Source organism: Streptomyces echinoruber (genome assembly GCF_014651135.1).
GTDB lineage: Bacteria > Actinomycetota > Actinomycetes > Streptomycetales > Streptomycetaceae > Streptomyces > Streptomyces echinoruber.
On sequence record NZ_BMWH01000022.1, the window covers coordinates 57,088 to 114,758 of the forward strand.

Here is a 57,671-nt window from a genome sequence, read left to right on the forward strand (position 1 = left end):
GACCATGGCCCGCCCCACCACCGAGCGCTCGGAGACCGTGCCGCCGTAGTCGGTGTCCTGGTGGAAGCGGGAGTCCGCGGAGTTGGCCCGGTGGTCGCCCATCACCCACAGCCGTCCCTGGGGGACGGTGATGTCGAACGAGGTCGTGGAGGGGGCGTTGCCGGGATAGAGGTAGTCCTCGTTCAGGGGAACGCCGTTGACGGTGACGCGTCCCTGGGCGTCGCAGCACTTGACGTGGTCGCCGCCGACGCCGACGACGCGCTTGATGAGGTCCTTCTCGTTGTCGGAGGGCAGCAGGCCGATGAAGGTCAGGCCCTCCTTGACCTGCTTGACGACGACCGGGTCGTTCTTCTTCTTGACCTGCTCGTCCGCCAGCCAGCCGCCCGGGTCGTGGAAGACGACGACGTCCCCGCGCTGGGGCTTGGAGCCGAACCACGGGGTGAGCTTGTCGACCAGGACGCGGTCGCCGATGCGGATCGTCTGCTCCATGGAGCCGGACGGGATCACGAAGGCCTGGACGAGGAACGTCTTCAAAACCAGGGCGATGAGGACCGCGACGCCGACGAGAAGGGGGATCTCCTTCACGGCCGAACGCCTGCGCTTGCGCTTGACCTTGCGCTGCAGCTTGCGCCGCTCGACGCGGGTGCGGCCGGCGACACCGGCCCCGGCGGCGCGGCGGGCGCCGGTGGGCAGGAGGCTGTCGACGGCGGTGACGGGAGCGCCGCGCCGCGGTCTGCCGCGGTTACCCATGGGCACCGCCCGTCGTCCGTGGCGCGCTCGCCTCCCGGGCGCCCGCGCCGCCCGTCGCCCCGGGTGCGCTCGCCGCCCGGGGGTTCGCGCCGGGGGCGGGCACGCGCGCGTAGGCGCCGGGGCGGTGCAGGCGGGTCCAGTGGCCGGGGGGCCAGGCGATCCAGTCGGCGCGGCCGACGACGTCCGCGACGGGCACCATGCCGCCGCCCGGCGAGCCGAGGTGATCGCGGGAGTCGCTGGAGTCGCTGCGGTGGTCGCCGAGGACGAACAGACGGCCGTCGGGTACGACGACGTCGAAGGGCACCGTGGACGGGCTGTCGCCGGGGTACAGGAAGCCCGACTCGTCCACCGACCGGCCGTTCACCTGGATCCTCCCCTCCTTGTCACAGCAGACCACATGGTCTCCACCCACACCGACAACGCGTTTGATGTAGTCGGCGTGCCCGAAGTACCCGGTGCCGTCGAATACGACGACATCGCCGCGCCGCGGCCGGGCACCGAAACGGTACGCCAACTTATTTACGAGAACGCGGTCCCCGATCCTCAATCCGCGCTCCATCGATCCGCTGGGGATCTGGAACGGCTGCACGACAAAGGTGCTGAGCAGCAGCAGGAAGAGCAGGCAGGCGAAGGCGGTGAGGGTGAGCCGTCCGCTGGGCAGCCAGTCCGCGGTCCTGCCGAGGTAGGCGCGCAACGCGAAGCGCGACCGCCCCTCCCGCGCCGCCGGCTCCGGGCTCCCCGTGGCGGGGGCCGGTGCGGAGCCGGACGGGCGAAAGGAGCGGTCGCGCTTCGTCTGCTGTGCTTCGGTGTCCATCGGAGCCAGATGCTATCCGGCCCCGCCGGGACGTACCGGAGGCGCTCAGCTCTCGCGCTTCTCCTTGATCTTGGCGGCCTTGCCGCGCAGCTCGCGCAGGTAGTAGAGCTTGGCGCGGCGCACGTCACCGCGGGTGACGAGCTCGATCTTCTCGACGATCGGCGTGTGCACCGGGAAGGTGCGCTCGACGCCGACGCCGAAGGAGACCTTGCGGACCGTGAAGGTCTCGCGGACGCCGGAGCCCTGGCGGCGGATCACGACGCCCTTGAACTGCTGCACACGGGAACGGTTGCCCTCGACCACGCGCACGTGGACGTTGACGGTGTCGCCCGGACGGAAGGCCGGGATGTCGCTGCGCAGCGAGGCAGCGTCGACGGAGTCGAGCAGGTGAGACATGTCGTCCGCTTTCTTCGCCGATGCCACAGGTCATCGACGGGAGCTAGAGGTTCTGGATGAGCGTTGCGCGTGCTCGGAGCGGGCGTCGTCTCCCCCTGTGGCAGGGCGCACGCCAAACGAGCGCACAACAGCGGCCTATTGTTCCACGGCCTTCGGCCTGCACCAAAATCGCCCGTAGGGCTCTCCCGCCGGGTCCGGGCTCCAGCCGAGGAGCGAGAGCGTCTCGCGGTCCTTCTTGTCGAAGGCCTCCGGCGGGCAGCGCTCGATGAGGTCGGGCCGGTGGGCGGTGGTCCGCTTCAGGGCCTCGTCGCGGCGCCAGCGGGCGATCCTCCCGTGGTGGCCGCTGAGCAGCACCTCGGGCACGCCCCGGCCGCGCCAGAGGGGCGGCTTGGTGTAGACGGGGCCCTCCAGGAGGTTGGCCATGGCGCCGGGCGCGAAGGAGTCGTCCCGGTGCGACTCGGCGTTGCCGAGCACTCCGGGCAGCAGCCGGGCCACGGCCTCGGTGATGACCAGGACGGCGGCCTCGCCGCCGGCCAGGACGTAGTCGCCGATGGACACCTCGTACACCGGCATCCGGGTCGCGTACTCGTCGACGACGCGCCGGTCGATGCCCTCGTAGCGGGCGGGCGTGAAGATCAGCCAGGGGCGCTCGGAGAACTCGACGGCGAGTTCCTGGGTGAACGGCCGACCGCTGGGCGTGGGCACGACGAGCGCCGGCGTGCGGGCGCCCGCCTCGTAGCCGTCGGCCAGGACGGTGTCCAGGGCCTCGCCCCAGGGCCCGGTCATCATGACCATGCCGGGGCCGCCGCCGTACGGCGTGTCGTCGACCGTGTGGTGGCGGTCGTGGGTCCACGCGCGCAGGTCGTGCACGTGCACGTCGAGCCGGCCGCGCGCGCGTGCCTTGCCGACCAGGGAGACGTTCAGCGGCTCCAGGTACTCCGGGAAGATCGTGACGACGTCGAGCCTCATGCGCTGTCGTCCCGGGACGAGGCGATCTCCGCGCGGTCGTCGATGAGGCCGGGCGGCGGGTCGATGACGGCCTTCTGCTCCGCCAGGTCGATCTCGGTGACGATCTCCCGCACGAACGGGATCATCACCTCACCGCCGTCGGGCCGCTCCACCACGAACAAGTCCTGCGAGGGCAGGTGCACGACCTCGGTGACGCGGCCCACCTCCGCGCCGTCCTCGGTGACGACGTCGAGGTCGATGAGCTGGTGGTCGTAGTACTCGTCCTCGCCCTCGGGCAGTTCGTCGGGATCGACCTCGGCGATCAGCAGGGTGTTGCGCAGCGCCTCGGCGGCGTTGCGGTCCTCGACGCCCTCGAAGCGCAGCAGCAGGCGGCCGCTGTGCACGCGGCCCGACGCGATGGTCAGCGGTCCCGCGGTGGGCGGGTCGGTGGCCAGGACGGCGCCGGGGGCGAGCCTGAGCTCGGGTTCGTCGGTGCGGACCTCGACGGTGACCTCGCCCTTGATGCCGTGGGCACGGCCGATGCGAGCGACTACCAGCTGCACGGTGGTTGGTTCTCCTGGTCTACGGCTGCCGGCCGGGAACGGCCGCCACGACTACGGGCCGGGGACGGCCCTGCGGCCCTCCCCGGCCCGAGCCGGTGCTGTGCGAGACGTCAGCGGACGTGGTCGACGTCGACGAGGTCGACGCGGACGCCGCGGCCGCCGATGGCGCCCACGACGGTGCGCAGAGCGCGCGCGGTACGACCACCGCGGCCGATCACCTTGCCGAGGTCGTCGGGGTGGACCCGGACCTCGAGCACACGCCCGCGACGCAGGGTGCGCGAGGCTACCTGCACATCGTCAGGGTTGTCGACGATGCCCTTCACGAGGTGCTCGAGAGCCTCCTCGAGCATGCTCAGGCCTCGGTCGACTCGGACGCGGCCGCGGCCTCGTCCTTCTTGTCGGCCTTCTTCTTCTGGGTGATCGCCTCACCCTTGGCCTCGTCCTCGCCGGTGAGCGACTCGAACGACGGGCGCGCGGGCTTCTCCGCCGGCTGCAGCAGGGGCTCCGGGGCGGGCTCGCCCTTGAACTTCTGCCAGTCGCCGGTCTTCTTGAGGAGGGCGAGCACGGGCTCGGTGGGCTGAGCGCCGACCGAGAGCCAGTACGCCACACGCTCGGAGTCGACCTCGATCACCGACGGGTTGTACGTCGGGTGGTACTTGCCGATCTCCTCGATGGCCCGGCCGTCACGGCGGGTACGGGAGTCGGCGACGACGATCCGGTAGTGAGGCGAACGGATCTTGCCCAGACGCTTCAGCTTGATCTTGACTGCCACGGGAGTGGGATCTCCTGGTTTGACGTGGTGTGGGCACGGCGGAGCCACCGCGTGGGGCTGCGGTGTCCGAGTGTCCGGTGGACGCGTCAGCCGGAGGAGAGAGGGATCCTGTGCGGCTGTCGAGTACAGCTAGCCATTGTGCCATACCCGGCGGGTCGCTTCCGACCGAGGTGTCCGCGCGCGGGCACACCGAAGCGGCACCCGGCGCGGCGGCGCAGTACGTCGGGTGCCTTGTCCCGGCGCCGGCGGGAGTCGCCGGGGACGCGGCTGCCACGAGCAGCCGCGTCCTCAGCGGGACCCCGCGCCCACGACCTCCTGCTCGGGGATGCGGAACGGCTTGCCGCAGCCGCCGCAGACGATGGGGGCCTGGGCCAGGACCGAGGGGACGACCCGCACGTTGCGTCCGCAGTCGCAGACGGCCTTGACCCGGACGCCGCCGCCGGAGGAGCCGTGGCGGGCGGCCGGGCCGCGGAACGTGCGGGCGGTGTCGGCCGCGGTCGCGGCGGAGTGCGCCTTCAGGGCCCGCTGCAGGCGCTCGATCGTCGGGCGGTAGCGGCGCTTGGCCTCGGGGCTGAGCGTGACCAGCGAGAAGCCGCTGCTGGGATGCGGCTCCGCGGGGTGGTCCAGGCCCAGCTCCTCGGCGATCGCGAGGAATCTGCGGTTGTGGTAGCGGCCGGCGCGGGAGGTGTCGCGGATTCCGCGTGCGGCCGCGATGCCGTGGACTGCCTCATGGAGCAGTCGCTCGAAGGAGAGCTCGTGCCCGCAGGCGGACGACGACTCTCCGATCAGGGACTCGGGTGCGGCGAGATCGGGCAGCTCGGGGTGGTGCCGCTGAATGTCGGCCCACGCCTGCGCCAGCTCTGCGGCGAGTACAGGTGGTGTCGTGCTCACGTAACGACAACGAGCCTCGGTGCCGCTGTGTTCCTATTCCGGGGCATCCCAAATAATTTGCACGTACCCGTCAGTTGCCGCTGATGCGTCCCGACGAGGGCGGGTGCGCTGATCTGCGGAGAAGCCGCACAGCTCGTACCAAGCCGGTGCGTAGCGCCCCGTACGGCGCGGGTACGCCGGGGCGCGTAGACGGGGTCCGCGCGCCGCGACGCCGGTGGTCCGCAGGTGCGCAAGAGACGTTTCGGACGTACCGCGGGTGCCCGCCCCGTACCCCAGTAAGCGCGCACGGCGATCACGACGTTACCGGGTGCGCCGTCGGCGTCCGGCACCGGCCCGTCCTCGGCGGCCGGACACCGTACGGCCGCCGCGTGCCCGCCGCGCCCGGCCGTGCCCTCCCCGCCGGGCGCCGCCCGCGGAATGCGCGCCCGGCCCCACCCTCCCCACCGGCGCCGCCCGCGTCCGCTCCCACGGCCCGTGTCCGTGCGGCCGGACGGCCGTGGCGCCGCGCACCGGCCCGTCGCCGGCCGGCTCGGTCCTGTCGATCAAGTCCTGTTGCCTGCACGGGAAGTCGTCCGCCCGCGGGGCGGGCACCGGCGCCTCGGCCGCGGCGTAAGAGCACGGGCCCGTGTTGCCGGGAGATGAATTCTCGCCACGGCGCACGGCCGAGGCGCAACCGAGGCCCTTCAACCCCTGGACGACGGGTCGGGGTCGGAGTTTTCTGGCATACGGGAGGGAGTGCGAGCGCACTGCACGGGGGCCAGGGAAACGGGAAACGGGCAACAGGCAACTCTCGTCGGAATGGGGCGCTTATCTATGACACCTTCGCTCGTGCGGCAGCACCGGCCCCACGCGGGATCCACGTCCCGCGTGGATCCGCGTGCACGCGCGCGTGACTGGTCCGAGATACAGGAGCGGATGCTCGTTCCGCTGTACGAGGCCGTCTACGAGCGACTGGACGTGGGCCCCGGCACACGGCTGCTGGGCCTGGGCTGTGGCTCCGGACTGGCCCTGCTGATGGCGGCCTCGCGGGGCGCCACGATCACCGGTGTCGACACGTCGTTCCCGGAGCGGCTCGCCCTCGCGCGCGAGCGGCTCGCCGCGGACGCGGGGGACACGCGCGCGCGTGCGGCCACCCGGCTGCTCGACGGGCCGCCGCAGGACGCGGCCGGCACCGGGGAGCCCGCGTACACGGTGGTGACGGCCTTCGAACCGATCGGCTGCCTGGACGGCGACGCGGAGGACCTGGGCGAGCTGCTGGCGCGGGCCACGCCGCTCGCCGAGCACGGGGCCCCGGTGGTGCTGGTCGGCTGGGGGCCGCCCGAACGCTGCACCACGACGTCGGTGCTGAAGGTCGCGGCCAAGCTCGCCGAGCCGCTGCCCGGCACCGGCTGCTGGCGGCCCGCCCTGCGCGACGACCTGGAGGAGGTCGCCGGGCGCGTGGGCCTCAGGCCGGACGGCTCCGGGCGCGTCGCCTGCCCCTTCGGCTACGCCGACATGGACAGCGCGGTGCGCGGACTGCTGTCCACCGGGCTGTTCGACGCGGCGATCGACGCCACCGACGACAAGCAGGTGGACAAGGAGCTGACCGAGGCGCTGCACCCGTACCGGCGGCGGGACGGCACCGTGTGGATGCCGAACGTGTTCCGGTACCTCATCGCGCGCACGGCGTGAGCGCCGACCGGCGTCCGGGGCCGTGGACGCGCGCGTTCCCGAAGCCGTGATCCCCCGAGCGGCTGCCGCCCGGAGCGGGATCGGCCGGATGTCCACGGCGGGATCCGGCCGGGTCCGGCGGCGGCCCCGGAATCGGCCCGTGGGCTTCGGCCGACCCAGGAAAGCCGGTCAGCCCACGCGCTTCGGCCGGCCCACGAACGCCGGTCAGCCCATGAACTTCTTGAACTCGTCGGGCAGTTCGAAGTTCTGCCCGTTCTGCTGCGGCAGTCCGAAGGCCCCGCCCTGAGCGGCGGCGGCGCGGCGCGCGGCGGCCTCCTGCTCCTGCTGCTTGCGCTTCATCGGGTTGCCGGAGCGCTGCTTGCCCTTGGCCTTCTTGTTGTTCTGCTTCTTCTGCCGGCCCGGGCCGCCGCCCATGCCCGGCATCCCCGGCATGCCAGGGAAGCCGCCGCCCTGAGCCATGCGGGACATCATCTTGCGGGCCTCGAAGAACCGCTCGACCAGGTTCTTCACCGCGCTGACCTCGACGCCGGAACCGCGGGCGATACGGGCGCGGCGCGAGCCGTTGATGATCGTCGGGTCCTGGCGCTCGGCCGGGGTCATCGACTTGATGATCGCCGCCGTGCGGTCGACGTCGCGCTCGTCGATGTTCTGGATCTGCTCCTTGATCTGGCCCATGCCGGGCAGCATGCCGAGCAGCTTGCTGATGCTGCCCATCTTGCGGACCTGCTCCATCTGGGCCAGGAAGTCGTCCAGGGTGAAGTCCTGGCCCTTCTTCGACGCCAGCTTGGAGGCCATCTTGGCGGCCTCTTCCTGGCTGAACGTCTTCTCCGCCTGCTCGATCAGGGTGAGCAGGTCACCCATGTCGAGGATGCGGGAGGCCATCCGGTCCGGGTGGAACGCGTCGAAGTCGTCCAGCTTCTCGCCGCTCGACGCGAACATGATCGGCTTGCCGGTGATCTGGCGGATCGACAGGGCGGCACCGCCGCGGGCGTCGCCGTCGAGCTTGGTGAGGACGACGCCGTCGAAGCCGACGCCGTCGCGGAAGGCCTCGGCGGTGTTGACGGCGTCCTGGCCGATCATGGCGTCGACGACGAAGAGGATCTCGTCGGGGTGGACGGCGTCCCGGATGTCCGCGGCCTGCTGCATCATCTCCTGGTCGATGCCGAGGCGGCCGGCGGTGTCCACGATGACGATGTCGTGGACCTTGGTCCTGGCGTAGTCGATCGAGTCCTTCGCGACCTTGACCGGGTCGCCGACGCCGTTGCCCGGCTCGGGCGCGTACACGGCCACGCCGGCGCGCTCGGCGACGACGCCGAGCTGGTTGACGGCGTTGGGCCGCTGCAGGTCGCAGGCGACGAGCAGCGGGGAGTGGCCCTGGTCCTTGAGCCACTTGGCGAGCTTGCCCGCCAGGGTCGTCTTACCGGCACCCTGCAGACCCGCCAGCATGATCACGGTCGGCGGGGTCTTGGCGAACCGCAGCCGCCGGGTCTCGCCGCCGAGGATCTGCACCAGCTCGTCGTTGACGATCTTAATGACCTGCTGGCTGGGGTTGAGGGCCCGGGAGACCTCGGCGCCGAGGCACCTCTCCTTGACGTTCTTGATGAACGTGCGGACGACGGGCAGGGCGACGTCGGCCTCGAGGAGCGCGATGCGGATCTCGCGCGCCGTGGCGTCGATGTCCGCCTCGGACAACCTGCCCTTGCCCCGGAGGTTCCTGAAAGTCGCTGACAGGCGGTCGGAGAGAGTATCGAACACGGCGGCGTCGGTCCTCGCGTCGGCAATGGGCTGAATCGCCTTCCAGGGTATCCGGCCCCGCAAACGAATCGCTCCCTCCCGCTGTGCGCAGCGGGAAGAAGCGGACCCCCCGCCGTGGGCAGCGGACCCCCCTCCGTGGGCAGCGGACCCCCGCCGTGGGCGGGGACGATGTCCGGCACCCTCGGCGATCGCCTCGGCGCGACGGGACACCCCCGCACCGGCGGGGACCGCACCCCGGTGCACGCGCGGCACGACCGCGAGGTCACCCCCGCAGCGCCTCCTCCAGCGCCCGGGCCACCGACGCCGCCTCCTCCCCCGGCAGGGGCGTACCGGCCGGGGTCGTCACGTAGAAGGCGTCGACCGCGTTGGAGCCCAGCGTGGACACGTGCGCGCTGCGCACCCGCACCCCCGCCTTCTCCAGCGCCCGCCCGATCCGGAACAGCAGCCCGGGCGCGTCCTGGGCGCGGACCTCGATCACCGTGGCGAGGCGGGAGGCGGCCGGGTGGACGGTCACGCGGGGCGGCGGCGGGACGACACCGCGGCGGCGCGGGTAGGCCGCGTCCCGCTCGGCGAGCCGCCCGGCGACGTCCAGGGAGCCGTCCAGGGCGCGGACCAGGTCGGCGCGCAGCCGTGCGGCCTGGGGCAGGGAGCCGTACTCCGCCGCCACCCGCCAGTTCAGCAGCAGCACCGTGCCCTCGACTCCCTCGGGCAGGTCCAGGGCGCGCAGCTCGGCGGTGCGGACGGTGAGCCGGTGCACGGCCAGCACACCGGCCACCGCGGGCAGCACGCCCGGCTGGTCGGGTACGGCGACGAGCAGTTCCACGCCGAGCGGCTCGGGTGTGCCGGAGGGTTCGTCCGCGGCCGGTCGGGGCTGGGCGCGCAGCGCCAGCACCGGCCCGCCGGTGGCGGCCGACTCCAGCCCGAGCCGCTCCTGCTCGGCCGTGGGTTCGGCGGCCCGTGGTTCCTCCGGGGCGTCCCCGGCCAGCACGGCCGAGACCCGCCGGACCAGGTCGGCGACGAGGAAGGCGCGCCAGGACGACCAGGCGGCCGGGCCGGTGGCCAGCGCGTCGGCCTCCGTCAGGGCGTGCAGCAGCTCCAGCGTGGACTGCGTGCCGACGGCCTCGGCGACCAGCCGGACGGTGGCCGGGTCCTCCAGGTCGCGCCGGGTGGCGGTCTCGACGAGCAGCAGGTGGTGGCGGACGAGGGTGGCGACGACGGCGACGTCGGCGCGGTCGAAGCCGATGCGGGCGGCGACGTCCTGGGCGATGATCTCGCCGGCCACACAGTGGTCGCCGGGCCAGCCCTTGCCGATGTCGTGCAGCAGCGCGGCGACGAGGAGGAGGTCGGGGCGGCTGACGCGGCGGGTGAACGCGGAGGCGCGCACGGCCGTTTCGATCAGGTGGCGGTCGACGGTCCAGACGTGGACGGCGTTGCGCTGCGGGCGGCAGCGTACCCGCTCCCAGTCGGGCAGCAGCCGGGTGACGAGGCCCTCGGCCTCCAGGGCTTCCCAGACCTCGACGGTGGGCGCGCCGGAGCCGAGCAGGGTGACGAGCTGTTCGCGGGCCTCGGCGGGCCAGGGCGTGGGCAGGGGGCGCGCGGCGGCGGCCATGCGCCGTACGGCGTGCGGGGAGAGCGGGAGGCCGGCCTGCGCGGCGGCGGCCGCGGCGCGCAGCGGCAGGACGGGGTCGCGGTCGGGGCGGGCGGTGCGGGCGAGCACCACCTCGCCGTCCTGCTCGACGACGCCCTCGGCGAGCGGCGAGCGCTCGGCGACGGGTTTCCCGCCGCCCCCCAGCATGGCGCGCAGCCGCGGCCGTACGGCGCGCGAGCGCAGTACGCGCCCCACTTCGCGCCAGGTGACGTCGCCGGCGTACGCGATGACGCGGGCGGCCTCGTAGACCTGCCGCAGGAGGGTGTCGGCGTCGAGCAGGCCCAGTTCCGCGGCGACCTGGTCCTGGTCCTGCAGGGCGAGGCGGTCGGTGGCGCGGCCGGTGGTGAGGTGGAGGGCGTCGCGGACGTCGAGGAGGCGGCGGCGGGCCTCGTCGAGGCCCTCGCGCGGGGCGTCGGCGAGCCAGGAGGCGGCCACCGCGCGCAGGGCGGTGGCGTCGCGCAGGCCGCCGCGGGCCTCCTTGAGGTCGGGTTCGAGGAGGTACCGCAGTTCGCCGTGCCGGGCGGCGCGTTCGGCGCACAGCTCCTGCAGGTGCGGGAGGCGCTTGGGGGCCTGGTTGCGCCAGTCGGCGAGGACGGCGGTGCGCAGCGCGGCGGTCAGGCCGAGGTCGCCGGCGAGGTGGCGGGCGTCGAGCAGGCCGAGCTGCACCTTGAGGTCCTCGCCCGCCGTCCGGCGGGCCTCGGCGAGGGTGCGCACGGAGTGGTCGAGGTCGATGCCGAGGTCCCACACGGGGTACCAGAGGCGGTCGGCGAGGGCGGCGACCGCCTTGGGGTCGCCGCCGTCGTGCAGCAGGAGCAGGTCGAGGTCGCTGCGCGGGGAGAGCTCGCCTCGGCCGTAGCCGCCGACGGCGACCAGGGAGACGCCGCGCAGTTCCTGGGCGCCGGCGGCGAACAGGCCGGCCAGCCAGTCGTCGGTCAGCTCGGCGAGGGCGCTGCGGCGCGACGGCCCGGACCGCGCCCCCGCCGTCAGGAGGCGCAGCCGGGCCGCCGCGTAGCCGCCGGGTCCCGAATCCTCTGTTTCCTTGCGTGTGTCCGTACCCGTCACCCGGCGACTCCTGTTCCGTTTCCTGCCTTCGCCGCTCGTCCCGGCCGGGCGGCGCTACAGCGCGTCCGGGCCGCGCTCGCCGGTGCGGACGCGTACGGCCGTGTCGACCGGGACGGACCAGACCTTGCCGTCACCGATCTTGCCGGTGCGGGCGGCCTTGACGACGACCTCGATCAGCTGCTCGGCGTCGTCGTCCTCGACCAGCACCTCGATGCGGATCTTCGGCACCAGGTCGACGGTGTACTCGGCACCGCGGTAGACCTCGGTGTGGCCGCGCTGACGACCGTAGCCGCTGGCCTCGGTGACCGTCAGGCCGTGGACTCCGAAGGCCTGCAGGGCCTCCTTGATCTCGTCGAGCCGGTGGGGCTTGACGACGGCGGTGATGAGCTTCATGCGTCCACCTTCTTGCTCTCGGCCTTGTTCCCGGCCCTGTCCCCGGCCTCGTCCTCGGCCTTGCTCCCGGCGGTCTCGACGACGGGGGCCGGGACGGCGGCGGTGCGGACGGCGCCGCCGCCGGCGCCGCTGAAGTCGTATGCGGTCTCGGCGTGTTCGGCCTGGTCGATGCCGGAGACCTCCTCGTCCTCGGAGACCCGCATACCCATGGTCCGGTCGATGAGGAAGGCGAGGACCGCGGCGGTGATCGCCGAGTAGGCGAGGACCGCGAAGACGGCCGCGCACTGCTTCCAGAGCTGGTCCAGGCCGCCGCCGTAGAAGAGGCCCTTGGCGTCGGACTGGCCGGTGCCGCTGGCGAAGAAGCCGACGAGCAGGGAGCCGGCGACACCGCCGACGAGGTGGACGCCGATGACGTCGAGGGAGTCGTCGTAGTTGAACCGGTACTTCAGGCCGACGGCCATGGCGCACAGCAGGCCGGCGATCGCGCCGACGGCGATCGCGCCGAGCGGGGTGACGCAGCCGCCGGAGGGGGTGATGGCGACCAGGCCGGCGACGGCGCCGGAGGCGGCGCCCAGGGTGGTGAACGCGCCGTGGCGGATCTTCTCGTAGGCGAGCCAGGCCAGCATGGCGGCGGCGGTGGCGATCTGGGTGTTGAGGAACATCAGGGCGCCGACGCCGTCCCCGTTGCCGAGCCAGGAGCCGGCGTTGAACCCGAACCAGCCGAACCACAGCAGGCCGGCGCCGAGCATGACCAGCGGCAGGCTGTGCGGGCGCATCGGGTCCTTCTTGAAACCGACGCGCCGGCCGATGACCAGGATCACGCCGAGCGCCGCCGCGCCCGCGTTGATGTGCACCGCCGTACCGCCGGCGAAGTCGATCACACCGAGTTCGAAGGCCCAGCCGCCGGCACCCCACACCCAGTGCGCGACCGGGAAGTAGACGACGGTGGCCCACAGCGCGACCAACAGCGACCAGGCGCTGAACTTCACGCGGTCCGCGAGGGCACCGCTGATCAGGGCGGGCGTGATGATCGCGAACATCAGCTGGAAGACGGCGAAGACGGTGACCGGGATGCCGTAGCCGGGCCACAGGTCGGTCTTGCCGATCCCGCCGAAGCCGAAGAAGTCGTTCTCCCAGCCGATCAGGCCGCCGTGGTCGGTGCCGAAGGAGAGCGAGAAGCCGTAGACGACCCACAGGAGGGTGACGATCCCGAGGCTGACGAAGCTCATCATCAGCATGTTGAGGGTGCTCTTGACGCGGACCATGCCCCCGTAGAAGAAGGCCAGGCCTGGGGTCATGAGCATCACCAGGGCGGAGCAGATGAGCATGAAACCGGTGTCGGCGGCAGAGAGCTTGGGCGCCTCTGCGGCAAGCGTGGTGATGGCTGGGGCCATCGGCGTCTCCTCGTCGTCGGTGCGGCGGTACGGCCCGGTGCGGGGCGCATCCTGAGCGGAGTGAGGGGTGGGCCGGTTATGCGCCACGAGCCTGGCGCAGCGCGGTTTCGGTGGAGGCCCCGCCTTGTTTCGCGGCCGTGACGAAGGCGCCGTGGGTGTTACGTGTCGATGAACCGCCCGATGTCCCGCCGCCCGATCGTTATCGTGGCGCAACCTTCTGCTCGGCGGGGTCCTGGCTCGAATGCGCCGGGGGGCACCGGGAATGCACCGGGCAAGAACCGGCCACTGCCGGGAAGGGACCGGCCGTTCGCCGGGAAGGGACCGGCCGTTCGCCGGAAAGGGGCCCGGCCGTTCCGCCAAGCAGGAACCGGCCGTTCGCCGGAAAGGGGACCGGCCGCGGCGGCCTTCCGATGACCTGGCATGGGGGAGCCGAGTCGGGCAGTTCGGGAGGGCCGGCCGCGGCCGGGGACCGGGGTGTCAGACCGCTTCGACGGTCTCCGGCAGCTCGGTGGCGAGCCGGTCGGTGAGGTCGGCGATCTCGGCGAGGTCGCCGTAGTCGCGCACGGCGGAGTCGACGGTTTTCCGGATACGGGTGTTCACGCGCTCGGAGCGGACCTTCTTGGCGACCTGCAGGGCCTGGGTGACGTACGGGGTGCTCTGCTCGGGCTCGCGTCGCAGCAGGTGCACGGTGGCCATGCCGACGAGGTTGAGCGCGTAGGACCGCTGGTGCTCGCGGTCCTGCGCGAAGAGGTCGACGGCCCGGCGCATCAGGGGCTCGGCGAGGGAGGCGTAGGCCGGGCTGCGGCCGGCGACGTAGGCGAGGTCGCGGAAGGAGTGGGAGTTCTCGGCGTACAGCTCGGCCTCGGAGAAGAAGCGGATCCAGTCGGGCTCCGGCTCGTCCCAGTCCTCGGCGTCGGCGAAGGTGTCCTCGGCCAGGCGCACGGCGCGCTTGCACCTGCCGGGCTGGCCCATGTTGGCGTAGGCGCGGGCCTCCATCGCATACAGCATCGCCTGGGTGCGCGGGCTCGCGCAGTCGCGGCTGCCGTACTGGGCGAGGTGGATGAGCTCCAGGGCGTCGTCGGGCCGGCCGAGGTGGATCATCTGGCGGCTCATGCTGGAGAGGATGTACGAGCCGAGCGGCTTGTCGCCGGCCTCCTTGGCCGCGTGCAGGGCGAGGACGAAGTACTTCTGCGCGGTGGGCTGCAGGCCCACGTCGTAGCTCATCCAGCCCGCCAGTTCGGCGAGTTCGGCGGCGATCTTGAACAGGATGCGGGCGGTGGCCTCGGGATGGGACTCCTGCAGCAGGTCGGTCACCTCGTGCAGCTGCCCGACGACCGCCTTGCGGCGCAGGCCGCCGCCGCACTGGGCGTCCCACCGCCGGAACATCGCGGTGGTCGACTCCAGCAGCTCCAGCTCGGGCCTGGACAGCCGGCCGCGGCCGCGCGAGGACGGGGCGGGCCCGGGCTCGTGGCGCGGGGCGGACGGGGCGGGGACGAGCCAGCGCTGCAGCGGCTCGATGAGGGACGGGCCCGCGGAGAGGGCCAGCGAGCTCCCGAGGAAGCCGCGCCGCGCCAGCATCAGGTCGCTGCGCGAGAACTCGCTGAGCAGGGCCACGGTCTGCGGGCCCGTCCAGGGCAGGTCGACTCCGGTGGTGGACGGCGACGGGCGCGCGGTGCGCAGGCCGAGGTCCTCGACGGAGACGACGCAGCCGAACCGCTCGGAGAACAGCTCCGAGAGGATCCTGGGGATGGGTTCGCGCGGGTTCTCGCCGTCCAGCCAGCGCCGCACGCGCGAGGTGTCGGTGGAGATGTGGTGGGCACCGAGCTGGCGGGCGCGGCGGTTGACCTGCCGGGCGAGTTCGCCCTTGGACCAGCCGCTGCGCACGAACCAGGAGGTGAGCAGCTCGTTGGGACGCTTGTCCGTGCCCGTGTTCGTCCCGTTTCCTTCGCTGCCGCTCACCGCAACGCCCCCATCCGTCAGACCACTCGCCGCTGAGTGCGCCAAGCCCTATCAGAATGCCGGGCCGTCCGGCCGCCCGTCCGCCGCTCGTCATCCTCCGAACGGAATGCCGAGTTGCCTCCGGCATACCCGAGCGGGCATGTGCCCCAGGACTCGTGCACTCACAGTAATCCCATGCTCACCCGCACAGCCATGGCGTTCACAGAAACGCCACCATTCGCCACCCCTTCGAATGAACTCACGACGGCGGGTTGGCGATTGACTTGACTGCGGACGAACCGAAGGGGGCGGAGCGGTGCGCGCCGGAGCGCGCGCCGCCGGACGCACCACCCGGAACGCTTCCGGACGCCGTCTGCATCCGGGCGCGACGGGGGAAGCGGGACCAAGAGACATCACTTTCCGAATTCGTTCGGATCCGTCTCGTAACCACCGACGCGCTGGACCCGTTGGAGGGGGCATGGGCTTCACCATCGGCGGCATTCGCGAGCTCCGCTCCGCAGGGCGGCCCGGAGCACGGCGCCGGGGCCGCACGTCGGAGTGCACCACCGTCGCCGAGTACACCGGGCTGTGGGGCTGGGACGTGGTGCCGGGCGCGCGCGCCGCGGGCGGCGCCTGCTCCTGCGGCCGCGCCGACTGCCCGGCACCGGGCGCGCATCCGCTCGACTTCGCACCCCGCGTCCCGGCCGGGGCCACCCTGGACGACGTGACCAGGGCGTGGTCGCAGGTGCCCGGCGCGGCGGTGCTGCTGCCGGTCGGACGGGCCTTCGACATCCTGGAGGTCGCCGAGCCCGCCGGGCGCCGTGCCCTGGTCCGCCTGGAACGGATGGGGCTGCCGCTCGGCCCGGTGGCCGCGACCCCCGACGGCCGCGCCCACTTCTTCGTCGCCCCCGGTGCCGCCGCCGAACTCCCCGAGCTGCTCTACCGCATGGGCTGGGACACCCCGTCCGACCTCGACCTGCGCGCCCTCGGCCCCGGCGGGTACCTCACGGCCCCGCCGTCCGATCACGCCGGGCTGGGCCCCGCCCGCTGGCTGCGCCCGCCGTCCCTCGACACGGCGACCCGGCCTCCGGCGGCCCGGCTGCTGCTGGGCACGCTGGCGTACGTGGCGCACCGGTCGCGGCTGCGGGGGACGCGGGACGCGGCGTCGTAGGCGTCCTTCCTGCCGTCTCCCGCCGCAGCCCCCGTCTCCCGTCTCCCGCCGCAGCCCCGTCGCCCTCCTCTCCCGCCGCCTCCTCGTTTCTCCGTGGCCCGCCGCCTGCCTCCGCGCCTTCGCCCGCCCCGCGGGCGCCGCGGCACCGATCCGAGCCGTACGCGCATCGCACTCACCGCACACACCGCGTACGGCACCGCGACGCCCGTGGCGCCGGCCCGCACCGCACAGCAAAGCGCCCGCCCCCCTGTCGTACCGAGGGGGCGGGCGCCGTCGGACCGGCCGGCGTGGCCGGCGTGCGGGCCGGGCGGTCACTCTCCGATGAGGGCGTCGACGAACGCCTCCGGCTCGAAGGGCGCCAGGTCGTCGGGGCCCTCGCCGAGACCGACGAGCTTGACCGGCACGCCCAGCTCGCGCTGGACGGCGACGACGATGCCGCCCTTGGCGGTGCCGTCGAGCTTGGTGAGGACGATGCCGGTGACGTCGACGACCTCGGCGAAGACGCGGGCCTGGATCAGGCCGTTCTGGCCGGTGGTGGCGTCGAGGACGAGCAGGACCTCGTCGAGCGGGGCGTGCTTCTCCACGACGCGCTTGACCTTGCCGAGTTCGTCCATGAGGCCGGTCTTGGTGTGCAGGCGGCCCGCGGTGTCGATGAGCACCACGTCGGCGCCCATCTCCTTGCCCTCCTTCACCGCGTCGAATGCGACGGAGGCCGGGTCGCCGCCCTCGGGTCCGCGCACGGTGTGGGCGCCGACACGCTCGCCCCAGGTCTGCAGCTGGTCGGCGGCGGCGGCCCGGAAGGTGTCGGCCGCGCCGAGGACGACGCTGCGGCCGTCGGCGACGAGGACCCGGGCGAGCTTGCCGGTGGTGGTGGTCTTGCCGGTGCCGTTGACGCCGACGACCATCACGATGCCGGGCTTGCCGGCCTCCGGCTCGGTCCTGACCGTGCGGTCCATGTCGGGGCCGACGAGCTGGAGCAGCTCCTCGCGCAGCAGGCCGCGCAGTTCCTCGGGGGTGCGGGTGCCGAGCACCTTGACCCGCTCGCGCAGGCGTCCGACCAGTTCCTGGGTGGGCTGCACGCCGACGTCGGCGGTGAGCAGCGTGTCCTCGATCTCCTCCCACGTGTCCTCGTCGAGGTGTTCGCGGGAGAGCAGGTTGAGCAGGCCCTTGCCGAGGGCGTTCTGCGACCGCGACAGGCGGGCGCGCAGCCGGACCAGGCGGCCCGCGGTGGGCTCGGGGACCTCGATCGGCGGGAGCTCGATCTCCGGAACGAGCGGCTCCTCGACGGCGGTCGGCGCCGAGCCCTCCGGAAGGTCCACCTCCTCGATGGTCCGCCGCGGCTCCTCACGCGGCGTCTCGGCCTCTTCGCCGACGTGGGGCTCGGCCGGAGGTGCGGTGATGTCGGGCGCGGCGGGCGGCGGCGGGGGCGGCGACTTCCTGCGGAGACCGCCGACCAGGAGCCCGCCGAGCGCGCCGAGGACGACCACGGCGATGACTACAGCAAGGATGATGGTTTCCATAACGGGTCCAGTATCGGCCATGGGGTCCGCCGGCACCCGGGTTGACGGCGCGGGGAGCGCCGGTGCCCGGCTCGCCGGTCACGGGGAGCGCCGGCGCCCTGCCTGCGGGTTCCCCCTGCCAGTCACCCCTGCCGGTCACCAAGGCCGCCGGCACCCGGCCGGCGCGCGCCCGGTTCCCCGGGCACCGGACGGCGCACGGGCCGCGCGGGACGCTCCGCCACCCCGGCGTGACACCGCCGCCCCGGCGGGCGGTGGCCTGCCGGGGCGGCGGTGGGTGGCGAGGAGAGGGGCCGGCGGGGGCTTGTCTTGGATGCCCCTGCTCCTCGGTCTGCAGGGAGGAGGGGACTCAGCCCATCTCCTCCAGGGCCTTGCCCTTGGTCTCCTTCACGAACCTCAGGACGAAGGGGATGGAGAGCGCGGCGAAGACCGTGTAGATCACGTAGGTCGCGGACAGGTTCCAGTCGGACAGCGACGGGAAGCTCGCGGTGATGGCCCAGTTGGCGATCCACTGCGCGGAGGCGGCCACGCCGAGCGCGGCGGCGCGGATCCTGTTGGGGAACATCTCGCCGAGCATGACCCACACGACCACGCCCCAGGAGAGGGCGAAGAAGAGGACGAAGACGTGCGCGGCGACCAGGGCGACCCAGCCCTGGGTGGCGGGCAGCTTGCCGTCGACGAGGTCGTGGGAGAACGCCCAGGCCTCCAGCGCGAGGCCGACGGCCATGCCGACCGAGCCGATGATCGCGAGCGGCTTGCGGCCGATGCGGTCCACGAAGATCATCGCGATGACGGTGCCGACGATGTTGATGATCGACGTGGTGAACGAGTAGAAGAAGGAGTCCGTCGGGTCGACGCCGACCGACTGCCACAGCGTCGAGGAGTAGTAGAACGCGACGTTGATGCCGACGAACTGCTGGAAGACGGACAGGCCGATACCGATCCAGACGATCGGCTTGAAGAAGAAGCCGCCGCCGAGCAGGTCGCGGAAGCTGGACTTCTCCTCGCTCCTCATGGCGAGCTCGATCTCGTTCACGCGGGCGTCCAGGTCGACGCCCGTGCCCTCGACCTCGGCGAGGATCTCACGGGCGCGGTCGTGGCGGCCGACGGAGATCAGGAAGCGCGGGGACTCGGGGATGGCGAAGGAGAGCAGGCCGTACAGCACGGCCGGGACCACCATCACGCCGAGCATGACCTGCCAGGCCTCCAGGCCCATCAGCGTGCCGCGCTGGTCGCCGCCGGCGGCGTTGAGCAGGCCCCAGTTGACGAGCTGGGAGACGGCGATGCCGACGACGATCGCGGCCTGCTGGAAGGAGCCGAGGCGGCCGCGGTAGGCGGGCGGGGCGACCTCGGCGATGTAGGCGGGGCCGATGACGGAGGCCATGCCGATGGCGAAGCCGCCAACGACGCGCCAGAACGCGAGGTCCCACAGCGTGAAGGGCATGGCCGAGCCGACGGAGCTGATGGTGAACAGGACGGCGGCTATCTGCATGCACCGGATGCGGCCGATGCGGTCGGCTATGCGCCCGGCGGCCGCCGCGCCGACGGCGCAGCCGATCAGGGCGATGGCGATGACCTGGGCCAGCGCCGCGGAGCCGATGTCGTAGCGGTCCCGGATGGCCTCGACGGCGCCGTTGATCACGGAGCTGTCGTAGCCGAAGAGGAAGCCGCCCATCGCGGCCGCCGCCGCGATGAAGATGACGTGCCCGAGATGATCGGGGTGAGCCGTCCCGGCTCCGGACTGGGATACCTGCGCTGTGCTGGTCACGTCTACTCCTCGGGCCACCGGCAACGCTGCCGGGGTGGGGTGAGCCCTTCCAGGCGCCCTGAGAGCGACACCTGAAGGTAAAAGCAACGTTGCAGAGACTATGCCTTCAAGTTTCGAAGTCAATAGGTGATCTGTAAGAAATATCACCCAAGGCATGTCGCGCTTGCCTTCAAGAATTGAAGTGATCTTGCTGATCGTCCGATGATCGCGCAGGTCAGGAAAGGTATGGACCACAACGGGTGAGCCGAAGATCACCCGGAGTCGGCGCGGGGTCAGCGCAGGCGCTGGCTGATGACCTTGGACACACCGTCGCCCTGCATGGAGACGCCGTAGAGTGCGTCGGCGATCTCCATCGTGCGCTTCTGGTGTGTGATCACGATCAGCTGTGAGGTCTGCTGCAGCTCCTGCATGATCCGGATGAGTCGCTGCAGGTTGGTGTCGTCGAGGGCGGCCTCGACCTCGTCCATGACGTAGAACGGGCTGGGCCGCGCCTTGAAGATCGACACCAGCAGCGCGACCGCCGTGAGCGACCGCTCGCCGCCGGAGAGCAGGCTGAGCCGCTTGACCTTCTTGCCCGGCGGCCGGGCCTCGACGTCCACGCCCGTGGTGAGCATGTTGTCGGGGTCGGTCAGCACCAGCCGCCCCTCGCCGCCCGGGAAGAGCCGGGCGAAGACGCCCTCGAACTCGCGGGCGGTGTCCCGGAAGGCCTCGGTGAAGATCTGCTCGACCCGCTCGTCGACCTCCCTGACCACCTGCAGCAGGTCGGCGCGGGTCTTCTTCAGATCCTCCAGCTGCTCGCTGAGGAACTGGTGGCGCTCCTCCAGCGCCGCGAACTCCTCCAGCGCCAGCGGGTTGACCTTGCCGAGCTTCTGGTACGCCTTCTCGGCGGCCCGCAGGCGCTTCTCCTGCTCGGCCCGGTCGAAGGGGCGCGGCCGGTTGCGCGGATGCTCCGGATCCGCCGGCAACTCCTCCCCCTCGGCGGGGGGCGAGGGCGGCACCGGCTGGTGCGGACCGTACTCGGCCACGAGCGTCGCCGGTTCCACCCCGAGCTCCTCCAGCGCCTTCGTCTCCAACTGCTCGATCCGCAGCCGTTTCTCGGCGCCGAGCACCTCCCCGCGGTGGACCGAATCCGTCAGCTTGTCCAGTTCCGCCTTCAGCTCGCGCCCCTCGGCCCGGGCCCGGGCGAGCTCCTGTTCCCGACGGGCCTTGGCGGCCTCGGCGGCGACGCGCTCGGCCTCGGCGCGGGCGAGGGAGACCTCGATGTGGGCGAGCAGCTGCCGGGCACCGGAGGCGACGGCCTGCGCCACGGCCGCCTCGCGCCGCAGCCGGGCGCGGCGCTGCTCGGCACGCGCGCGTGCCTCGCGTTCGGCGCGGGCGGCCCGGTCGAGGCTGTCGGCCCGGCCGGCCAGCGCCTTGACGCGCTCCTCGTGCGTACGGACCTGGAGACGGGCCTCCATCTCGGTCTGCCGGGCGTTGGCGCCGTCGGCGGCGAGCCGGTCGCGTACGGAGGTGTCGGGCTCCTCCGCTCCCTCCTCCCCGAAGGGGGCACTCTCCTCGGCGACGGCGAGCCGCTCGGCGAGTTCCTCGACCTCCTCCAGCGCCCTGTCCAGCGCCTCCTGCGCCCGCTCGGCCGCGGCGGCGCTGCGCTCGGCCTCACCGGCCGCCGCCCGCGCCTGCCCGGCGAGCCGGCCGAGCTGCTGGGCGACGGCCGACTTCTCCCGGTCCGCGGCCCGCCGCCGCTCCCCCAGCTCCTCCACGAGCGCGGCGCACGCCTCCCGCCGCTCGGCGGCCCGCCGCTGCGCCTCGGCCAGCTCCGTGCACCGCACCGCGAGCTCCGCCAGCTCGGCGGCGGCCTCGTCCACCGACGCCTGCACCTCCAGCAGGCTCGGAGCCCCGGCCGACCCGCCGTGCGCGAAGTGCGCCCCGAGCACGTCGCCCTCCGCGGTGACCGCGGTCAACTCGGGCCGCGCGCGCACCAGGTCCTCGGCGTCCTCCAGCGTGCCCACGACGACGATCCCGCGCAGCAGGCGCCGCACGGCGGGCATCAGCCCGGCGGGGCCGCGCACGAGGTCGGCGGCGTGGAGGTGGTGCGGGAGGGGGGCTTCCTGCGGTACGGCGGCGGGGGCGCCGGCGTCGTCAACGCCCGGGCCCGTGCCGGCTCCTGCGCCCGGGCCCGTGCCCGTGCCGGCTCCTGCGCCAGGGTCCGCTCCCATGTCCCGCTCGGCGCCGCCCGCGCCCGCCGGGGCGGTCTGCTCCGACGCCTCCTTGGCCGTCCCCGCGATCAGCAGGGCCGCGCGTCCCGCGTCCTGCTTGCGCAGCAGGCGCAGCGCGTCGGCGGCAGCGGCGGGGGAGGTGACGGCGAGGGCGTCGGCGGCGGTGCCGAAGGCGGCGGCCAGGGCGGTCTCGTGGCCCGGGGTGACGGTCAGGAGCTCGGCGGCCGGACCGAGGAACCCGGCCAGGCGGTCCCTGGCGGCGAGCAGCGCACCGGTGCCGTCCTTGCGGCGCAGGCCCGTGGCGAGGGCGTCGTGCCGGGCCTGAGTGGCCGCGCGTCTGCGCTCGGCGGCGGTGACGGCCTCCCGGGCGGCGGCGAGCGCCGCCTCCGCCTCGGCGAGCTCGGCCCTGGCGGCCTCGTGCCGTTCGGCGAGGTCGGCGTCGTCCGCGTCCAGGCCGTCGACCTCGGCCTGGAGGGCCTCGTACTCCTCCTGCGCGCGCACGGCGCGCTCCCGGGCCTCGTCGCGGGCGGCGGCGAGGCGCTCTATCTCGGCCTGCGCGGCGGCGGCGCGCGAACGGGCGGCGCCCACCTGTGCGTTGAGCCGGGCCAGGTGTTCGCGGTGGTCGGCGATGGCGCGGGCGGCGTCCTTCAGGCGGCGCTCCTCCAGCGCCAGGGCGCGCTCCAGCTCGGCGCGGTGGGCGACGGTGTCCTCCAGGGCGCGCCGCGCCGCCTCCAGGGCCGCCTCCAGTTCGGCCTCCTGTTCGCGGATGCGGGCGGCCTCGCGCTCCAGGTCCTCCGGGTCGCGGCCGCGCCGCTCCTCCACGGGTGCGGAGGTGGCGCTCTTCACGCGGGCCTCGGCCAGCGAGATCGTACCGCGGACGCGTTCGGCGAGCTGGGAGAGCTCGTACCAGGTCTGCTGGGCGCGCTGCAGCCGCGGGCTGAGCCGGCGGACCTCGTCCTCCAGTTGCGCCTCCCGCTGCAGGGCCCGCTTCAGCTCCTGCTCGACGGCCTCCTTGCGCTGCTTGAGCGCGGCCTCGTCGGCGAGCTCGGCCCGGAGCGCCTCACGCAGCCGTACGAGATCGTCGGCGAGCAGGCGCAGCCGCGCGTCCCGCAGGTCCGCCTGGATGACGGCGGCCCGGCGGGCGACGGCGGCCTGCCGGCCCAGCGGCTTGAGCTGGCGGCGCAGCTCGTCGGTGAGGTCCTGCACGCGCGCGAGGTTGGCCTGCATCGCGTCCAGCTTCCGCAGCGCCTTCTCCTTGCGCTTGCGGTGCTTGAGAACACCGGCGGCCTCCTCGATGAAGGCGCGCCGTCCCATGGGGTCGGCGTGCAGGACGGAGTCGAGCTGGCCCTGGCCGACGATGACGTGCATCTCGCGGCCGATGCCGGAGTCGGACAGCAGCTCCTGGATGTCGAGCAGGCGGCAGGTGTCGCCGTTGATCTGGTATTCGCTGCCGCCGTTGCGGAACATCGTCCGCGTGATGGTGACCTCGGAGTACTCGATGGGCAGGGCCCCGTCGGAGTTGTCGATGGTCAGGGACACCTCGGCGCGGCCGAGCGGCGGGCGGCCGGTGGTGCCGGCGAAGATGACGTCCTCCATCTTGCCGCCGCGCAGCGACTTGGCGCCCTGCTCGCCCATGACCCAGGCCAGCGCGTCCACCACGTTGGACTTGCCGGAGCCGTTGGGGCCCACGACGCAGGTGATCCCCGGCTCGAACCGCAGCGTGGTGGCCGAGGCGAAGGACTTGAAGCCGCGCAGGGTCAGGGCCTTGAGGTGCACGCCGTCGGACTCTACTCCGCACCGTTGCCCCACGCCGTGACGGCCGCGGGCGGGCCGCCGGTTTCACCGGTCGGCGCGCAGGGCACATCAGATGGTGAAGAACCTGAAAGGATGCGCGGGACACGCAAGGCGGCGGCCCGAGCGGCCGAGGAGCCCAGGGCACGCCGGAGCGCGGGAAGACGGGAAGAGCGGCGCGGAGCAGATCCGCGGAGCGGATGGAGCCGCGCGAGCGGGGGCAAGAAGGAGCGGGCGAGAAAGAAGGGACGCCGAGGCGTCCCTTGCCATTCTTGCGGCGACGTGGTGGCTGGTGCGGGCAGCCCGACCACGGACGTCGCACAGGGTGCGCGGTGCGTGTGATCAGGTGAGCGCAGGCTCCGCCTGGTGTGCGTCAGCGCGCTCCATGATCCTTTCCTGAGAGGCGGCAGCGGTCAGCGCTTCGTTCTCGGCCTGGATCCGTACGAGCTCGGATTCCAGGTCCTGGACGCGCTGCTGGAGCCGTCGCATCTCGGCGAGGAGTCGAGGGTCGGAGCCGCCGACGTAACCGAGAAGCGCCTTTGCCATGATGGATGGTCCTCCACACTGAGTGACCGACCGAAGCGGTGTGGGTCGTGAGGGATTCGCACCCACGGCGCTTGGCGATGGCGACTTCGTGCTGCCGTTCATCCATGCCAAACGGCCAAGGTGCGCGGGCTTTCAGCGTCTCACCAAAAAGTTTGACGGTCAACACGATCACGCCCCGTATCGGCGGGTGACCCGGAGCATACGGCTGCGCGACAGCGGCGCCACGGCTTCCACGGGCCCTGGGGGCGTGCCGGTCATCCTTGCCTGCGGCAGGCCGTCATGGCAAGCGGTTCTCGGCATCCACCTGCCGGTTTTCCCGCCCGTCGGGGGCGCGGGGCCCATCCGGCCGCCGGGCGGGAGGCCGCCGCGGGAGCCGGAATCAGCGGATCGCGAAGCCGTCGTAGCCGCCGCGGGGTGTGTCCCAGATCTCGGTGACACCGTCCACGTGCCCGGGCGTGTCGCCGTCGCGGAGCCAGTCGAGGAGGCGCTCGCAGCGCTTCCGCGGGCCCTCCGCGACCACCTGGACGCGGCCGTCGGCCAGATTGAGAGCAAAACCACTCAGGCCGCCGATCTCCAGCGCCTTGGCCCGTGTGAACCAGCGGAAACCCACACCTTGCACGTGTCCGCGCACCCAGGCGACCAGTCGCACTTCCTCGCTCATGGCTGCAACCTAACCGGCCAATGTCTCCTCCGACACTTACTCCCCTCGCGTCATGCGGTACCGTCCCCACACCCATGAATCTCATGTGAAACTCGCTCGATCGAGTGGTTTCGGTTCACTGCAAGGACGAGGAAGGCCAGGAGATGGGACGCCACCGACGCTCCGCCGCCGGCCGCGCCGCCACGGGCCGCGCCACGGGGATCACGGAACCGCACGGTTCCTTCACGCAGTACCGCGCCCCGGGGGACTCGGACACGGGCGATCGTCCGGTCATGGGCATAGCCCCCTACCTGAACCCGGAGGCGTACGCGGAGGCCCAGGCCCGCAGCGAGGCCTACCTCTTCGCGACCGACGGCGGGTTCGCGACCGACGGCGGGTTCGCAACCGACGGTGGGTTCGCAACCGACGGTGGGTTCGCGACCGACGGTGGGTTCGCGACCGACGGCGGACCGTACGGCGGCCCCTTCGAGGAGCCGTCCCGGCAGTCGTTCCGGGAGCCGTACCCGGGGCCGGACGACACCGCCCTGCTGTCGCCCGAGGGCTTCCTGCCCGACGGGACGCGCCAGGCCCGCTCGCACCGCCGGAGGAAGAAGGCCGCGACCCCGGTGCGCACCGGGCTGCTGGGCGTCTCGGCGGCCGTGGCGCTCGGCACGGTGGCAGTGGCCACGGGTGCCGTGCCGGGGCTGGAGAACTACCGGCTCGGCGGCGGCAGCGGCGCCGACCGGGTGCAGGCCGCCGACTCGCCGACCAACGCCCCGACGGAGCAGGGCGGCGCCTCCGGCGGCATCACCGGCGGCGGTACGACCGGCACGCCCGACGGGCGCGGCACCGGCTCGGCCACCAGCCGTGACGCCGACCGCTCCGCCTCCCCCTCGCCGTCCGCCTCCGCGCCCTCCTCTTCCGCCGCCGCCTCCTCCTCGGCGGCGCCGGACGACACGCCGTCCACGAAGCCGTCGGCGACGGCCACGCACGGCAAGCCGAGGACGATCCCCCCGCACCGTGCGACGAAGGCGCCGCACGCCCCGGCGGACGTGCCGGCGACCGCCTCCAAGGCGGCGGCCGCCGAGGCGCAGGTGCTGCGGCTGGTGAACGAGGAGCGGGCCAAGGTGGGCTGCAGCCCGCTGACCGCCAGCAGCGAGCTGACGAAGCTGGCCGAGAACTTCAGCGAGGCCATGGCCGAGCAGGGCTTCTTCGACCACACCGACCCCAGCGGGGCCACCCCGTGGGACCGGGCCGCCAAGCTCGGCATAAGCAACCTCGGCGGCGAGAACATAGCCCGCGGCCAGGCCGACGCCCAGGCCGTGATGGACGCCTGGATGAACAGCCCCGGCCACCGCGCCAACATCCTCAACTGCGACTTCAAGACACTGGGCGTGGGCGTCCACTTCGGCGCCGGCGGCCCCTGGTGGACGCAGGACTTCGGCTACTGAGATAACCGCAGGTCAGCGAGTCAGCGCGCCTTCGGCGCGCGCCGGGGGCGTGGTAAATGTCGTGGCGCGCGCCGCAGGTGCTTCTGTCTGCCCTGACGTGAGCTGATGCCGGTCCGGGACGCTGAAGGGGTTCGTTCCGGCCGAAACCGATGTCTCTGTGATGCCAGTGAGCTCGCAGGTCAGCGTGGTGCTGGGGGCCGTCCACGGGCACCGTGGAGTGTTGCTGTGAGCACGGGCGTCAGAATTCCTGTTCCACCCTGGCCCTCCCGGAACGGCGTACCCGGCCGTCCGGTAAGGGAGGGAGCAAGGCCGTGGACGTACTGCACGACCGCTGCGCGGGGGTGGACATCAGCAAGAGGGACGCCAAGGTGTGCGTCCGCACTCCGAGCCCGAAGCGGCGGGGGTCGTTCACCACTCAGACCACGACGTGGGGTTCGACAACGAACGCGGTGCTCGCCCTGCGGGACCACCTGCTCGCCGCGCACGTCACCCTCGTGGTGATCGAGGCGACCTCGGACTACTGGAAGCCGTTCTGCTACCTGCTGGCCGAGGACCTGAACGTGATCCTCGTCAACGCCCGGCAGGTCAAGAACCTACCCGGCCGCAAGACCGACGTCTCGGACGCGGCCTGGCCGGCCCAGCTCGGCGCCCACGGCCTGGTCCGCCCCTCGTTCGTGCCGCCCCAGCCGGTGCGCGAACTGCGGGACCTCACCAGGACCCGCACCCAGATGACCCGGGAACGCGGCCAGATCGTCCAGCGGCTGGAGAAGCTGCTCGAGGACACCGGCATCAAACTCGCCGCGGTCGCCTCCGACATCATGGGCGTCTTTGGCCGGGCCATGCTCGAGGCCCTCATCCGCGGGGAACGTGACCCGCAGATGCTCGCGGACCTGGCCAAACGCAAGCTCCGCAACAAGATCCCCGAGCTCACCGAGGCCCTGACCGGCCGCTTCCGCGACCACCACGCCTTCCTGACCCGCCTGCACTTGGACCAGTACGACCAGCTCACCTGCGCGATCGGGCAGCTGGATGCGCGGATCGAGGAGGCGATGGTCCCCTTTCGCCCCGCCCTGGACCTGCTCGACACCATCCCCGGGGTCAACCGGGCCGTCGCCGAAGTGATCATCGCGGAGACCGGCGGCGACATGAACCGATTCGCCTCCGCCAAGCACCTCGCCTCCTGGGCCGGCGTCTGCCCCGGCCACCACGAGTCCGCCGGCCACACCAAGAACACCCGAACCCGCCCCGGCAACCCCTACCTCAAAGGCGCCCTCGGACTGGCGGCCTTCGGCGCGGTGAGAACCAAGGACACCTATCTCCAGGCCCGTTACAAGCGGCTGACCGCACGCCGCGGCCCGCTCCGCGCCCTGGTCGCCGTCGAGCACTCGATCATTACCGCTATCTGGCACATGCTCATCGATCACAAGCCCTACCACGAACTCGGCGGCACCTACTTCGCCCAGCGCGACCCCGAACGCGCCACCCGCCGCGCAATCACCCAGCTCAACCAGCTCGGCTACACCGTCACCCTCAACCCGATCGAAGGCGCAGCCTGACCGTCCGCGGCCAAGGAACCGGCGGCCACCATGGCCATCGGGCACCCAGCCCTGTCTCCCTAGCCCCTGACCTGGACCTATTTACGCGTCAGAGACCTAAAACCCTTCCTGGGCCGTCTCGGGGCCGTCGTCGGCAGGATCGTCCCCCTGGAAAACGCGATCGACGGCGGCCCGGGTCCGGGTCTCACTCGACGGCATCAGGTGCGTGTACGTGCGCAGCTTGAAGCCGGGGTCATGGTGGCCCAGGTACTCACTGAGCGCCTTGATGCTCTCCCCCGCGTCCAGGAGCACCGAGGCGTAGAAGTGCCTCAGCGCGTGCATGCCGTTGTCCCGCCCGGTCTCGACACCCGCGGCTCGTAGCGCAGGCCGCCATACGCGGTCGTTGAAACGGTTCCGGTCCAGCGCCATGCCCATGGAGCCGGTGAAGATCAGAGACGCCGTGACCGGAGGACCGTCGAGGGTCTTCCACGGCAAGGTGACCTCCGTGGCCGGGTGGCGTTTCAGGTGGCCGGCCAGGGCGAAGGCGACGGACTCAGGCAGAGGGACGTCACGCTCCTTGCCTCCCTTCGGCGGGGCGAACACCGGCCGATGGCGTTGCAGCAGCTTCACCTGCCGGACCACGTGCACCACCCCGCCGAGGAAGTCCACGTCTTCCACGGCCAGGCCGAAGACCTCCCCCTGCCGCAAGCCGCATCCGGCCGCCACGTTGCGAGGGCCTGGTAGCGCTCCGGCAACGCCGCACGCACCGCCATGACCCGTTCGGCAGGCCAGGGCTTGACCTTGCGAGGCTCAAGCCCCGCCCTTCCGGGCGGGGAAGGGGGACGATCTCTCACCCCGCGCCAAAGTGGGTGGCCGTGGAGCCAACCGCCCCGGCCACCCACGATCCCCCACCCCCCTGCCCGCAGTCCTCGGTGCAGCGCTCAGCCGTCGCGCACCTGGGAAAACAGACTCCACAGCCTCACCGCGGAAACGCTCAGCTCCCCTCATGCTTCGCCAGCCTCACGGGGAGCGCCGCATTCCTCCGGTCAGCGGTCTCCGGCTCGCAGGTCCAAGGCGGGGAGATCCTGGCCTTCGGCTATCCGGTTGCGCTGTCCCTGCGGCTTCACCGGCCGCCGCCCCGCAGGATCACTCCCCGCCGGCCCGCACCGCGGGCCGGCGCGGGCTCGGGGCTCTGCTCCTGCCTTCGGCCCGCGCCGCCCCGGCCCCGGCCCCGCGCCACCATCGTTGCCCCTGGGATGATCCGCGTCTCACACCCGGCAACGCCCGGGGCCGACGCACCGGGCCGGGCCCGATCCTCCCGACCATGGCCCACACGGCCAGACCTCATCCGGCGGACCCGGCACCCTCCCGACAGCCGGCACGCACGGGTGCACACCGCACCCCACAGAACAGCTTTGATCCAAAAGCAGGTACGCGACGGCTGAGCGCTTCACCGAAGGCTGCGGGCAGGGGGTGGGGGATCGTGGGTGGCCGGGGCGGCCAGCTCCGCGACTTTAGCCAGCCACTTTGGCGCGAGCCTCGCAGATCATGGCCCAAGATCGGACACTGACGGGCAGGTCCACAAGCCTGCCCGATCCACGGGCCAGCGTAATGGGCCATGATCACTCGCGCTAAAGCAGCTCCAGGCCAAAGTCGCTACGCCGACCTTACGCCGTCGTCAAACCATTCCCTTTAAGGGGGCGTTGCTCGGAAACCCGCTGAACACCACCATCCACAAGCTCAACGAGTGGTTTCTATGCCCTTCGGGCGGGCGTTGTTCGGAAACACCTGCTCATCCAGATGATGCGGGACACCGCCGACATCGTGTTTCTATGCCCTTCGGGCGGGCGTTGTTCGGAAACGGTACGATCTGTCAATCCTATGGACATGAAGACCGCTTTGTTTCTATGCCCTTCGGGCGGGCGTTGTTCGGAAACCCTTCACCGATTCCGCAGGGTCTGACCTGCGATGATGATGCCCGTTGCGCAGGAACCATCACAAGAGCGCACCCAGGACGGTGACTCAGGTCACATATTCGTAGATCATGGCTATCACCTGCGGAAACGTGCCGCGCAGAAACCACCCTTCTGGAGCCACCAGGCTGCGAAGCGGTTACGCTCAGGTCAGCAGGTACACAGCGCGCAGTGAGTGGACGTACCCGGTTCCGATGCCCGGAGCAGCATGGCAGCGCGGGGAAGGGCATGGGGCGACGGTACAGCAGTGAAGCAGCAACCACCGCAACCACGGTCGGCCGCCGGCAACCCCAAACGACCGCTTGACCGGCTTCCCAGACCTCAACGGTCGTTCTCCCGTAGTGCGCATCGAGGGAGCATTCGAGACGGCTCCGGATGAGTTCTGGGGCCGTCTCGGGGCCGTCAAAGGGCACTCAACGACGACCAACGCTGACAACCACCGACGGCTAAGTCGCAGGTCGCAGCGTTGGTCGATTGCGCGGCCGCAGGCCAGGGACCCGCCCCGGCACTTTTCGGCTACTACTCAGGTTGAACTCGTGGTGTCCGCAGGTCGTGACGGGTCGTGATCCCTGCGGTATGGCCTGGGCATGCGGTATGCGCAAGGGGGCGGACTGACCCCGGCTGGGCAGGCCAAGCGGGAGCGGCTGCGGTTGGCCGCGGCCGGGCGGTTCAAGAATGGTGAGCGGACGGCCGCGATCGCCCGGGAGTTGCGGGTGACGGAGCGGTCGGTGCGCAGGTGGCGGCGGGCGTGGGAGGCCGGGGGCGGGGAGGCGCTGCTCTCGGTGGGTCCGGTGTCGGCCGAGCGGCTGAGCGCGGAGCAGTTCGCGCGACTGGAGCGGGAGCCGGCGCGCGGGCCGCCGGCGCACGGCTGGTCGGAGGACTCGCAGGGCTGGACGCTCAAGCGGATCAAGCTGCTGATCGGGCGGATGTTCCACGTCGGCTGCACCGTGCAGGGCGTGTGGAAGCTCATGCGCCGGCACGGCTGGTCGGCGCAGGTCCCGGTGCGCCGGGCGCTGGAACGCGACGAAGAGCAGATCGAGGTGTGGAAGGAGGTGGTGTGGCCGCAGATAAAAGCACCGCGCTCGACCTGGGCGCCGCGGTCTGCTTCGAGGACGGGACCGGGCAGGGCATGAGGCCGCCGAAGGGCCGTACCGGGGCCCGGCGCGGGCAGCGGCCGACGGTGCGGGTGCGCGGCAGCAGTCGCGGCCGGGTCAGCCTGGCCGGCGTGCGGTGCTGCCGGCCCGGGCACCGCCCGCGGATGTTCTTCCGCCCGCACGTCCACCACGGCAGGCACCGCGAGCCGAAGACCTTCACCTGGCGCGAGTACCGCGACCTGATCGTCGACACCCACCAGCAACTCGGCACACCCCTGGTGTGGGTCTGGGACAACCTGAACGTCCACCTCCAGCAGGAGTGGTTCGACTTCGCCGCCGGGCACCAGGACTGGCTGCGGATCTTCCACCTGCCCAGCTACGCACCCGAACTCAACCCGGTCGAGCACCTGTGGTCGCTGCTCAAGCGCCACCTGGCCGACTTCGCCGCCGCCGACCTCGCCCACCTCACCCGCGCCATCAAGCGCAAGCTCAAGAAGATCCAGTACCGGCCCCACCTGATCGAAGGCTGCCTCGCCGGCACCGGGCTGATCATCGAACCGCCGACGGACACCACGAGTTCAACCTGAGTAGCGGCCACCGCCGAAGACCTGGGGAGGGCCCGCGGTCAGGCCGCCTGTACGGCCTCGCGGCCGGTGCGGAAGACGCGGGCCGTCTGGGCCACCCGGCGGCCGAGGTGCTCGGCCGTGGCCACGTCTGCCTTGTGGACGGCCTCGGCGCCCTCGTCGACGTTGGTCTGCGCGGCCGCGCCCGTGAAGAAGCCGAGGCGGTTGAGGTCGTTCTCGGAGGCGGTGCTGCTGTTCCAGCCGGGCAGCAGGCCGAGGTTGACCCAGTGCATGCCGAGCTGCGCGGCCAGGATCTGGAAGAACTGCAGGGTGTGCAGCTTGTCGCCGCTCTTGGAGCCGGAGTTGGTGAAGCCGGCCGCCAGCTTGTCCTTCCACGCCTGGGTGGCCCAGCGCGTGGAGGTGGCCTCGGCGAAGACGTGGAAGGCGCCGGAGGCGGTGCCCATGTAGGTCGGCGCGCCGAAGACGATCGCGTCGGACGCGTCCAGCGTCGCCCACTGCTCGTCGGTGATCTCGTCGACCTTGATCAGGTGCACCTCGGCCCCGGCCTCGGCGGCACCGGCGCGCACGGCCTCGGCGAGCACGGCGGTGTGGCCGTAGCCGGAGTGGTAGGCGATGGAGACGACAGGGGTGGTCACAGGGGACTCCTCGTTTCGACAGTTGAATCAACCAGTGAACTAACGAAAGGAAAGCACTAACTTCTGGTTAGTGCAACCTGCCGGTCAGCGCTGCCTGGGCGTACGCTGGTGTCATGAACAGCACGCCCCAGTCCACGGCGGAGCCGGCACCGCCCTACAACGTGTTCGCCAAGGCCTGCCCCTCGCGCGGCACGCTGGAGCACGTCACGGGCCGCTGGGGCGGGCTCACGCTCGGAGCGCTGTACGAGGGGTCGCTGCGCTTCAACGAGCTGCGCCGCCGGGTGGACGGCGTGAGCGAGAAGATGCTCTCCCAGACCCTGCACGCGCTGGAGCGCGACGGCCTGGTGCACCGCGAGGCCCAGCCGACCAATCCGCCCCGCGTGGACTACGAGCTCACGCCGCTCGGCCGCGAGGTGGCCGAGCGGCTGCTGGCCCTCATCGACTGCGTGGAGAGCCGCATGGACGAGATCCTGGCCGCCCGTGAGCGCTACGACAGCGCGCGCGGCGCGCGCTGACAGCGCGGGCAGAAGTAGCTGGAGCGGTTCATCCACGGGCGCCGCCGCATCGGGGTGGCGCAGCGCCGGCAGGGCAGCCCCTCACGGCCGTAGGCGTCCAGCGAGCGGTCGAAGTAGCCGGATTCGCCGTTGACGTTGACGTAGAGGCTGTCGAAGCTGGTGCCGCCGACGGCGAGGGCGGCGTTCATCACGTCCCGGACGTGGCCGAGGAGTTCGGCGGTGCGCGGGCGGGTGAGGGTCGCGGTGGGGCGCTCGTAGTGGATGCGGGCCCGCCACAGCGCCTCGTCGGCGTAGATGTTGCCGACGCCGCTGATCAGCGACTGGTCGAGCAGGGCCCGCTTGATGGTGGTGCGTCGGCGGCGCAGCGCCCGGTGGAAGGCCTCGTCGTCGAAGAGCGGGTCGAGCGGGTCGCGGGCGATGTGCGCGATGACGTCGGGCAGCCCGTCCGGGCCGGTGTCGTGCAGGGACAGGCCGCCGAAGGTGCGCTGGTCGACGAAGCGCAGTTCGGTGCCGAGCGCGTCGGCGAAGCGCACGCGGACGCGCAGGTGCTTCTCGTCGGGCGCGGCGTGCGGCTGCACCAGCAGCTGGCCGCTCATGCCGAGGTGCGCCAGGACCGCCTGGGAGGTGTCCGCCAGGGGCAGCCACAGGTACTTGCCGCGGCGGCTGGGCACGCCGACGCGGTGGCCCTTGAGGCGGTGCGCGAAGTCGTCGGCACCGGCGAGGTGGCGGCGTACCGCACGCGGGTGCAGCACCTCGACGTCGGCGACGGTCCGGTGGGCGACCCACCGCTCCAGGCCGCGCCGTACGACCTCGACCTCGGGCAACTCGGGCATCTCGCTCCCCCCGGACGGACCTGCGGCGACCCGGGCACGGGCCGCTGACGGGCCGAGCGCCCGCCCCCGGGGCGGGGCGGGCGCTCGGGTGGTGCTGGTGCGCGGCGGTGCGGCGCGCGGCGGTTCAGGCCGACGCCTGGCCGGCGTCGTCCCCGGCGGGCCCAGGCACGGCAGGCTCGGACGCGGCGGCCGCTTCCGCGCGACCGTCGGCCCGCGAAGTGCCGTCGGCCCGCGGAGTGCCGTCGGCCGACTGCTTCCCGGCGGCCTTCGCCTCGGCCTCGCGGACGGTCTCGGAGGCCTCCGCGGCGGCCTTGGCGCGCTCGTCCGCCGCGGCCCGGATGGACCGCCAGGCGGACTCGGCGGCCTGCTGCTCCGCCTCCTTCTTGCTGCGGCCGGTGCCGGTGCCGTACGAGACGCCTCCGACGCGGGCGGCAGCAGTGAAGGTCTTCTCGTGGTCGGGGCCGGTCTCCGTGACCAGGTACTCGGGCACGCCGAGCCCCTCGGTCGCGGTGAGCTCCTGGAGGGAGGTCTTCCAGTCCAGGCCGGCTCCGAGGTTCGAGGACTTCTCGATGAGCGGGTCGAACAGGCGGTGCACCAGTTCGGAGGCCGCTTCGAGGCCCTGGTCGAGATAGACCGCGCCGATCACCGCTTCGAGGGTGTCGGCGAGGATGGACGCCTTGTCCCGGCCGCCCGTGCCCTCTTCACCGCGGCCGAGCCGGATGAAGGAGCCCAGGTCGAGCGAGCGCCCCACCTCCGCCAGCGCACGCGAGTTGACCACCGCGGCCCGCAGCTTGGCCAGCTGGCCCTCGGGCAGGTCGGGGTGGGTGCGGTAGAGCGTGTCCGTGACGACCAGGCCGAGCACGGAGTCCCCGAGGAACTCCAGGCGCTCGTTGGTCGGCAGGCCGCCGTTCTCGTACGCGTAGGAGCGGTGGGTGAGCGCGCGTACCAGAAGGGCGGACTCGACCTTGTAGCCGAGCCGCCCTTCCAGGACCGTGTGGGACGAGGCCGTGTTGTCCGCCGAGCCGCCCCCGCTGGCGCGGGATGGTTTCCTGGGCGTGGACACAGTGCCTCTCACCAGCCGCTCAGACCTCGAGGACCTGGCGCTTGTTGTAGGTGCCGCACGACGGGCACGCGACGTGCTGCAGCTTCGGCTCGTGGCAGCGCTCGCACGCGACCAGGGTGGGGACCGCAGCCTTCCACTGCGACCGGCGGTGGCGCGTGTTGCTGCGCGACATCTTCCGCTTCGGAACAGCCACGGCTATTACTCCTGCTTCTCGTCGACGCCCGCTTCGGCGCCGCTCGTGTCGTCCTTGTCGCCGCTCTTGAGTGAACCGGCGAGTTCCTGCAAAGCCGCCCAACGGATGTCGACGGCGTCGTGGTGGTGGTCCGGGTCGTCCGCCAGCCGCGCCCCGCACTCGGAGCACAGGCCGGGGCAGTCTTCCCGGCACACCGGCTGCATCGGCAGTGCGAGCACCACCGCATCGCGCAGCACGGGCTCGAGGTCGAACAGGCCGTCCTCGAGGAAGAGCCTGTCCTCGTCGTCCTCGGCGTCGTCGCCGGGCTCCGCGTGGGCGCGGCCCCGGTCGTCGGCGTCAGGGTACGAGAACAGCTCCTGGAAGTCCGCTTCGAGGTCGAACCCGAGCGGCTCCAGACACCTTACGCACTCCCCCTCGGCCCGCGCACGGGCGGTGCCCGTGACGAGCACCCCCTCCATGACCGACTCGAGGCGGAGTTCGAGTGCGACCGGCGCGCCCTCCGGCACGCCGACGACTCCTCCGATCCCGAGGTCCGCGGGAGCCTCGACCGTGCGGGTCAGGCGCTGCAGCGCGCCGGGCCGCCGACCCAGCTCGTGCGTGTCGAACACGAGGGGGTTGCGGTGGTCGAGGCGGGCGTTGGGAGCCATTCCTGCTTTCGGTCTTCTGAGCTCAGAGGGACGCCGCCCCGCGGTGTTCCCGGGCAGCGTTGATCGCGGACGTATGCGCGACCGAACAGCCAGGATACTGGACCTTCCGCGTACGGCCCAATCCGCTGCCCGTCGGGCGCACGCGATCCGCGCCCACGGGTCGCCCGCGGTCTCTCGCGGGTCTTCCGCGGATCTCCCGCGGCGCCTCCGCGGTTCTCCCGCGGTCCGTCTACAGCCCGCCCCGGCCCTGTTCGTAGGCGCGCAGCTGCTCGGCGCTGATCATGCTGGTGTCGAACAGGCTGGTCTCGTCGAGGGCGTAGTCCTGCCGGCCGGGCTGCGGCTGGGACTGGGCCTGGGCCTGGGCCTGGTGCGGGTCGTAGGACGCCTGCTGCTGGTCGTAGCCCTGGAAGGGGGCGCCTGACGCCGGGGCGTAGCCGGGGGCGGAGGAGTAGGGGTCGGCCTGGCCGGGCTGCTGGTAGCCGTACGGGTCCGGCTGGGCGTACTGCTGCGGGTAGCCGGCGTACGGGTCGGGCTGCTGCTGGTAGGCGGCGTAGGCCGGCTGCTGCTGCTCGTACTCCGGCTGCTGGACCTGCTGGGGCAGCTGGGGTTGCTGCTGCGGCGGTTCGGCCGGGGTGCCGGCCAGGGCGGCCAGGTCGGCGAGGTAGTCGGCGTCGCTGGTGTGCTGGACGGTGGTGGTGTCGTCGGCGAGGGCGCCGAGGTCGTCGGTGGCGATGCGGCCGTGCAGCTTCTGGCGGCCGCGGCCGACGGCCTCCAGGGTCTTGGCGAGGACGGCCTCGAAGGCGGCGAGCTTGGCGTCGACGTAGGCGTCGGCGTTGGCGCGCAGGGTCTCCGGGTCGTGGCTGCGCTCGGGGGCGTCCTCGTCCTCGTAGCCGTTCTCGTCGACGCCGGGGCCGGTGCCCAGCAGCTTCTCGCGGCCGCGGCCGACGGAGCCGAGGGTCTTGGTGAGGACGACCTCGAAGTTGGCCAGCTTGGAGTCGACGTAGTCGTCGGCCTCGGCGCGGATCTCCTCGGCCTCCCGGCGGGCCTCGGCGAGGATGCGGTCGGCCTCGGCCTGGGAACGGCGGGCGATCTCGGTGTCGGAGATCAGGGAGTCGCGCTCGGCGTGGGCCTGCCGGACGATGCGCTCGGCCTCGCGGCGGGCCTCCTCGACCATCTGCTCGCGGTCGCCGATCAGCTCCTGGGCCTGCGCGAGGGACCCGGGCAGGGCCTGGCGCACCTCCTCGAGCATCGCGAGCAGTTCCGCGCGGTTGACCACGCACGACGCCGACATGGGCATGGACCGGGCGCCGGAGACCGTCGCCACGATCTCGTCGAGCTTCTTCTGGACGTCCACCGTGTGCTCGCCACTCTCTACAGCTGGTGTGTTGGAGACGGACGGGACGACTGTACGGCCCCGGGGCGTCTGCCGGACACCGGGTGACGGTCCGTCAGCCGCACGGGGTGCGGGTCAGTCCGCGCGGAGCTTGGCGGTGAGGGCCTCCAGGACGGCCGGCGGCACCAGGTGGGAGACGTCGCCGCCCCAGGCCGCCACCTCCTTGACCAGGGAAGAGGACAGGAAGCTGTAGGTGGGGTTGGTGGGCACGAAGAGGGTCTCGACGCCGGAGAGGCCGTTGTTCATCTGGGCCATCTGCAGCTCGTAGTCGAAGTCGCTGACCGCGCGCAGGCCCTTGACGATGGCGGGGATGTCGCGCTGCTTGCAGAAGTCGACGAGGAGGCCGTGGAAGGACTCCACGCGGACGTTCTCGTACTCGGCGGTGACCCGGCGGATCAGGTCGATCCGCTCCTCGATGTCGAACAGGCCCTTCTTGGACTTGTTGATCATCACCGCGACGTAGACCTCGTCGTAGAGTCTGGACGCGCGGGCGATGATGTCGAGGTGTCCGTTGGTGATCGGGTCGAACGACCCGGGACAGACGGCACGGCGCACTTGAGGTCCCTCGCTCTCCGGTCCGGTCATCGTGCGTCTTCGCACGTAGAGGCGGCGCGACCGTACCAAAACGTTCCCTCGCCGTAGCGACGGGACCGGATCGCCTCGAAGCCCTGCGGCCACGGGAAGTCCCCGCCTCTGGTGCTCCGCTCCACGGTGACCAGCGCGTCCGGCGCGAGCCACCCTTCGCGGCGGAGTGTGAGCAGAATCTCGCGAAGATCGTCGTCCGGTACGGCGTACGGCGGGTCGAGGAAGACCAGGTCGTAGGGCTCCTTCGGCGGCGCGGCCCGGACGACCTGCTCCGCCCTGCCCGCCCTGACCTCGGCGCCGGGCAGGCCGAGGGCCCGCACGTTGGCGCGCAGGGTGCGTACGGCGCGGGCGTCGGCCTCCACCAGGAGGGTGTGGCCGGCACCGCGCGACAGCGCCTCCAGGCCGACGGCGCCGGAGCCGGCGTACAGGTCGAGGACCCGCTCGCCGTCCAGGGGGCCGCCGAGCAGGGACTGCCAGGTGGAGAACAGGCCCTCGCGCGCCCGGTCGGAGGTGGGGCGGGTGCCGGTGCCCGGCGGGACGGCCAGGCGGCGTCCGCCGGCCCGTCCGGCGATCACGCGGGTCATGTGGTCGGTTCCTCGTCCCTCGTCGTCCTCGGTGGGGTGACGCCCCCAGTCTCTCAGCCGGCCCGGCGGCGGCACCCGCTCCCCCGTCCCTCCTTCTCCCCTGCCTTCTTTTTCAGGTGGCGCGCCCGTTTTTCAAGTGGCGCACCCGTTGATGGCGCGCCCGTTCATCCCTTCTCCAGGTAGCGCTCCCGCTCCTCGTCCAGCAGCGCGTCCAGGGCCGTGCGCAGGCCGGGCAGGCGGGTGAGGTCCGGGTCGGCGGCCACCACCGCGGTGGCCTCCGCGCGGGCCTCGGCGATGATCTCCTCGTCCTCGATGACGGCCAGGACGCGCAGGCTGGAGCGGGTGCCGGACTGGGCCTGGCCGAGGACGTCGCCCTCGCGGCGCTGTTCGAGGTCGATGCGGGACAGCTCGAAGCCGTCCAGGGTGGCGGCGACCGCGTCGAGGCGCTGCCGGGCGGGGCTCGCCTCGGGCATCTCGGTGACCAGCAGGCACAGTCCGGGGGCCGAACCGCGCCCGACGCGTCCGCGCAGCTGGTGGAGCTGGGAGACGCCGAAGCGGTCGGCGTCCATGATGACCATGACCGTGGCGTTGGGGACGTTGACGCCGACCTCGATGACCGTGGTGGCCACCAGGACGTCGGTCTCGCCGGCGGCGAAGCGGCGCATGACCGCGTCCTTGTCGTCGGGCTGCATCCGGCCGTGCAGCACCTCCACCCGCAGGCCGCCGAGCGGGCCGCGGGCGAGTTGCTCGGCGACGTCGAGGACGGCGAGCGGCGGGCGTTTCTCGGCCTCGTCCTCGGCCGGTTTCCGCTGCGCGTTCTTCGCGGCTCCCGCGTCCTCCTCGTCGCCGATGCGGGGGCAGACCACGTACGCCTGGTGGCCGTTGGCCACCTCCTCGCGCACCCGCTCCCAGGCGCGCGCCAGGAAGTGCGGCTTGTCGGCGGCCGGGACGACGTGACTGGCGATGGGCGAGCGCCCGGCGGGCAGCTGGTCCAGGACGGAGGTCTCCAGGTCGCCGAAGACGGTCATCGCGACCGTGCGCGGGATGGGCGTGGCCGTCATGACGAGCAGGTGCGGGGGCTGTTTGCCCTTGCCGCGCAGGGCGTCGCGCTGCTCGACGCCGAAGCGGTGCTGCTCGTCGACGACGACCAGGCCGAGGTCGTGGAACTGCACCTTGTCCTCGATGAGGGCGTGGGTGCCGATGACGATGCCGGCCTCGCCGGTGGCCAGGTCGAGCAGGGCCTGGCGGCGGGCGGCGGCGCCCATGGAGCCGGTGAGCAGCACCACCTTGGTGGCGTGCTCGGCGCCGCCCAGCATTCCCCCCTCGGCCAGTTCGCCCATCATCTCGGTGATCGAGCGGTGGTGCTGCTGGGCGAGGACCTCGGTGGGGGCGAGCATCGCGGCCTGGCCGCCGGCGTCGACGACGGCGAGCATCGCGCGCAGCGCGACCAGGGTCTTGCCGCTGCCGACCTCGCCCTGCAGGAGGCGGTGCATGGGGTGTTCGTCGGCGAGGTCGGCGAAGATCTCCGCGCAGACCTTGCGCTGGCCCTCGGTGAGGGTGAAGGGCAGGCGGTCGTCGAAGGCGGCGAGGATGCCGTCGGGGCGGGGCCGGCGGGGCACGGCGGGCAGTTGGGCGTCGGCGAGGCGGCGGCGGGCCAGGGCGACCTGGAGGACGAAGGCCTCGTCCCACTTCAGGCGGTTGCGGGCCTGGACGATGTCCGCCTTGGTGTGCGGGCGGTGGATCTTCAGCAGCGCCTCGGGCAGCGGGAGCAGGCCCCGGCCCTCCCGCAGGGAGGGCGGCAGGGGGTCGGTGGCCTCCCGGGCGCTGGGCAGCACCGTCTGGACCGCCTTGCTGATCTTCCAGGACTCCAGTTTGGCGGTGGCCGGGTAGATGGGGATGAGGGCCCCGGCCCAGGACTCGACGCTCTCCTCCTCGTCGCCGCGCAGCAACTCGTAGGCGGGGTGGGCGAGTTGCAGGCGGCGGTTGAAGACGGAGACCTTGCCCGCGAACATCGCGCGGGTGCCCGGCAGGAGTTCCTTGTGCGGCTTGTGCACGCCGTTGCCGAAGAAGACGAGCTGCAGGCGGCCGCTGCCGTCGGTGATGGTGACCTCCAGGCGCTGCCCCTTGCCGCGCGGCGCCCGGGGCGAGGCGAAGGTGTGCAGGCGGGCGTCGGCGACCTGGGCGACCACCGTGACGTGCTCGTCCATGGGCAGGTCGGCGAGGTGGGTGAGCTGGCCGCGCTCCTCGTAGCGGCGCGGGTAGTGGTGGAGGAGGTCGCCGACGGTGTGCAGGCCGAGGTGCTCGGCCATCACCTTCGCCGTGGCGGGGCCGAGCACCGACTTCAGCGGTTGTTCCAGTGGTTCTCGCAGTGCGGGCACGCGATCCATTGCACACCACGCCACTGACAGCGCGGCCACCCCGCCGCGCCGGTCCCGCGGGGCCCGCCGGCGCCGCCGGTGCGCCGGGCGGGCGCCGGCCCGGCGCGGGACTTGCCGTAAACCTGCCGGAAACCCCTGGTCAGGCCGGTCGTTCGGGCTCTAGGATGGCGCGCTCCGGCCCTGCTTCGCGGTCACCGCCTCACACGGGACCGCCCGACCCCGCGCCGTCGCGAAGTCCCCCCACCGGCGCTGTGACGATGGACTTCCAGACCTCTCAGAGTTCCCAGAGTTCACACGACCCCCAGAAACCACACGACCCCCGGAGTCCGGAGGAACCCCGGGACCCACACGACCCCCGGAGTCCGGAGGACCCCAGGAACCCACACGGCGCCCGGGATTCCCGGCCCTCCCGGGAGACCCCGCCGCCTCACACCTTCCAGGTCGACCTGCGCGGTCTGGTGGACCTGCTCTCGCACCACCTCTACTCCAGCCCCAGGGTCTACCTGCGCGAGCTGCTGCAGAACGCCGTGGACGCCATCACCGCCCGGCGCGCCGAGCAGCCCGGCGCCCCGGCCCGGGTGCGGCTGTCGGCCGACGGGTCCGCGCTGCGCGTGGAGGACTCCGGCATCGGACTGACCGAGGCGGACGTGCACGACCTGCTGGCGACCATCGGCCGCAGCTCCAAGCGGGCCGAGGGGCTGCAGGAGGCCCGCTCCGGGTTCCTCGGGCAGTTCGGCATCGGCCTGCTGGCCTGCTTCGTGGTCGCCGAGCGGATCCGGGTGGTCAGCCGCAGCGCCCGGGTGCCGGACGCCCGGCCGGTGGAGTGGACGGCCCGCGACGACGGCTCCTACTCCGTGCGGACGCTGCCGGACGAGGCCCGGCCCGAACCGGGCACCACCGTGCACCTGCAGGCGCGGCCCGGCGCCGGCGAGTGGCTCACCCACGACCGGGTGCTCGCCCTGGCGCGGGACTTCGGCACGCTGCTGCCGTACGACGTGCGGGTGGGCGAGGAGCCGGTCACCGACCTGCCGGCGCCGTGGGACCGGACGTACCCCTCCCCCGCCGCCCGCCGGGTGGCCCTGGCCCGGCACTGCCAGGAGCTGTTCGGCTTCGCCCCGCTGGACTCGATCGACCTGGACGTGCCGGTGGCCGGGATCCGCGGGGTGGCGTACGTGCTGCCGTCGGCGGTCAGCCCGGCGCAGCGCGCGGGGCACCGCGTGCACCTGAAGGGCATGCTGCTGACCGAGCGGGCCGAAGGGCTGCTGCCGGACTGGGCGTTCTTCGTGCGCTGCGTGCTGGACACCGACAGCCTGCGGCCCACGGCCTCCCGCGAGGCGCTCTACGAGGACGAGCGGCTGGCGGCCGTACGGGAGGCGCTCGGCGAGCGGATCCGCTCCTGGCTGACCCGGCTGGCGGCCGGGGACCCGGAACGGCTGGCGGCCTTCCTCGCCGTGCACCACCTGGGCGTGAAGTCCCTCGCCCGGCACGATCCGGAGATGCTGCGCACGATGCTGCCGTGGCTGCCGTTCGAGACCACCGACGGGCGGCTGTCGCTGGAGGAGTTCGCGCAGCGGCACCCGGTGGTGCACTTCACGCGGACGGTCGAGGAGTACCGGCAGGTCGCCCCGATCGCCTCCGCGCAGGGCATCGGGGTCGTCAACGGCGGCTACACGTACGACGGGGAGCTGGTCGAGGCGCTGCCGCGGGTGCGGCCGGGCACCACCGTCGCCGAGCTGGACGCGGAGACCGTCACCGCCCACCTGGACGCCGTCGACCCGGCCGAGGAGCTGGCCCTGTCGGGCTTCCTGGCGGCCGCGCGGGCCGCGCTGGACCCGCTGGGCTGCGACGTCGTGCTGCGCGCCTTCCACCCGCTGTCGGTTCCCGCGCTGCTCCTGGACGACCGGGAGGCGCGGCACGAACAAGCCCGCGCCGAGGCCGAGGAGCAGGCCGACGCGCTGTGGGCGGACATCCTGGGCTCGCTGCGCGGCAGCGCCCCGCGGGCGCGCCTGGTCCTCAACCACCTCAACCCGCTGGTGCGCAGGATCGGTTCGCTCGACGATCCGGAACTCGTCGGCACGGCCACCGAGTCGCTGTACGGGCAGGCGCTGCTGATGGCGCAGCGGCCGCTGCGGCCCCAGGACACCGCGCTGCTCAACCGCGCCTTCATCGGCCTGCTGGAGTGGGCCACCCACCGCGACACCGGCCACCCGGGGGAGGACCGGCGATGAGCGAGATCACGGACTTCGAGGCGCTGCGCCACGCGATGGCGGAGAACTCCGAGCAGCCGGAGGGCCCCGCCCGCAACGCGCGCGCGGAACAGCTGCTCGCCGAGGCCGAGCGGCTGGGCATCCCGCTCGCGGTGATCGAGGCGCTCGGACACCTGCTGAAGGTCTACAACTACAGCTCCGAGAAGGACAAGATGTTCGTCCCGTTCGCGCGGCTGCTGCGCATGTGGGACGAACGCCCCGAGGACTTCGACGAGTACGAGGCCCACTCGCTGCACTGGGTGTTCAAGTGGATGTCGTCCGGCATGCTGGAGCAGCCGCACATCCCGCTGGCCTCCATCGAGAAGTGGCTCGCCGAGATGGAGCGCCGCTACCGGCTCGCCGGCTACTCCGAACGGGCCGTGCGCGGCTGCGAGTTCCAGGTCGCCGCGCACATCGGGGACATACCGCGCGCGGAGCGGGCGTACGCCGCGTGGCTGGCCGCCGAGCGGGACCGGATGGCCGACTGCCACGCGTGCGAGCTGCAGGCGCAGGGCTGGTGGCAGGCGGTGCGCGGCCGGGACGCCAAGGCGCTGGAGCTGTGGCGGCCGGTCCTGGACGGTGCGTACGCCTGCGCCCACGAGCCGCACACCACGCTCGCCTCCTCGCTGCTGCCGCTGCTGCGGCTGGGCCGCCCGGACGAGGCCCGCGCCCACCACCTGCGCGGCCTGCGGCTGGTGCGGCCGATGGAGAGCATGCGCGACGCCTACGCCGACCACGTGGAGTTCTGCGCCCTGACCGGCAACGAGGCGCGCGGCCTGGAGCTGCTGGCGGAGCGCCCCGCCTACTTCACCGACGACGGCGACCCGCGCAGCAAGCTGGACTTCCTGGCCGTGGTGGCCCTGCTCATGGACCGGCTGACCGGACTCGGCCTGGGCGAGCGGCCGGTGCCCGGACCGGCCGGGCGGTCGTGGACCGCGCGGGAACTCGCCGAGCACGCGCGCGGACAGGCCCTGGAGCTGGCGGCCCGGTTCGACCGCCGCAACGGCACCCCGTACGTCGGCGAGCGCATCCGCGCGCGCATGGCGCGGCGCCCGCTGGTGGAGCGGCTGCCGCTCGGGGTGCGCACGGCACGGCCGGCGGCCCCCCGCCCGGCGACCGCGGCACCGGCCGCGCCCGCCGCCGCGCCCGCCGCCGCGCCGGCGGCTTCCGGCGAGCCGGACCTGGCCGCGCTGCTCGCCGAGGCACGGCGGCTGTCGGACACGCTGCAGCCGCACGCCGTCGAGGCGTGGGCGGCCGTGGCGCGGGCCGCCGGCGACACGGAGCTGGACGCGCGCACACGCGCGGAGATCGCCGACCACGAGGCGATGGGCCGGGGCCCGGAGGGCGCGGCGCTGTTCGAGCGCGCCGCCGAGCTGTACGCGCAGGCGGGCGATCCCGGTGAGGCGCTGGCGGCACGCGCGCGTGCGGCCTACGTGCGGGCCCTGGCGGGCGACACCGAGGAGGCGCTCGCCGCGGTCGGCGACCTCTACGAGAGGGTGCTCGCCCTGTACGCCGAGGACGGCACCGGGGTGCGGCAGGCGGCGTCCGTGCTGATGAGCCGGGCGCGGATCCTGATGCGCCCGCTGCACGAGGCCGACGGGCCGGTGCCGCCCGAGGTGCGGGCCGCGGCGGAGGCGGCCGCGCGGGAGGTGCTGGCACTCGTCGAAGGGCACGCCGAGGGCGACGTGCGGCTGGCGGTGCGGGCCGCGGAGGCGCGGGCGATGCTCGCCGAGGCCGCGGTGCACACCGGGGAGCTCGAGGAGGCGGCGCGGCTGTTCGCGCGGGCGGCGCGGGAGTTCGTCGACGCGGGCGTGCCGTGGTTCGCCGTCGAGTACGAGGCGCGGCTGGCCGGGCTCGCCCACCACCTCGGCGACACCGCCGGGGCCGAGCGGGCACTGCGGGCGGCCCTGGAGCACGGCGGGCCGCACCTGGAGCCCCCCGGACGGGCGCAGCTCCACCTGCAGCTCGCGGAGGTCCTGGGCGGCCGGGGAGACGCCGAGGAGGCCGCCGAGCACGCCCTGCAGGCCACGCACTGGGCCGACGAGGCCGGCGAGGGCCGCACGCTGGGCGCCTGGGCGCGGCAGCACCTGGGCGGGCTGCTGGTGCGGCAGGGGCGGTGGGCGGAGGCGGCCGAGGTGCTGGAGTCGGCGCTGCCCGACATCACCGCCGAGACGCACGGCGAGGGCGCGGTGGTGCAGACCCTGTGGCGGCTCGGCGACTGCCTGAGCGAACTCGGGGAGCACCGCGCGGCGGCCGAACGGCGGCTGCAGGCCGCGGAGATCGCCCGGCACTGGCCCGAGCAGGACGACCACGCCACCCTCGCCCACCTGGCCGCCGAGTCGCTCGGGAACGCGGACCTGCCCGACGAGGCGGACCGGGCGTACGCGCGCGCCGGCGAGCTGTGGCGCGCGCTGGGCCGGGTGCCCGGCCTGGTCCGTTCCCTGCGCGCCCGCGCGTGGCTCGCGCTGCGCGGCACGTCGGGCGCGGACGCGGCGCGGGAGCTGATGGCGCGGGCGCTGCGCGAGTGCGAGGCGGCGCTGGCCGCCGCCGCGCCGCCCGACGACGCCGACGAGGCCGCCGCCCGGTTCCGGCTGGTGGCAGAACTCGGCAACACCCACCGGCAGTTCGGCGACCTGCTGGCCCGCTCGGTCGCCGAGGGCGCCGAGGACGCCGCCATCCGGGCGGTGTTCGAGGAGGCGCTGGCGCAGACGGAGCGGGCGGTGGCCGTGTTCGCCTCGCTCGGCGCGGACGGCCTGCACAGCCGCACCGGTGCCGAACTCGCCGCCGGCTGGCTGGAGGCCGACCTGGGCCGCCCGGCTGCGGCCCGGGCACGCGCGCGTGCGGTGCTCGACGCGTACGCCGACGCCGCAGACGCCGGGGACGCCGTCGACGCCGAGACGGTCCGGGCGCGGCGGGCGGAGGCCGAGCAGCTGCTGCGGCTGCCCCAGGAGGAGCCCGCGAGCCCCGCGCCGAAGAGCGCGACGGGCTGAGGCGGCCCGGGGCGCCCCCGGCTCTCGGGGGCGCCCCGGGCCTCGGGGGCGCCCGGCCCTTGGGAACGCCCGACCCTCAAGGGCACCCGGCCCTTGGGAACGCCCGACCCTCAAGGGCACCCGGCCCTTGGGAACGCCCGGCCCTCAAAAAACCCAAGCCCCGGGAACGTCCCGGCCTCCGGGAGCCCCCGGTCCCCGGGAACGCCCCGGCCCTCGGAGGCACCCGGCCCCTGGGAGCGCCCGGCGCCTACTCGACCCCGATGAGCAGCAGTGCCCCCTGCCGTCCGCCCCGGTAGACCACGGTGTCGACGGCGAGGTAGGCCTCGCGGACGCGGGCCTGGAGGCGGTCGGCGACGGAGGCGGGGGCCCCGTCGCCCAGGACCAGGGTGACCAGCTCGCCGCCGGCCGCCAGCATGCGGTCCAGGACGGTCTGGGCGGTGGCCGTGACGTCGGAGCCGATCACCGCCACGTCCCCGTCGATCAGCCCGAGGACGTCGCCGGCCTGGCAGATGCCGGCCGTGGTCCACGCCTGGCGCTCGGCGACGGTCACCTCGGCGTAGCGGGTGGCGCCGGCCGCGGAGGTCATGGCGACGACGTCCTCGTCGAAGCGGCGCTCCGGCTCGTGCACGGCGAGGGCGGCGATGCCCTGGACCGCGGAGCGCGTCGGGATGAGGGCGACGCGGACGCCCTCGGCGCGGGCCTGGTCGGCGGCGGCGGCCGCGGTGGGGCGCAGCTCGGCGTCGTTGGGCAGCAGCACCACCTCGCGCGCGTGCGCCCGCCGTACCGCCTCCAGCAGCTCCCCGCTGGCGGGCGGCTCCTCCGGGCGGGCCAGCACCGTGGTCGCGCCGGCCTCCAGGTACAGGCGGGCCAGCCCCTCGCCGGGGACGACGGCCACCACCGCCCGCTGGACGCGTTCCCGGGGTGGCCGCTCCCCGCGCGCGGTGTGCACGTCGCCGGCGCCGAAGTGGGTGATCCGGATGCGGTACGGCCGCCCGGCCTCGACGCCCGCCTCCACGGCGGCGCCCGCGTCGTCGACGTGCACGTGCACGTTCCACAGCCCGTCGCCGCCGACCACGACCAGCGACTCCCCGAGCGCGTCGAGCCGCTCGCGCAGCCGCGCCACGGCCGCGTCCTCCGCCTCCAGCAGGTAGACCACCTCGAACGCGGGCCCGCCGTCCTCGCCGTCGGCGCCGTCGGCGCACGGCGACGGCGCGACGGCCGCGCGCGCGTGCGGCGCGGGATCGGCGGCCGCCCGCTCGCGGCCGGGCGCCGCCTCCTGCGGCCACTCCCCCGTGAACGTCTCCACCAGCGCGGCGAGCACCGTCACCAGGCCCCGTCCGCCCGCGTCGACCACCCCGGCGCGCTCCAGGACGGCGAGCTGGGCCGGAGTCGCCTCGAGGGCGGTGCGCGCTCCCTCGTAGGCCGCGCGCGCCACGGTCCCGCAGTCGCCCTCGGCCGCGGCGGCGGCGTCCGCGGCGGCCGCGGCGACCGTCAGCACCGTGCCCTCCACCGGGTGCGCCACGGCCTGCCGGGCCGAGTCGGCCGCGCGCCGCAGCGCGAGCCGCAGGCCGCGCCCGTCGGCGTGGCGCTCCTCACCTCCGGCGGCGAGCACCTGGACCATGCCGCGCAGCAGCTGGGCGAGGATCGTGCCGGAGTTCCCGCGCGCCCCGATGAGCGCCCCGTGGGCCATCGCCCGGGCCGCCTCCGCCAGCGTCGGCCCGCCGGCCCCCCGCTCGGGGTCGCTGCCGGGGCCGCTGGAGCCGTCGAAACTGCCGGGGCTGCCGGGGCTGCCGGGACTGTCGGAGCTGTCGGTGTCGCCGTCCGCCCCGGCGCCCGCCCGGTGCGCCGCGAACACCGCCTCCACCGCCGCCGCGGCCGACTCCACGGTCAGGTACAGGTTCGTCCCGGTGTCCCCGTCGGCCACGGGATAGACGTTGATGGCGTCGATCTCCTCGCGCGCCCGCCCCAGTGCCCGGAGCGCGAGCCCGCACCAGGTGCGCACCGCGAGAGCGTCGAAGCAGGTCTGCGGCACCTGCGGCACCTGCGCCTCCTTGAGCTGCTGGACTGGGACGCAGCGTAGACCCCGGGCCGGCGTCCGCCGGAACAGGGCGGTGGGCGGGCCGGGGAGCCGCCATGGTAGTTTCGTTGTACGGGCGCAGCCGAGGTATGCTGCTCCGGTTGCCCGACCCTGATCGGGCCGCTCGCCTGGCAGCGCCACTCAGATCCCGAGCTTAGGATCCTGATCCCGGCATGCCGGGATCAACCGTAAGTGAACCTGAAGTCTTTGGAGTAACCACCGTGGCTGCCAACTGCGACGTCTGCGGCAAGGGGCCGGGCTTCGGCAACAACATCTCCCACTCGCACCGCCGTACGTCCCGCCGCTGGAACCCGAACATCCAGCGCGTCCGTACCGTGGTCGGCGGGACGCCGAAGCGCGTGAACGCCTGCACCTCGTGCATCAAGGCCGGCAAGGTCTCGCGCTGACGCACAGCTTGCACAGCTAAGCGCGCGGCCACCGCTGGTTCGCTGCACAGAGCCGGTCCACCCCGGGTGGGCCGGCTTTTTGCCGTGCCCGCACGCCGCGCGGCCTGCCGCCGTCCGCGCGGCCCGCCGCCGTCCGGGCGGCGGCGCCGAACAGCCCACCGGGGCCGCCGGCACCGGCACCTTCCGCACCCTCCGTACCTTCCGGTCCCACCCACCGCACCTTCCGGTTCCGGGCCGACCGCGCGACCACTACTCCGCTACTCCGCCGGGCCGCGGCGCAGGGCCCAGGCGTGGTCCACCGGCCCGATCCCCCCGCCCAGCGCGAAACCGGCCGCGATCGCCCCGGTGACGTACTCCTTGGCCGCCGCGACCGCCTCCGGCACGGAGCGTCCCCGCGCCAGGCCGCACGCGACGGCCGAGGCGAGGGTGCAGCCCGTGCCGTGGGTGTGCCGGTTGTCGTACCGGGGCGCGCGCAGCCAGTGCTCCTCGGAGCCGTCCGTCAGCAGGTCCACCGCCTGCTCCCCGCCCGCGCGCCCGGTCAGGTGCCCGCCCTTGACCAGCACCCAGCGCGGCCCGTACTCCAGCACGGCCGCGGCCGCGCGCCGCAGGTCGTCCTCCGACTCGACGCGCACGCCGGTGAGTTGCGCCACCTCGTCGAGGTTCGGGGTGGCGACGGTGGCGACCGGCAGCAGCCTGGTGCGGACCGCGTCGAGCGCGGAGGCGGCCAGCAGCGGGTCGCCGTGCTTGGAGACGCCCACCGGGTCGACGACGGCCGGCGCGTCGGTACCGGCGAGCAACTCGGCGACCGTCTCGACGAGTTCGGCCGAGGCGAGCATGCCGGTCTTCACGGCCTGCACCCCGATGTCGTCGACGACGCTGCGGTACTGGGCGCGCACCGCCGCCGCGGGCAGCTCCCAGGCGCCCTGCACGCCGAGGGAGTTCTGCGCGGTGACGGCCGTGACCACGCTCATGCCGTGCACGCCGAGGGCGAGCATCGTCTTCAGGTCGGCCTGGATCCCGGCCCCGCCGCCGGAGTCGGACCCGGCCACGGTCAGCACCCTCGGCGGCGTCACGACTCGATGCCTCCGAGGTGGTCGCCCCCGAAGTGGTCCCAGCCGCCCTTGCTGGTCCAGGGGGCCCCGTCGACCGTGACCTGGGGCAGGGCGGAGGGGTTGAGCACCTCGCCGATGACCTTCCAGCGGGCGGGCAGTTTCACGTCCGGCGGGAAGGTCGCGACGATGGCGTGGTCCTCGCCCCCGGTGAGCACCCACTGCAGGGGGTCCACGCCGACAGCCTGTCCGATGTCGTTCATCTGCGAGGGGATGTCGATGGCGCCGGAGCGGATGTCGATGCGCACCTTGCTGGCCTCGGCGATGTGCCCCAGATCGGCGATGAGCCCGTCGCTGACGTCGCACATCGCGGTCGCGCCGAGCGCGGCGGCCGCGGGACCGGCGTGGTACGGCGGCTCGGGGCGGCGGTGGGCCTCGACGAAGGCGCGCGGCGAGCGGAAGCCGCGGGAGAGCACCGCGTACCCGGCGGCCGACCAGCCCAGCCAGCCGGTGACGGCGACGATGTCCCCGGGCTGCGCGCCCGCGCGGGTCACCGGTTCGTGGTTGCGCAGGTCGCCCAGGGCGGTGATCGACACCGTGATCGTGTCGCCGCGCACCACGTCCCCGCCGACCACGGCCGCGCCCGCGACCTGGCACTCGTCGCGCAGTCCGTCCATCAGCTCGGTGGGCCAGGTGACCGGGAGCTCGGCGGGCACGACCAGGCCGAGGAGCAGGGCGGTCGGCACGGCACCCATGGCGGCGATGTCGGCGAGGTTCTGCGCGGCCGCCTTGCGGCCCACGTCGTACGCGGTGGACCAGTCGCGGCGGAAGTGCCGGCCCTCGACGAGGATGTCGGTGCTCGCCACCACCCGGCGATCGGGCGCGGCCACCACCGCGGCGTCGTCGCCGGGGCCGACCCGGACCGCCGGGGTGGTGGTGAGACGGGAGGTGAGCTCCCTGATGAGCCCGAACTCCCCGAGTTCACCGACAGTGCCCTTCATTGCCCTTTCGCCCCTTCTGTACCTGCATGTTCCCGGTCGCGCGTCCCCGCCGCTCTCGTTACGGTCGAGATGACCCCCCGCCCCTCGCGGGTCTCCCCGCGGCGAGCGGCGACGCGATACCGTGGCGTTCCTTTTCCCCACATGATCCTCGTGGCCGCCCTGGAGGTTCCGTGGTACAGGCGTACATCCTGATCCAGACGGAGGTCGGCAAGGCGTCGACCGTCGCCGAGACGATCGGCAAGATCCCTGGGGTGATCCAGGCCGAGGACGTGACCGGGCCGTACGACGTCATCGTGCGCGCCCAGGCCGACACCGTCGACGACCTGGGCCGCATGGTGGTCGCCAAGGTCCAGCAAGTGGACGGCATCACGCGCACCCTGACCTGCCCCGTCGTCCATCTGTAGTCCCCGTCTACCCTTGGCCGGTGAACTCTTCGCGTCACCGGTCACCCGGCCTGCCCGCGCTCGTCCTGCTGCTCGCCCTCGCGGGCTGCTCCTCGGCAGACGACGGCGCCCGCGTCGCGGTTCCCACCCCCGACGCACAGGTCACCCAGTTGTGCCGGAACCTGGACACGGCGCTGCCGCGGAAGGTCGCCGGCCTGAGCCGCAGGGACCCCAAGCCCGCCTCCGCGCTGACGGCGGGCTGGGGGAGCCCGGCGATCATACTGCGCTGCGGTGTCGCACGGCCGCCGAAGATGGTCGACCCCGAGGTGGCCGAGGGCCACGACCCGGACGTCATCAGCGGCGAGGTGAACGGCGTGGACTGGCTGATGGAGAAGCAGGACGACGGCTCCTACCGCTTCACCACCGCGCTGCGCCGCGCCTACGTGCAGGTCACCGTGGCGAAGACACACGCACGGGACAACTCGGCGGTGCTGGTGGACCTGGCGCCGGCCATCAGGAGGGCGATCCCCGAGGGGATCGCCGGCTAGGCAGCCGCCGGCCGGGCACCCGCCGGGAGCGCGGGGCCGACCGGATCGCCGCGGAAGTGCGGGCCGTGTGCCGGCCGCGGACCGTGTGCCGGCCACGCATCGCATGTCGGCCCTGGACCGCGTGCCGGCCGCGGACCGGCCGTGGCCGCCCGCGCGGTTCCCCGTGCCCCGCGCGGTTCCCCGTACCCGGCGCGGGTCGGCGGTCAGCGCAGCCCGGTCGGGCGGCGCAGCGCCGCCTGGATCAGGCGGTCCACCAGCTCGGGGTAGCCGACGCCGCTCGCCTGCCACATCTGCGGGTACATCGAGATCGGCGTGAAGCCGGGCATGGTGTTGATCTCGTTGATGACGAACTCGCCGTCCTCGGTGAGGAAGAAGTCCGCGCGCACCAGCCCCTCGCAGGAGGCCGCCTCGAACGCCTCGACGGCCAGCCGCCGCACCTCGGCGGTCTGCTCCTCGGTGAGCGGGGCCGGGACGATGCCGGGCGTGGAGTCGATGTACTTGGCCTCGAAGTCGTAGTACGCGTGGTCCTCGGGGGCCGGGATCTCGGCGGGCACCGAGGCGCGCGGGCCGTCCTCGAACTCCAGGACGCCGCACTCGATCTCGCGGCCGCGCACCGCGGCCTCCACGAGGATCTTCGGGTCGTGGCGCTGGGCCTGCGCGATGGCCTCCTCCAGGCCGGAGAGGTCGTCGACCTTGGTGATGCCGATGGAGGAGCCCGCGCGCGCGGGCTTCACGAACAGCGGCCAGCCGTGCTCGCCGGCGAAGTCGACGATCCTCTTGCGGGCGGCGGCCGGATCCCGCTGCCACTCGCGCGGCCGGATCACCATGTACGGGCCGACCTTCAGGCCGAAGGAGGCGAGGACGCGCTTCATGTACTCCTTGTCCTGGCCGACGGCCGAGGAGAGGACGCCGGAGCCCACGTACGGCACCCCCGACAGCTCCAGCAGGCCCTGCAGGGTGCCGTCCTCGCCGTAGGGGCCGTGCAGCACCGGGAAGACGACGTCGACCTCGCCGAGGGCCTTGGGCACCGAGCCGGGCTCGCTGTAGACGACCTCGCGGCTGGTCGGGTCGGCGGAGAGCACCACGCCGCCCTCGCGGGACTCGGCGAGCTCCTCCACGCTGGGCGTGCGGCGGTCGGTGATCGCCATGCGCTCCGGGGCGTCGGCGGTCAGCGCCCAGCGGCCCTCCGGCGTGATGCCGATCGGCAGGACTTCGTACTTCGTCCGGTCGATGGCCCGCAGCACCGCGCCGGCGGTGACGACGGAGATGCCGTGCTCGGAGCTGCGGCCGCCGAACACGACGGCCACGCGCGGCTTGCGGGCCGGCCGGCCGGGGCTCTGGGGGAGGTTCTCGGTGCTCATATCGCGATGAGAGTACCCGCCCGCGCAGTCCGCGTCAGCGTTCGACAGGCGGACACGGATGCGACGGCACCCCGGTGCCGCACCGCCGTCGCTCAGTGCCATCCCGATGTCGCTCAGCGTCGCTCCGGCTTCGCGCTGCGCGACATGAGTTCCTTGAGGGCGACCACGGGCGACTTGCCCTCGTGGACGATGCTCACCACCGTCTCGGTGAGCGGCATGTCGACGCCGTGCCGGCGGGCCAGGTCCAGCACGGACTGGCAGGACTTGACGCCCTCCGCGGTCTGCTTGGTGACCGCGATGGTCTCCTCCAGCGTCATGCCCTTGCCGAGGTTGGTGCCGAAGGTGTGGTTGCGCGACAGCGGCGAGGAGCAGGTGGCCACCAAATCGCCCAGGCCCGCGAGGCCGGAGAAGGTCAGCGGGTCGGCGCCCAGCGCCACCCCGAGCCGGGTGGTCTCGGCGAGCCCGCGCGTGATGAGCGAGCCCTTGGCGTTGTCGCCGAGTCCCATGCCGTCCGCGATGCCGACGGCCAGTCCGATGACGTTCTTCACCGCGCCGCCGAGCTCACAGCCGACGACGTCGGTGTTGGTGTAGGGGCGGAAGTACGGCGTGTGGCACGCCTTCTGCAGCCGTCGCGCGACGGCCTCGTCGGTGCAGGCGACCACGGCGGCGGCCGGCATGCGGGCGGCGATCTCGCGGGCGAGGTTGGGCCCGGTCACGACGGCGACGCGGTCGGCGGGCGCCTTGGTGACGTCCTCGACGACCTCGCTCATCCGCATGGCGGAGCCGAGCTCGATGCCCTTCATCAGCGACACCAGGACCGTGCCGGGGGCGAGCAGCGGTGCCCACGCGGCGAGGTTCTCGCGCAGCGTCTGCGAGGGGACGGACAGGACGGTGAAGTCGGCGCCGGCGGCGGCCTCGGCGGGGTCCGTGGTCGCCCGCACGTTCTCCGGGAGCTGGACGCCCGGCAGGTAGTCGGCGTTGACCCGGGTGGAGTTGACGGCCTCGGCGACCTCCGCCCGGCGCGCCCACAGGGTGACGCGGCAGCCGGCGTCGGCGAGCACCATGCCGAAGGCCGTGCCCCACGAACCGGCACCGAAGACCGCCGCCTTGATCGGCTCGCTCACTGGCCTCGCTCCCCTTCCCGCCCGGCCGTCTCTTCCCGCCGGGCCGCCTCCCGCGCGGCCGCCGCCCTGTTCCTGGCCTGCGCCTCGGTCCTGCGGCGCTGCTCGATCCGTTCCCGGCGCGGGTCGTAGCGCGTCGCGGGCGCCTTCTCGCCGCGGATCTCCTCCAGCTGGCGGGTGATGGCGTCCATGATGACCTCGGTGGCCTCCTTCAGCAGGTCCGCGGTCATCTCCTGGTCGTAGAAGCGCGACAGGTCCACCGGCGGGCCGGCCAGCACGTGGTGGGTCTTGCGCGGAAAGAGGCGGGGCTTCTTGGCGTACGGCGGCAGGAGTTCGTTGCAGCCCCACTGGGCGATGGGGATGACCGGGCACTTGGTCCGCAGGGCGACGCGGGCGGCGCCGGTCTTGCCGGTCATGGGCCAGCCGTCGGGATCGCGGGTGAGGGTGCCCTCGGGGTAGAAGGCGACGCACTCGCCGCGCTCCACGGCCTCGATGGCGGCCCGGAAGGCGCTCAGCGCGTCCGTGCTCTCCCGGTAGACGGGGATCTGCCCGGTGCCGCGCATCGCGGCGCCCACGAACCCCTTCTTGAAAAGCCCGCTCTTGGCCAGGAATCGCGGGACGCGCCCGGTGTTGTACTGGAAGTGGGCGTAGGCGAAGGGGTCGATGTGGGAATTGTGGTTCACCACCGTTATGAATCCGCCCTCGGCCGGAATGTGCTCCATTCCGCGCCAGTCACGCTTCAGCAGAACCAGCAGCGGCGGTTTGCAGATCACCGCTGCGAAGCGGTACCAGAAGCCGATTCTGCGGCGGGGCACGCGAACACCTTCCTCTAGGACTCGCGGGGCCGCACAAGTGTGGCCCCGGGTCGCCGGTCTGTCGAGAACACCGTACGCCCCGGCCGGACGGAAGCCGGTCGGGTGGGGTGACAATGGCCGCGTCAAGCAAGGGACGGAGCACACGTGCAGTGGACCCTGGTGGTACCGGTGAAGGCCCTGGACCGGGCCAAGAGCAGGCTGTCGGACACCGCCGACGGGCTGCGCCCCGGCCTCGCGCTCGCCTTCGCCCAGGACACGGTGGCGGCGGCGCTGGCCTGCCCCGCGGTCCGTGAGGTGGCGGTCGTCACGGACGACGCCCGGGCCGGCCGGGCGCTGGCGCGGCTGGGCGCCCGGATCGTGGACGACGAGCCGGGCGGCGGCCTCAACGCCGCCCTGGCGCACGCGGCGGCCGTCGTGCGCCACCGGCACCCCGGCGCGCCGGTGGCCGCCCTGAACGCCGATCTGCCGGCGCTGCGTCCCGCCGAATTGGCGCGCGTCCTGGACGCCGCGGCGGAATTCCCGCGCGCATTTCTCCCCGACGCCGCGCATATCGGCACCACCCTTCTCTCCGCCGCTCCCGGCCACGCGTTGCGCCCGTCCTTCGGCGGCGATTCCCGTGCCCGGCACCGCGCCTCCGGCGCCGTCGAGCTGTGCCTGGCCGCGGTCGACTCCGTGCGCCGCGACGTGGACACCGGCGGCGACCTCCGCGAGGCCCTGGCCCTGGGAGTGGGCCCGCGCACGGCGGAGGTGGCGACGCGGCTGCTGATCCCCGGCCAGTAGGCGGGGCTTGCGGGGCCGGTGGGACGGGTGCGCCCCCACATCCCCTTCGCGGCGGCAGGGGCCCGCGTACGGCCGCGCGCCCGGCGACAGGTCCCGCGGCGCCGTGCGCCCCGGCGACGGTCCCGTCGTCGTGCGTCCCGGCGGCCGCACCGCGCCCCGTGGGCACCGGGCGCAGTAGTCTGCCGTCATGCAGGCGACCGCATACACGTACGACCCCGAGACCCGCAGCGGGCAGGTGCTGCTCGACGACGGCACCCCCGTGCCCTTCGACGCCCCGGCGTTCGACGCGGGCGGCCTGCGGCTGCTGCGGCCGGGACAGCGGGTGCGGATCGAGACGGAGGGCTCGGGAGACGGCCTGAAGATCACGCTGGTGACTCTGCAGACCTTCTGAACAGCGGTTTTCCTCCCGGCACCGGCCACGGCACACCGCGGGCCGGACTCCGCGGGGAGTCCGGCCCGGCGCGTGAGTGCCGCTGCGCGCCTACTTGTTGCGGGCGGTGGTCTTCTTGGCGGTGGTCTTGCGGGCCGTCGACTTGGTCGCCGGGGCCTTCTTGGCCGTCGCCTTCTTGGCGGTCGCCTTCTTGGCGGTGGACTTGGCGGCCGTGGCCTTCTTCGTGGCCGCCGTGGTCTTCTTCGCCGCCGTCTTCTTGGCGGTCGTCTTCTTGGCCGCGGCGGTGGTCTTCTTCGCCGGGGCCTTCTTCGCCGTGGTCTTCTTCGCGGCCGCCGCCTTCCCGGCGGTCGTCTTGGCGGCCGCCGTCTTCGCCGCGCCGGTGGCCTTCTTGGCGGCGGCCTTCTTGCCCGCGGCCTTGGCCAGGGCCTGCGGCGGGCCGGACAGGCTGCCCTTGGGGGCCTTCTTCACGGCGATGTCGTTCTTCGGGAGCTTCTTCGACCCGCTGACCAGGTCCTTGAAGCCCTGACCCGCGCGGAAGCGCGGCACCGAGGTCTTCTTGACCCGAACCCGCTCGCCCGTCTGAGGGTTGCGGGCGTACCGGGCCGGACGCTCCACCTTCTCGAACGACCCGAAGCCGGTGACCGAGACCCGCTCACCGGCGACGACCGCGCGGACGATCGCGTCCAGGACCGCGTCGACAGCATCGGCGGCCGGCTGGCGGCCACCCATCTTGTCGGCAATCGCTTCTACGAGCTGCGCCTTGTTCACGTCTTCCCCTTCGGAGACATTGCCAGAACGAAAGTGATCTAGCTTTTTCGCACGTTAGGCAGATATATACCGCAAATCAAACACGAAACGGGCTAATCACCCTTGTGCCGCAACGGACTCGACGACCTCGGGCTCGTTCAGTGATCCCCTTCCGGGAGGCGGCCTTCGTCCAGGTCTGCGGTGAACCGCTGCAGACGCCTTGCCGCGTCGGCGAGATCATGTTTGGCCGCGGCCGTGATGACCAGCAGCTTCCGGGTCAGCGCCATGCGCACGCCCTCCGGGACTTGCAGTGCGCGCACCTTCACGTGCGCTTCCTTGAGTTGGGCCGCGACCGCCGTATAGAGCTCGAGTTGGCCGTCGTTGTCCATGCACAGATTGTGCCATCTGGGGCGAGTTGTCGCCTGCCCGGGGGGCAACTGCAGCCTCATCCGACCTTCCGCGCGCCCGTCAAAGCCGCCTCCGTTCTCCTCGCCTACCCCTTGAATCACCCCCGTAACGTGGGAAGTTGAGCCCGGCACCCGGCCGGCCGCCCGTCTTTGGCGGCCCGGCGCCCGCGTCCCGCAAAGCGGCCCGATCGGCGTACGACGGCATGTCGCGGGTGGCCGAAACTCTACTTGCACAGCGGCGGATCACCGTTCCCTGCGGGGTGGATCAAGGGCTGTGGGAGGGATCTTGCCGTCTGCGGTGACGCCTGCGGTGACACCCGTGGCGGCATCCGCGGTGATGCCGGGGGCGGCCCGCCCCACGCACCGGTGGGCACACGTGTGAGCCCCATCCGCCCGGGGCGGATGGGGCTCACACGTGTGCCGGCGCGCGGCCGCGGGTCAGAGCTGCAGCGTGCGCGGCTTGAACGACGGGCGCTTCGCCTCGTAGGCGGCGATGTCGGCCTCGTTCTGCAGGGTGAGGGAGATGTCGTCGAGGCCGTTCAGCAGCCGCCAGCGGGAGTTCTCGTCCAGTTCGAAGGAGGCGGTGACGCCCTCGGCGCGCACCTCGCGCGCGACCAGGTCGACGGTCACCTCGGCGGTCGGGTCCTGCTCGGTGAGCTCCCACAGCGCGTCCACGGTCTTCTGGTCGAGGACGACGGTGAGCAGGCCGTTCTTCAGCGAGTTGCCGTGGAAGATGTCGGCGAAGCGGGAGGAGATCACGGCCTTGAAGCCGTAGTTCTGCAGCGCCCAGACGGCGTGCTCGCGCGAGGAGCCGGTGCCGAAGTCGGGGCCGGCGATCAGCACGGTCGCGCCCTGCCGCTCGGGCCGGTTGAGCACGAACTCCGGGTCCTTGCGCCAGGCCTCGAACAGCCCGTCCTCGAACCCGTCGCGCGTGACCTTCTTGAGCCAGTGGGCGGGGATGATCTGGTCGGTGTCGACGTTGCTGCGGCGCAGCGGGACGGCCCGGCCGGTGTGCGTGGTGAAGGCTTCCATGTCTCTCAGACTCCAGCGGGCGTGACGGTGTCGACGTCGGTCAGGTCGGCGGGCGAGGCCAGGCGGCCCAGGACGGCCGTGGCGGCGGCGACCTGCGGCGAGACCAGGTGGGTGCGGCCGCCCTTGCCCTGCCGTCCCTCGAAGTTGCGGTTGGAGGTGGACGCCGCGCGCTCACCCGGCTTGAGCTGGTCGGGGTTCATGCCCAGGCACAT

At 73.0% G+C, this 57,671-nt stretch carries 49 protein-coding genes and 2 pseudogenes (2 of these 51 only partly in view); 13 read left to right on the forward strand and 38 right to left on the reverse strand.

The genetic code is table 11. The annotated features are described in order from the left end of the window. From lepB (IE225_RS23255) to IE225_RS23290, 8 genes and pseudogenes are all read right to left on the reverse strand, one after another. Positions 1-750 (reverse strand): annotated as a pseudogene (gene lepB / locus IE225_RS23255) (signal peptidase I) (its annotated part extends 366 nt beyond the left edge of the window); the annotation flags it as partial. Continuing rightward, positions 743-1,564: a signal peptidase I gene (gene lepB / locus IE225_RS23260; protein WP_190059542.1), complete on the reverse strand. Its 822-nt coding sequence runs from the start codon at positions 1,562-1,564 to the stop codon at positions 743-745. The gene lepB (IE225_RS23260) and the pseudogene lepB (IE225_RS23255), both read right to left, overlap by 8 nt. Before the next feature lie 45 nt (positions 1,565-1,609). Next, positions 1,610-1,960 (reverse strand): 50S ribosomal protein L19, encoded by a 351-nt coding sequence (gene rplS / locus IE225_RS23265; protein ID WP_190059543.1) that lies wholly within the window; start codon positions 1,958-1,960, stop codon positions 1,610-1,612. Positions 1,961-2,095: 135 nt separating this feature from the next. Continuing rightward, on the reverse strand, positions 2,096-2,929 hold the full coding sequence (gene trmD / locus IE225_RS23270) for a tRNA (guanosine(37)-N1)-methyltransferase TrmD (RefSeq protein WP_190059544.1): 834 nt from the start codon (positions 2,927-2,929) through the stop codon (positions 2,096-2,098). After that, a complete protein-coding gene (rimM, locus tag IE225_RS23275; protein ID WP_190059545.1) occupies positions 2,926-3,471 on the reverse strand; it encodes a ribosome maturation factor RimM in 546 nt (181 codons plus the stop codon). The genes trmD and rimM overlap by 4 nt, the downstream gene beginning before the upstream one ends. A 110-nt stretch (positions 3,472-3,581) precedes the next feature. Next, the gene (locus IE225_RS23280) at positions 3,582-3,821 is read right to left on the reverse strand and encodes an RNA-binding protein (RefSeq protein WP_190059546.1); all 240 of its coding nucleotides are present in this window, start codon (positions 3,819-3,821) and stop codon (positions 3,582-3,584) included. A gap of 2 nt (positions 3,822-3,823) precedes the next feature. Next, positions 3,824-4,243 carry a 30S ribosomal protein S16 gene (gene rpsP, locus IE225_RS23285; protein WP_190059547.1) on the reverse strand — a complete coding sequence of 140 codons (420 nt, stop codon included), beginning with the start codon at positions 4,241-4,243 and terminating at the stop codon, positions 3,824-3,826. A 288-nt stretch (positions 4,244-4,531) separates the two neighbouring features. After that, a complete protein-coding gene (locus tag IE225_RS23290; protein WP_190059548.1) occupies positions 4,532-5,134 on the reverse strand; it encodes a hypothetical protein in 603 nt (200 codons plus the stop codon). Between the two features lie 813 nt (positions 5,135-5,947). Here IE225_RS23290 and IE225_RS23295 point away from each other — a divergent pair. Continuing rightward, on the forward strand, positions 5,948-6,805 hold the full coding sequence (locus IE225_RS23295; protein WP_190059549.1) for an MDR/zinc-dependent alcohol dehydrogenase-like family protein: 858 nt from the start codon (positions 5,948-5,950) through the stop codon (positions 6,803-6,805). Between the two features lie 204 nt (positions 6,806-7,009). Here IE225_RS23295 and ffh read toward each other — a convergent pair whose 3' ends face one another. The 5 genes from ffh to nsdA form a co-directional block, all read right to left on the reverse strand. Continuing rightward, on the reverse strand, positions 7,010-8,560 hold the full coding sequence (gene ffh, locus IE225_RS23300) for a signal recognition particle protein (RefSeq protein ID WP_190059550.1): 1,551 nt from the start codon (positions 8,558-8,560) through the stop codon (positions 7,010-7,012). 262 nt (positions 8,561-8,822) lie between these two features. Next, positions 8,823-11,270, reverse strand: coding sequence for a [protein-PII] uridylyltransferase (locus tag IE225_RS23305; RefSeq protein ID WP_190059551.1), 2,448 nt, complete (start codon positions 11,268-11,270; stop codon positions 8,823-8,825). A 54-nt stretch (positions 11,271-11,324) separates the two neighbouring features. Beyond that, complete coding sequence (locus IE225_RS23310) at positions 11,325-11,663, reverse strand: P-II family nitrogen regulator (RefSeq protein WP_019328769.1); 339 nt, start codon at positions 11,661-11,663, stop codon at positions 11,325-11,327. Continuing rightward, positions 11,660-13,057 carry an ammonium transporter gene (locus tag IE225_RS23315; RefSeq protein ID WP_190059552.1) on the reverse strand — a complete coding sequence of 466 codons (1,398 nt, stop codon included), beginning with the start codon at positions 13,055-13,057 and terminating at the stop codon, positions 11,660-11,662. The genes IE225_RS23310 and IE225_RS23315 overlap by 4 nt, the downstream gene beginning before the upstream one ends. Before the next feature lie 477 nt (positions 13,058-13,534). Then, a complete protein-coding gene (gene nsdA, locus IE225_RS23320) occupies positions 13,535-15,016 on the reverse strand; it encodes a transcriptional repressor NsdA (protein ID WP_190059553.1) in 1,482 nt (493 codons plus the stop codon). Between the two features lie 457 nt (positions 15,017-15,473). Here nsdA and IE225_RS23325 point away from each other — a divergent pair, with 457 nt between their 5' ends. After that, positions 15,474-16,166: a bifunctional DNA primase/polymerase gene (locus IE225_RS23325; protein ID WP_190059554.1), complete on the forward strand. Its 693-nt coding sequence runs from the start codon at positions 15,474-15,476 to the stop codon at positions 16,164-16,166. A 311-nt stretch (positions 16,167-16,477) separates the two neighbouring features. Here the strand turns inward: IE225_RS23325 and ftsY are convergent, their stop codons facing one another. The 5 genes from ftsY to IE225_RS23350 form a co-directional block, all read right to left on the reverse strand. Continuing rightward, a complete protein-coding gene (gene ftsY, locus IE225_RS23330; protein ID WP_190059555.1) occupies positions 16,478-17,686 on the reverse strand; it encodes a signal recognition particle-docking protein FtsY in 1,209 nt (402 codons plus the stop codon). A gap of 346 nt (positions 17,687-18,032) precedes the next feature. Continuing rightward, positions 18,033-19,451 carry a sugar porter family MFS transporter gene (locus IE225_RS23335; protein WP_190059556.1) on the reverse strand — a complete coding sequence of 473 codons (1,419 nt, stop codon included), beginning with the start codon at positions 19,449-19,451 and terminating at the stop codon, positions 18,033-18,035. Between the two features lie 272 nt (positions 19,452-19,723). Next, on the reverse strand, positions 19,724-23,440 hold the full coding sequence (locus IE225_RS23340) for an SMC hinge domain-related protein (RefSeq protein WP_190059557.1): 3,717 nt from the start codon (positions 23,438-23,440) through the stop codon (positions 19,724-19,726). Between the two features lie 357 nt (positions 23,441-23,797). After that, a complete protein-coding gene (locus tag IE225_RS23345; protein WP_190059558.1) occupies positions 23,798-24,001 on the reverse strand; it encodes a hypothetical protein in 204 nt (67 codons plus the stop codon). 379 nt (positions 24,002-24,380) lie between these two features. Beyond that, on the reverse strand, positions 24,381-24,662 hold the full coding sequence (locus tag IE225_RS23350; protein ID WP_190059559.1) for an acylphosphatase: 282 nt from the start codon (positions 24,660-24,662) through the stop codon (positions 24,381-24,383). A gap of 143 nt (positions 24,663-24,805) precedes the next feature. Here IE225_RS23350 and IE225_RS23355 point away from each other — a divergent pair, with 143 nt between their 5' ends. Next, positions 24,806-26,092, forward strand: coding sequence for a CAP domain-containing protein (locus IE225_RS23355; RefSeq protein ID WP_190059560.1), 1,287 nt, complete (start codon positions 24,806-24,808; stop codon positions 26,090-26,092). 311 nt (positions 26,093-26,403) lie between these two features. After that, complete coding sequence (locus tag IE225_RS23360; RefSeq protein WP_190059561.1) at positions 26,404-27,648, forward strand: IS110 family RNA-guided transposase; 1,245 nt, start codon at positions 26,404-26,406, stop codon at positions 27,646-27,648. Between the two features lie 96 nt (positions 27,649-27,744). Here IE225_RS23360 and IE225_RS23365 read toward each other — a convergent pair. Beyond that, positions 27,745-28,442 (reverse strand): annotated as a pseudogene (locus IE225_RS23365) (tyrosine-type recombinase/integrase); the annotation flags it as partial. Between the two features lie 1,745 nt (positions 28,443-30,187). On the opposite strand from IE225_RS23365, the gene IE225_RS34250 reads away from it, so the two are divergent. Beyond that, a protein-coding gene (locus tag IE225_RS34250; protein WP_444545069.1) for an IS630 family transposase occupies positions 30,188-31,281 on the forward strand; the annotation gives its coding sequence in 2 pieces (ribosomal slippage) (positions 30,188-30,649 and positions 30,652-31,281; 1,092 coding nt in all). Between the two features lie 38 nt (positions 31,282-31,319). On the opposite strand, the gene IE225_RS23380 is transcribed toward IE225_RS34250, so the two are convergent. Beyond that, positions 31,320-31,913, reverse strand: coding sequence for a flavodoxin family protein (locus tag IE225_RS23380; RefSeq protein ID WP_190059564.1), 594 nt, complete (start codon positions 31,911-31,913; stop codon positions 31,320-31,322). 113 nt (positions 31,914-32,026) lie between these two features. Between IE225_RS23380 and IE225_RS23385 the strand changes: the two genes are divergently transcribed. Next, positions 32,027-32,428 (forward strand): winged helix-turn-helix transcriptional regulator, encoded by a 402-nt coding sequence (locus IE225_RS23385; protein WP_190059565.1) that lies wholly within the window; start codon positions 32,027-32,029, stop codon positions 32,426-32,428. Here IE225_RS23385 and mutM read toward each other — a convergent pair. The 8 genes from mutM to recG form a co-directional block, all read right to left on the reverse strand. After that, positions 32,401-33,261: a bifunctional DNA-formamidopyrimidine glycosylase/DNA-(apurinic or apyrimidinic site) lyase gene (gene mutM / locus IE225_RS23390; protein WP_190059566.1), complete on the reverse strand. Its 861-nt coding sequence runs from the start codon at positions 33,259-33,261 to the stop codon at positions 32,401-32,403. The two genes, IE225_RS23385 and mutM, sit on opposite strands and share 28 nt — an antisense overlap. Positions 33,262-33,385: 124 nt before the next feature. Further along, positions 33,386-34,324, reverse strand: a complete 939-nt coding sequence (gene rnc, locus IE225_RS23395; RefSeq protein ID WP_190059602.1) for a ribonuclease III — start codon at positions 34,322-34,324, stop codon at positions 33,386-33,388. Between the two features lie 19 nt (positions 34,325-34,343). Next, entirely contained in the window at positions 34,344-34,517 is a 174-nt protein-coding gene (gene rpmF / locus IE225_RS23400; RefSeq protein WP_190059567.1) for a 50S ribosomal protein L32, read from the reverse strand. A 5-nt stretch (positions 34,518-34,522) separates the two neighbouring features. Beyond that, positions 34,523-35,164, reverse strand: a complete 642-nt coding sequence (locus IE225_RS23405; protein ID WP_190059568.1) for a YceD family protein — start codon at positions 35,162-35,164, stop codon at positions 34,523-34,525. 229 nt (positions 35,165-35,393) lie between these two features. Continuing rightward, complete coding sequence (locus tag IE225_RS23410; RefSeq protein WP_190059569.1) at positions 35,394-36,518, reverse strand: F0F1 ATP synthase subunit B; 1,125 nt, start codon at positions 36,516-36,518, stop codon at positions 35,394-35,396. 114 nt (positions 36,519-36,632) lie between these two features. Beyond that, entirely contained in the window at positions 36,633-37,112 is a 480-nt protein-coding gene (coaD, locus tag IE225_RS23415; RefSeq protein WP_190059603.1) for a pantetheine-phosphate adenylyltransferase, read from the reverse strand. A 26-nt stretch (positions 37,113-37,138) separates the two neighbouring features. Continuing rightward, the gene (rsmD, locus tag IE225_RS23420) at positions 37,139-37,726 is read right to left on the reverse strand and encodes a 16S rRNA (guanine(966)-N(2))-methyltransferase RsmD (RefSeq protein WP_190059570.1); all 588 of its coding nucleotides are present in this window, start codon (positions 37,724-37,726) and stop codon (positions 37,139-37,141) included. Between the two features lie 164 nt (positions 37,727-37,890). Continuing rightward, on the reverse strand, positions 37,891-40,113 hold the full coding sequence (gene recG, locus IE225_RS23425) for an ATP-dependent DNA helicase RecG (protein WP_190059571.1): 2,223 nt from the start codon (positions 40,111-40,113) through the stop codon (positions 37,891-37,893). A gap of 449 nt (positions 40,114-40,562) precedes the next feature. On the opposite strand from recG, the gene IE225_RS23430 reads away from it, so the two are divergent. Together IE225_RS23430 and IE225_RS23435 are read left to right on the forward strand one after the other, a co-directional pair. After that, positions 40,563-42,332, forward strand: coding sequence for an HSP90 family protein (locus tag IE225_RS23430; RefSeq protein WP_373303262.1), 1,770 nt, complete (start codon positions 40,563-40,565; stop codon positions 42,330-42,332). Continuing rightward, complete coding sequence (locus IE225_RS23435; RefSeq protein WP_190059573.1) at positions 42,329-45,340, forward strand: tetratricopeptide repeat protein; 3,012 nt, start codon at positions 42,329-42,331, stop codon at positions 45,338-45,340. The genes IE225_RS23430 and IE225_RS23435 overlap by 4 nt, the downstream gene beginning before the upstream one ends. 247 nt (positions 45,341-45,587) lie before the next feature. Here the strand turns inward: IE225_RS23435 and fakA are convergent, their stop codons facing one another. Further along, positions 45,588-47,381, reverse strand: a complete 1,794-nt coding sequence (gene fakA / locus IE225_RS23440; RefSeq protein ID WP_190059574.1) for a DAK2 domain-containing protein — start codon at positions 47,379-47,381, stop codon at positions 45,588-45,590. Positions 47,382-47,638: 257 nt separating this feature from the next. On the opposite strand from fakA, the gene rpmB reads away from it, so the two are divergent. Further along, a complete protein-coding gene (gene rpmB, locus IE225_RS23445; protein ID WP_003993230.1) occupies positions 47,639-47,824 on the forward strand; it encodes a 50S ribosomal protein L28 in 186 nt (61 codons plus the stop codon). A 257-nt stretch (positions 47,825-48,081) separates the two neighbouring features. Here rpmB and thiD read toward each other — a convergent pair whose 3' ends face one another. Together thiD and IE225_RS23455 are read right to left on the reverse strand one after the other, a co-directional pair. Next, a complete protein-coding gene (thiD, locus tag IE225_RS23450; RefSeq protein ID WP_190059575.1) occupies positions 48,082-48,897 on the reverse strand; it encodes a bifunctional hydroxymethylpyrimidine kinase/phosphomethylpyrimidine kinase in 816 nt (271 codons plus the stop codon). After that, complete coding sequence (locus IE225_RS23455) at positions 48,894-49,874, reverse strand: thiamine-phosphate kinase (protein WP_190059576.1); 981 nt, start codon at positions 49,872-49,874, stop codon at positions 48,894-48,896. The genes thiD and IE225_RS23455 overlap by 4 nt, the downstream gene beginning before the upstream one ends. A gap of 170 nt (positions 49,875-50,044) precedes the next feature. Here IE225_RS23455 and IE225_RS23460 point away from each other — a divergent pair, with 170 nt between their 5' ends. Next, positions 50,045-50,278: an Lrp/AsnC family transcriptional regulator gene (locus tag IE225_RS23460; protein WP_029384521.1), complete on the forward strand. Its 234-nt coding sequence runs from the start codon at positions 50,045-50,047 to the stop codon at positions 50,276-50,278. Positions 50,279-50,298: 20 nt separating this feature from the next. Beyond that, positions 50,299-50,805 carry a DUF3515 domain-containing protein gene (locus IE225_RS23465; RefSeq protein WP_190059577.1) on the forward strand — a complete coding sequence of 169 codons (507 nt, stop codon included), beginning with the start codon at positions 50,299-50,301 and terminating at the stop codon, positions 50,803-50,805. Between the two features lie 203 nt (positions 50,806-51,008). Here the strand turns inward: IE225_RS23465 and IE225_RS23470 are convergent, their stop codons facing one another. The 3 genes from IE225_RS23470 to IE225_RS23480 all read right to left on the reverse strand — a co-directional run bounded on the left by IE225_RS23470 (position 51,009) and on the right by IE225_RS23480 (position 54,102). Further along, a complete protein-coding gene (locus IE225_RS23470; RefSeq protein WP_190059578.1) occupies positions 51,009-52,166 on the reverse strand; it encodes a D-alanine--D-alanine ligase family protein in 1,158 nt (385 codons plus the stop codon). A 113-nt stretch (positions 52,167-52,279) separates the two neighbouring features. After that, the gene (locus IE225_RS23475) at positions 52,280-53,290 is read right to left on the reverse strand and encodes an NAD(P)H-dependent glycerol-3-phosphate dehydrogenase (protein WP_190059579.1); all 1,011 of its coding nucleotides are present in this window, start codon (positions 53,288-53,290) and stop codon (positions 52,280-52,282) included. Further along, positions 53,287-54,102: a lysophospholipid acyltransferase family protein gene (locus tag IE225_RS23480; protein WP_190059580.1), complete on the reverse strand. Its 816-nt coding sequence runs from the start codon at positions 54,100-54,102 to the stop codon at positions 53,287-53,289. Before IE225_RS23480 ends, IE225_RS23475 begins: the two co-directional genes overlap by 4 nt. Positions 54,103-54,246: 144 nt before the next feature. Between IE225_RS23480 and cofC the strand changes: the two genes are divergently transcribed. After that, entirely contained in the window at positions 54,247-54,882 is a 636-nt protein-coding gene (gene cofC / locus IE225_RS23485) for a 2-phospho-L-lactate guanylyltransferase (RefSeq protein ID WP_190059581.1), read from the forward strand. A gap of 187 nt (positions 54,883-55,069) precedes the next feature. Next, positions 55,070-55,273 carry a hypothetical protein gene (locus IE225_RS23490; protein ID WP_190059582.1) on the forward strand — a complete coding sequence of 68 codons (204 nt, stop codon included), beginning with the start codon at positions 55,070-55,072 and terminating at the stop codon, positions 55,271-55,273. A 90-nt stretch (positions 55,274-55,363) separates the two neighbouring features. Here the strand turns inward: IE225_RS23490 and IE225_RS23495 are convergent, their stop codons facing one another. From IE225_RS23495 to leuC, 4 genes are all read right to left on the reverse strand, one after another. Continuing rightward, entirely contained in the window at positions 55,364-56,041 is a 678-nt protein-coding gene (locus IE225_RS23495; RefSeq protein WP_190059583.1) for an HU family DNA-binding protein, read from the reverse strand. Between the two features lie 137 nt (positions 56,042-56,178). Continuing rightward, the gene (locus IE225_RS23500) at positions 56,179-56,409 is read right to left on the reverse strand and encodes an SCO5555 family protein (protein WP_190059584.1); all 231 of its coding nucleotides are present in this window, start codon (positions 56,407-56,409) and stop codon (positions 56,179-56,181) included. 456 nt (positions 56,410-56,865) lie between these two features. Next, positions 56,866-57,459, reverse strand: coding sequence for a 3-isopropylmalate dehydratase small subunit (leuD, locus tag IE225_RS23505; RefSeq protein WP_190059585.1), 594 nt, complete (start codon positions 57,457-57,459; stop codon positions 56,866-56,868). Positions 57,460-57,464: 5 nt separating this feature from the next. Next, positions 57,465-57,671 carry the end of a 3-isopropylmalate dehydratase large subunit gene (gene leuC, locus IE225_RS23510; protein WP_190059586.1) on the reverse strand. 1,224 nt of this gene lie beyond the right edge of the window, so only the last 207 of its 1,431 coding nucleotides appear in the window; the start codon falls outside the window, past its right edge; it ends in the stop codon at positions 57,465-57,467.

Bases quoted from the DNA above. Each gene is read 5' to 3' on its own strand.
- lepB (WP_190059542.1), bottom strand. From the start codon at position 1,564: ATGGACACCGAAGCACAGCAGACGAAGCGCGACCGCTCCTTTCGCCCG.
- rplS (WP_190059543.1), bottom strand. From the start codon at position 1,960: ATGTCTCACCTGCTCGACTCCGTCGACGCTGCCTCGCTGCGCAGCGAC.
- trmD (WP_190059544.1), bottom strand. From the start codon at position 2,929: ATGAGGCTCGACGTCGTCACGATCTTCCCGGAGTACCTGGAGCCGCTG.
- IE225_RS23280 (WP_190059546.1), bottom strand. From the start codon at position 3,821: ATGCTCGAGGAGGCTCTCGAGCACCTCGTGAAGGGCATCGTCGACAAC.
- IE225_RS23295 (WP_190059549.1), top strand. From the start codon at position 5,948: ATGACACCTTCGCTCGTGCGGCAGCACCGGCCCCACGCGGGATCCACG.
- IE225_RS23310 (WP_019328769.1), bottom strand. From the start codon at position 11,663: ATGAAGCTCATCACCGCCGTCGTCAAGCCCCACCGGCTCGACGAGATC.
- IE225_RS23315 (WP_190059552.1), bottom strand. From the start codon at position 13,057: ATGGCCCCAGCCATCACCACGCTTGCCGCAGAGGCGCCCAAGCTCTCT.
- IE225_RS23325 (WP_190059554.1), top strand. From the start codon at position 15,474: ATGGGCTTCACCATCGGCGGCATTCGCGAGCTCCGCTCCGCAGGGCGG.
- ftsY (WP_190059555.1), bottom strand. From the start codon at position 17,686: ATGGAAACCATCATCCTTGCTGTAGTCATCGCCGTGGTCGTCCTCGGC.
- IE225_RS23345 (WP_190059558.1), bottom strand. From the start codon at position 24,001: ATGGCAAAGGCGCTTCTCGGTTACGTCGGCGGCTCCGACCCTCGACTC.
- IE225_RS23350 (WP_190059559.1), bottom strand. From the start codon at position 24,662: ATGAGCGAGGAAGTGCGACTGGTCGCCTGGGTGCGCGGACACGTGCAA.
- IE225_RS23355 (WP_190059560.1), top strand. From the start codon at position 24,806: ATGGGACGCCACCGACGCTCCGCCGCCGGCCGCGCCGCCACGGGCCGC.
- IE225_RS23385 (WP_190059565.1), top strand. From the start codon at position 32,027: ATGAACAGCACGCCCCAGTCCACGGCGGAGCCGGCACCGCCCTACAAC.
- mutM (WP_190059566.1), bottom strand. From the start codon at position 33,261: ATGCCCGAGTTGCCCGAGGTCGAGGTCGTACGGCGCGGCCTGGAGCGG.
- IE225_RS23405 (WP_190059568.1), bottom strand. From the start codon at position 35,164: ATGGCTCCCAACGCCCGCCTCGACCACCGCAACCCCCTCGTGTTCGAC.
- rsmD (WP_190059570.1), bottom strand. From the start codon at position 37,726: ATGACCCGCGTGATCGCCGGACGGGCCGGCGGACGCCGCCTGGCCGTC.
- recG (WP_190059571.1), bottom strand. From the start codon at position 40,113: ATGGATCGCGTGCCCGCACTGCGAGAACCACTGGAACAACCGCTGAAG.
- IE225_RS23435 (WP_190059573.1), top strand. From the start codon at position 42,329: ATGAGCGAGATCACGGACTTCGAGGCGCTGCGCCACGCGATGGCGGAG.
- IE225_RS23455 (WP_190059576.1), bottom strand. From the start codon at position 49,874: ATGAAGGGCACTGTCGGTGAACTCGGGGAGTTCGGGCTCATCAGGGAG.
- IE225_RS23470 (WP_190059578.1), bottom strand. From the start codon at position 52,166: ATGAGCACCGAGAACCTCCCCCAGAGCCCCGGCCGGCCGGCCCGCAAG.
- IE225_RS23490 (WP_190059582.1), top strand. From the start codon at position 55,070: ATGCAGGCGACCGCATACACGTACGACCCCGAGACCCGCAGCGGGCAG.
- IE225_RS23500 (WP_190059584.1), bottom strand. From the start codon at position 56,409: ATGGACAACGACGGCCAACTCGAGCTCTATACGGCGGTCGCGGCCCAA.
- leuD (WP_190059585.1), bottom strand. From the start codon at position 57,459: ATGGAAGCCTTCACCACGCACACCGGCCGGGCCGTCCCGCTGCGCCGC.